Source organism: Gardnerella massiliensis (genome assembly GCF_003408845.1).
In the GTDB taxonomy this organism is placed as follows: domain Bacteria; phylum Actinomycetota; class Actinomycetes; order Actinomycetales; family Bifidobacteriaceae; genus Bifidobacterium; species Bifidobacterium vaginale_H.
In genome coordinates, this window is the sequence record NZ_LRTV01000006.1 from 1 (window position 1) to 43,645 (window position 43,645).

39 protein-coding genes are annotated in these 43,645 nt (G+C 45.9%); 37 read left to right on the forward strand and 2 right to left on the reverse strand.

From position 1 onward, the window contains the following. Positions 1-162: 162 nt before the first annotated feature. The 6 genes from AXE77_RS03195 to AXE77_RS03220 all read left to right on the forward strand — a co-directional run bounded on the left by AXE77_RS03195 (position 163) and on the right by AXE77_RS03220 (position 6,227). Positions 163-894 carry a hypothetical protein gene (locus AXE77_RS03195; RefSeq protein ID WP_116712121.1) on the forward strand — a complete coding sequence of 244 codons (732 nt, stop codon included), beginning with the start codon at positions 163-165 and terminating at the stop codon, positions 892-894. 54 nt (positions 895-948) lie between these two features. Continuing rightward, positions 949-2,289, forward strand: coding sequence for a DNA recombination protein RmuC (locus tag AXE77_RS03200; protein WP_116712122.1), 1,341 nt, complete (start codon positions 949-951; stop codon positions 2,287-2,289). 58 nt (positions 2,290-2,347) lie between these two features. Beyond that, entirely contained in the window at positions 2,348-3,277 is a 930-nt protein-coding gene (locus tag AXE77_RS03205; protein ID WP_116712123.1) for a type I phosphoribosyltransferase, read from the forward strand. Positions 3,278-3,340: 63 nt separating this feature from the next. Next, on the forward strand, positions 3,341-4,147 hold the full coding sequence (locus AXE77_RS03210; RefSeq protein WP_116712124.1) for a TrmH family RNA methyltransferase: 807 nt from the start codon (positions 3,341-3,343) through the stop codon (positions 4,145-4,147). A gap of 116 nt (positions 4,148-4,263) precedes the next feature. After that, on the forward strand, positions 4,264-5,256 hold the full coding sequence (locus tag AXE77_RS03215) for an ATP-binding cassette domain-containing protein (protein ID WP_116712125.1): 993 nt from the start codon (positions 4,264-4,266) through the stop codon (positions 5,254-5,256). Continuing rightward, positions 5,253-6,227, forward strand: a complete 975-nt coding sequence (locus AXE77_RS03220; RefSeq protein WP_116712126.1) for an ABC-2 transporter permease — start codon at positions 5,253-5,255, stop codon at positions 6,225-6,227. Before AXE77_RS03215 ends, AXE77_RS03220 begins: the two co-directional genes overlap by 4 nt. A gap of 213 nt (positions 6,228-6,440) precedes the next feature. Here the strand turns inward: AXE77_RS03220 and vly are convergent, their stop codons facing one another. Beyond that, on the reverse strand, positions 6,441-7,991 hold the full coding sequence (vly, locus tag AXE77_RS03225; RefSeq protein ID WP_116712127.1) for a cholesterol-dependent cytolysin vaginolysin: 1,551 nt from the start codon (positions 7,989-7,991) through the stop codon (positions 6,441-6,443). A gap of 548 nt (positions 7,992-8,539) precedes the next feature. Between vly and gatC the strand changes: the two genes are divergently transcribed. The 7 genes from gatC (at position 8,540) to rho (ending at position 17,887) form a co-directional block, all read left to right on the forward strand. After that, on the forward strand, positions 8,540-8,836 hold the full coding sequence (gatC, locus tag AXE77_RS03230; protein WP_004114131.1) for an Asp-tRNA(Asn)/Glu-tRNA(Gln) amidotransferase subunit GatC: 297 nt from the start codon (positions 8,540-8,542) through the stop codon (positions 8,834-8,836). A gap of 3 nt (positions 8,837-8,839) precedes the next feature. After that, a complete protein-coding gene (gatA, locus tag AXE77_RS03235; protein WP_116712128.1) occupies positions 8,840-10,381 on the forward strand; it encodes an Asp-tRNA(Asn)/Glu-tRNA(Gln) amidotransferase subunit GatA in 1,542 nt (513 codons plus the stop codon). A 33-nt stretch (positions 10,382-10,414) separates the two neighbouring features. Beyond that, on the forward strand, positions 10,415-11,914 hold the full coding sequence (gene gatB / locus AXE77_RS03240; RefSeq protein ID WP_116712129.1) for an Asp-tRNA(Asn)/Glu-tRNA(Gln) amidotransferase subunit GatB: 1,500 nt from the start codon (positions 10,415-10,417) through the stop codon (positions 11,912-11,914). Between the two features lie 202 nt (positions 11,915-12,116). Beyond that, positions 12,117-13,025 (forward strand): GNAT family N-acetyltransferase, encoded by a 909-nt coding sequence (locus tag AXE77_RS03245; RefSeq protein WP_116712130.1) that lies wholly within the window; start codon positions 12,117-12,119, stop codon positions 13,023-13,025. Continuing rightward, complete coding sequence (locus AXE77_RS03250; RefSeq protein WP_004105898.1) at positions 13,022-13,336, forward strand: DUF2469 domain-containing protein; 315 nt, start codon at positions 13,022-13,024, stop codon at positions 13,334-13,336. The genes AXE77_RS03245 and AXE77_RS03250 overlap by 4 nt, the downstream gene beginning before the upstream one ends. Positions 13,337-13,426: 90 nt before the next feature. Then, the gene (locus AXE77_RS03255) at positions 13,427-15,046 is read left to right on the forward strand and encodes an NAD(P)/FAD-dependent oxidoreductase (RefSeq protein ID WP_116712131.1); all 1,620 of its coding nucleotides are present in this window, start codon (positions 13,427-13,429) and stop codon (positions 15,044-15,046) included. An 882-nt stretch (positions 15,047-15,928) separates the two neighbouring features. Continuing rightward, positions 15,929-17,887: a transcription termination factor Rho gene (gene rho / locus AXE77_RS03265; RefSeq protein ID WP_116712132.1), complete on the forward strand. Its 1,959-nt coding sequence runs from the start codon at positions 15,929-15,931 to the stop codon at positions 17,885-17,887. A gap of 205 nt (positions 17,888-18,092) precedes the next feature. Here rho and AXE77_RS03270 read toward each other — a convergent pair whose 3' ends face one another. Further along, positions 18,093-19,295: a pyridoxal phosphate-dependent aminotransferase gene (locus tag AXE77_RS03270; RefSeq protein WP_116712133.1), complete on the reverse strand. Its 1,203-nt coding sequence runs from the start codon at positions 19,293-19,295 to the stop codon at positions 18,093-18,095. A 334-nt stretch (positions 19,296-19,629) separates the two neighbouring features. Here AXE77_RS03270 and AXE77_RS03275 point away from each other — a divergent pair, with 334 nt between their 5' ends. From AXE77_RS03275 to nucS, 24 genes are all read left to right on the forward strand, one after another. Next, a complete protein-coding gene (locus AXE77_RS03275; protein ID WP_116712134.1) occupies positions 19,630-20,094 on the forward strand; it encodes an Lrp/AsnC family transcriptional regulator in 465 nt (154 codons plus the stop codon). Between the two features lie 21 nt (positions 20,095-20,115). Next, positions 20,116-20,454, forward strand: coding sequence for a chorismate mutase (locus AXE77_RS03280; protein WP_116712135.1), 339 nt, complete (start codon positions 20,116-20,118; stop codon positions 20,452-20,454). Between the two features lie 223 nt (positions 20,455-20,677). Next, on the forward strand, positions 20,678-21,733 hold the full coding sequence (gene fbaA / locus AXE77_RS03285; RefSeq protein WP_116712136.1) for a class II fructose-bisphosphate aldolase: 1,056 nt from the start codon (positions 20,678-20,680) through the stop codon (positions 21,731-21,733). 117 nt (positions 21,734-21,850) lie between these two features. Further along, positions 21,851-23,152, forward strand: coding sequence for an adenylosuccinate synthase (locus tag AXE77_RS03290; protein WP_116712137.1), 1,302 nt, complete (start codon positions 21,851-21,853; stop codon positions 23,150-23,152). 108 nt (positions 23,153-23,260) lie between these two features. After that, entirely contained in the window at positions 23,261-23,764 is a 504-nt protein-coding gene (locus tag AXE77_RS06925) for a fluoride efflux transporter FluC (protein ID WP_116712138.1), read from the forward strand. Next, the gene (locus AXE77_RS03300; RefSeq protein ID WP_116712139.1) at positions 23,764-24,174 is read left to right on the forward strand and encodes a fluoride efflux transporter FluC; all 411 of its coding nucleotides are present in this window, start codon (positions 23,764-23,766) and stop codon (positions 24,172-24,174) included. The genes AXE77_RS06925 and AXE77_RS03300 overlap by 1 nt, the downstream gene beginning before the upstream one ends. Before the next feature lie 18 nt (positions 24,175-24,192). Continuing rightward, entirely contained in the window at positions 24,193-25,533 is a 1,341-nt protein-coding gene (locus AXE77_RS03305) for a ClC family H(+)/Cl(-) exchange transporter (RefSeq protein WP_116712140.1), read from the forward strand. Between the two features lie 134 nt (positions 25,534-25,667). Beyond that, complete coding sequence (locus AXE77_RS03310; RefSeq protein WP_205727524.1) at positions 25,668-26,900, forward strand: CpaE/TadZ family protein; 1,233 nt, start codon at positions 25,668-25,670, stop codon at positions 26,898-26,900. Further along, complete coding sequence (locus tag AXE77_RS03315) at positions 26,893-27,990, forward strand: TadA family conjugal transfer-associated ATPase (protein WP_116712141.1); 1,098 nt, start codon at positions 26,893-26,895, stop codon at positions 27,988-27,990. The genes AXE77_RS03310 and AXE77_RS03315 overlap by 8 nt, the downstream gene beginning before the upstream one ends. Positions 27,991-28,047: 57 nt before the next feature. Continuing rightward, entirely contained in the window at positions 28,048-28,638 is a 591-nt protein-coding gene (locus tag AXE77_RS03320; RefSeq protein WP_116712142.1) for a pilus assembly protein TadB, read from the forward strand. 60 nt (positions 28,639-28,698) lie between these two features. Further along, positions 28,699-29,304: a type II secretion system F family protein gene (locus tag AXE77_RS03325; RefSeq protein ID WP_116712143.1), complete on the forward strand. Its 606-nt coding sequence runs from the start codon at positions 28,699-28,701 to the stop codon at positions 29,302-29,304. A gap of 196 nt (positions 29,305-29,500) precedes the next feature. Then, entirely contained in the window at positions 29,501-29,776 is a 276-nt protein-coding gene (locus AXE77_RS03330; protein ID WP_116712144.1) for a DUF4244 domain-containing protein, read from the forward strand. Positions 29,777-29,812: 36 nt separating this feature from the next. Next, positions 29,813-30,190 (forward strand): TadE/TadG family type IV pilus assembly protein, encoded by a 378-nt coding sequence (locus AXE77_RS03335; RefSeq protein ID WP_430886651.1) that lies wholly within the window; start codon positions 29,813-29,815, stop codon positions 30,188-30,190. After that, the gene (locus AXE77_RS03340) at positions 30,187-30,591 is read left to right on the forward strand and encodes an Rv3654c family TadE-like protein (RefSeq protein ID WP_116712146.1); all 405 of its coding nucleotides are present in this window, start codon (positions 30,187-30,189) and stop codon (positions 30,589-30,591) included. Before AXE77_RS03335 ends, AXE77_RS03340 begins: the two co-directional genes overlap by 4 nt. Before the next feature lie 120 nt (positions 30,592-30,711). Then, positions 30,712-33,183, forward strand: coding sequence for a DNA polymerase III subunit gamma/tau (gene dnaX / locus AXE77_RS03345; protein ID WP_116712147.1), 2,472 nt, complete (start codon positions 30,712-30,714; stop codon positions 33,181-33,183). A gap of 6 nt (positions 33,184-33,189) precedes the next feature. Next, the gene (gene recR, locus AXE77_RS03350) at positions 33,190-33,798 is read left to right on the forward strand and encodes a recombination mediator RecR (protein WP_116712148.1); all 609 of its coding nucleotides are present in this window, start codon (positions 33,190-33,192) and stop codon (positions 33,796-33,798) included. A gap of 146 nt (positions 33,799-33,944) precedes the next feature. Then, positions 33,945-34,709, forward strand: a complete 765-nt coding sequence (locus tag AXE77_RS03355) for an aspartate kinase (protein WP_116712149.1) — start codon at positions 33,945-33,947, stop codon at positions 34,707-34,709. Between the two features lie 110 nt (positions 34,710-34,819). Beyond that, positions 34,820-35,389: an ACT domain-containing protein gene (locus AXE77_RS03360; protein WP_116712150.1), complete on the forward strand. Its 570-nt coding sequence runs from the start codon at positions 34,820-34,822 to the stop codon at positions 35,387-35,389. Positions 35,390-35,482: 93 nt separating this feature from the next. After that, the gene (locus AXE77_RS03365) at positions 35,483-36,550 is read left to right on the forward strand and encodes an aspartate-semialdehyde dehydrogenase (RefSeq protein ID WP_116712151.1); all 1,068 of its coding nucleotides are present in this window, start codon (positions 35,483-35,485) and stop codon (positions 36,548-36,550) included. 64 nt (positions 36,551-36,614) lie between these two features. Next, positions 36,615-37,235, forward strand: a complete 621-nt coding sequence (locus tag AXE77_RS03370) for a DUF5701 family protein (protein WP_116712152.1) — start codon at positions 36,615-36,617, stop codon at positions 37,233-37,235. A 141-nt stretch (positions 37,236-37,376) separates the two neighbouring features. Beyond that, positions 37,377-38,078: an ABC transporter ATP-binding protein gene (locus tag AXE77_RS03375; protein WP_116712283.1), complete on the forward strand. Its 702-nt coding sequence runs from the start codon at positions 37,377-37,379 to the stop codon at positions 38,076-38,078. Positions 38,079-38,100: 22 nt separating this feature from the next. After that, the gene (locus AXE77_RS03380; protein WP_116712153.1) at positions 38,101-40,908 is read left to right on the forward strand and encodes an ABC transporter permease; all 2,808 of its coding nucleotides are present in this window, start codon (positions 38,101-38,103) and stop codon (positions 40,906-40,908) included. Positions 40,909-41,237: 329 nt separating this feature from the next. Beyond that, positions 41,238-42,671, forward strand: a complete 1,434-nt coding sequence (locus tag AXE77_RS03385; protein WP_116712284.1) for an amino acid permease — start codon at positions 41,238-41,240, stop codon at positions 42,669-42,671. An 88-nt stretch (positions 42,672-42,759) separates the two neighbouring features. Further along, positions 42,760-43,476 (forward strand): endonuclease NucS, encoded by a 717-nt coding sequence (gene nucS / locus AXE77_RS03390; RefSeq protein WP_116712154.1) that lies wholly within the window; start codon positions 42,760-42,762, stop codon positions 43,474-43,476. Positions 43,477-43,645 lie beyond the last annotated feature (169 nt).

A 43,645-nucleotide genomic window follows, 5' to 3' on the forward strand; every position in this document is an offset into this window, starting at 1 on the left:
GGTCATATGGATTTATTCCAGGTGAAGCAAACGATAAAGTGGCTATGAGTATTAATAATGCTGATGATGCTAAGCTGAAACAATTTGTAAAAAATCATGTTAAAGAACTTAATCAATGCCGCATAACTCCACAACAAGTCTTATCGGAACTTGGTGATAAGCATGAAAAATAATTTTCGCGCTTGGCTTGAAGGTAGGCATTATATTGTTGCAATCGTTGCAATTTTATTGTCCGTAGTACTTCCCTCTTTAATGCTTGTTATATTCAGATCATTGGTAACGCAGTTGCCAGTTTATGTTGGTTATATTTGTTTGCCGGATTCTGCTAATGTGCATAATGCGGTAGAAGGTATAACGTTCCAATGTCAATCCGGTAGTAGTGTTGTTAATTTTGTTGTTCCTCTGTATGAAGTTATTGTAGTTGGGTTTATTACCACGGCATTCGTTTGCCTTGCTCCGATTATGGTATCGTGGGAACGTTTCGTGATGAAAAGGCTGCGAATATATGCATTGAGTGCTGCTTTATTGTGTTTGTTTGTTTCATTTGGCGCTTCAGTGTTAATTGTTCGTATAATTGACTTGCAGTTATTGAGTACATTGCAGATGATTTTAGGTAATGCGTGGATTGATATTGTGCTAATAATGATTGGATTAGCATGTTTTGGAAGGTTTTACGGCCTTGCATTTGGCGTCTTTTTAGCGGTGATGAACATTGCCACACAAGGTTTGCAAAGTAAAATTGGGTTGATTTTGCGATGGTATCCTTCTGGAACTTTGCCTGTAATTCCTGGACAATCCATATTGTTATACGTCATTGTTGTGCTTACTATAATTGCAGTTTGCCTATGGAGCGGCACGTGCGGACGTGGATTGCTTTATTTTGAACGCGCTTAAAAGACGTGTCTAATTATATTTCAAAAGTCAACTCAATAGTGTTTAATAGAACGTATGTTCGATAATATTGTGATGCTTGTTTTAATGGTGGTTGCTGTAGCAATAACCGCTGTTATTGTGCTGGCTATTGTTAAGCACAACTCTGGAACGCAAGGCGCTAATGGCGTAAACCAGCGCGAATTTAACGAATTACGCTCGCAGTATGAACAAGCGCGCGCTCAAGCACAAGAAAATGGCAATCAGGCTATACGATATCGCACACAAGCAGAGCAGCTTGCTGAGCGATTGAAATTTGTTGAGTCTGAGTTGTTAAAAGCGCAGCAAGCAGAACAATTGCGAGTGAATCGCGAAGAACAATTGCGTGCAGAGCGAGAAGAACGCGAACGGTTAAATCGTGAAAAAACTTTGAAAGAGCAAGGTAAAGTCTTGGAAGCGCTTGCTCCAGTAAAAGACAATCTTGAAGCTCTGAAGAATAAAGTTTCGCAGATTGAAGAAGGACGCAAACAAGAAATGGGTGTGCTGAGCACTCAGCTTAAAGGCTTAAGCGAGCAGCAAACAAGGCTTGACCGCGAAACAAGTTCGCTTTCTGCAGCATTGCGAAATAACAAGGTTCGCGGAGCTTGGGGCGAGGCTCAACTAAAGAATATTGTGGAATCCGCAGGCTTGCTTGAACATGTTGATTTTGATACGCAGGTTGTTGTAACTGGAGTAAATGGCGAGCAGCAGAGGCCGGATATGGTTGTGCATCTGCCAGGAGGCAAAACAATTCCAGTTGATGCAAAAGTTCCGTATGCGGATTATCAGCGCGCTTGTGAAATTCCAGATAATGCGAGTGACGAAGAATTGGCTAGAAGGAGTGAGCTTCTAAAAGCGCACGCTAAGGCTTTGCGAGAACACGTTAGAGTATTGGGAGCTAAAGCATATTGGCAAGCTTTTGAAACAGCACCAGATTTTGTAGTTGCATTTATTCCAAACGAAGCGTTGCTTCAGGCAGCTCTTGAGGCGGACCCGACGCTTATGGATGATGCTTTTGCGCAAAAAGTAGCACTCACTTCCCCAGTTACTTTGTGGGCCGTGCTTAAGTCTGTTGCGTACGCATGGCAGCAGCAAAGTCTTACAGATGATGCAAAAGAACTTTTTGATTTATCTCGAGAATTGTACGATCGCTTTGCGGTTCTTGGAGAAAACGCTTCAAAGCTTGGCGTATCTTTGGCAAGAACGGTTGCGGCTTACAATAAGTTTGCTTCTTCGCTTGAGTCGCGAGTGTTGGTAACAGCGCGTAAACTTCAGAAGTTAGATCAAAGTAAAGTTATTGCTTCAATAGATCTTATTGACTCTGATAAAGCTGATGTTAAAGAGCTGAGCGCTCCGGAAGTATCAGTAGAAGATCGTTAAGCATAAAAACATCAAAGCATCAAAAATTGAAGAACTCTAAATGCTAAGGAGTGTAATAATGACGGAATTACAAGAAGAGCGTGCGGAACTTAAGCGCATGCTTTGTGCGGATATGAGTGTGAAACCATTTAGTGAACTGTTTTCTGTTACTTTTAATCAGCGCGGCTCCAAGTTGGTTGGTGATGTTCTTTTTGATGCAATTGAGAAAGCTGGGTATTCGTTAGAACGCGATGTTGACGCAGTTGGAGCGTTAACTGCTGCTGCAGTGCCAATGGTTTTTGCACTTATTCATGCTGCAGAACGTAAAGGAATTGCACTCGACGGCTTCGTTATGGATTTTGTTTTTCCTGCAACAAAAGGTCCGTCTGTTAAAGGCAAGCGAGTATTGTTACTTGACTCTTGGCTCTCTGAAAAATCGTATGTTCAAACTTCTTCGCTTGTGACTTTACGACACGGAAATGAATTAAGTCTTGATTTTGGCATTGTTAATCAGCAAGGCGCGCAAATTCTTGCTATAGTTGCATTAATTGGTGGTGTTGACGCCGACGAACAAGGCACAAGGCATCTTCAATTAGTAAATCCAATAAGTGAGGAGAGTACTAAAATGGCATTTGTTCAAGCTTTCGATGAAGAAAAATTACGTGCAGATGCAGATCACGAAGATTGCTGCAACGATCATTGCTGTGGCGGTCACTGCGAGGTTAAATGCACGGGTGATTGTGCTAACGATGGCTGCACTGAGCCTTGCTGTGAAGACAATTGCTGCGGTGGTCATTGTGAGGTTAAATGCACTGGCGATTGCGCTAACGATGGTTGCACTGAGCCTTGCTGTGAAGACAATTGCTGTGGTGGCCATTGCAAAGTAGAGTGCACGGGTGATTGCGCTCATGATGGTTGCACTGAGCCTTGCTGTGAAGACAACTGCTGTGGCGGTCACTGCAAGTCAAGTTGCACAGGCGATTGCGCAACAGACGGGTGCAAAGACTAATCGCAAAGACTAATTGCCCAGACTAAGCGCAAATTAATACTTTAAGTGGAGCAAAACTCACACATGCACGAACCGAATCCAATTACTTTGGCTGCAAAAGCTTCCGATGAGCCAGAATTCCGACCTATAGGAGTTGGCCCATGGGAAGAAGAACATCCAGGTGAGCCTCGTCCAGATAATCCAGAATCGCCAAATTATGATGCGCGGTTTAGCACTGAATTACTAGACGAAGGCGACCAGCGTAACGTTTTAGACCGTTACCGGTACTGGAAAGTAGAATCCATAAAAGCGGATCTCGATTCTAAAGGCCGCCATGAGTTTGAAGTAGCTGTAGAAAATTGGACTCACGATTTTAACATAGGCTCTATGGTTCGCACTGCAAACGCGTTTACTGCGAAAAAAGTGTATATCGTAGGGCCTCATAAATGGAATCGTAAAGGCTCGTTAATGACCGAGCTATACCAATACGTTGAGTGCTGCCCAACTATTGAAACTCTAGTAACTAATTGGCGCGAAAATATGCTTAAAGAAGCAGAAGAAGCGCATCAACTTTTGCTTAAAGTACAAGCAGAAGGCAATAAAGAAGCCGAAAAAATCGCAAATATTAAGGAACAAGACGCTAAAAACGCTCGCGTTATAGCGCTAGATATTATTCCGGGCGCTGTTGCTATGGAAAACTACAAGTTCCCTAAACGTTGCCTTATGCTTTTTGGTGCGGAAGGTCCAGGTCTTTCTAAAAAAGCGTTAGAAATGGCGGATGACGTTGTTTATATTTCGCAATTTGGCTCTGTTCGCTCGCTAAACGCAGGAGCTGCTGCGGCTGTTTCCATGCACGCATGGATTGCGCAGCATGCAGTACCAAATTGCTGATACAAGCTATAAACAAGCGAATATAAACAAACAATCGCATTACAAAACGCAGCAGCCTGTACTCATAAACGCTTACATTTAATGTGTATTTTTTTTATTTGTGATACTGTTAAGCTATGTTAGAATTCCAACATATTACAAAGCGTTTCGGCGCAAAAACAGCGCTTAACGACGTTTCTTTCGTCGCTGAAGACGGCAAAGTCACGGGCTTTTTAGGCCCTAATGGCGCTGGTAAATCTACCACAATGCGTTGCGCATTAAACCTTATTCATGCAAATAGCGGCACTTCTCTTATTGACGGCAAACCTTACGCAAAAATTGCCTCTCCAATGACGGAAGTTGGCGCAGTTCTTGACGCAAAGTCTGCTCACAGAGGCCGAACGGCGTACAATCACTTGTATTCACTCGCTTTAACTCACGGAATATCAAAAAAGCGCGTTGACGAAGTGATTGATATTACTGGTTTAACTAGCGTAAAAACCCGCAAAGCGGGATCCTTCTCGCTCGGTATGAGCCAGCGTCTTTCGATTGCTGCGGCACTTTTAGCGGATCCGCACAATCTTATTTTGGACGAGCCAATTAACGGCCTAGACCCAGAAGGCGTTAAGTGGGTTCGCGAATTATGCAGGTATTACGCAAGCGAAGGCAGAGCAATACTACTTAGTTCGCACTTAATGAGCGAAGTTGCGTTAACTGCAGATAACTTAGTTATTATTGCTCATGGCGAAATTTTGGAGCGCACAACAGTACAAGATTTTGTTGACGCACATTCGCAGCATGCTATACGTTTAGTAACGCCAGAAGGCGAAAAACTAAAGTCTGTGCTTGCTCAAAATAATCCTGAATGCAAGATTGTGACTGATAACCGCACTCCTGAAGACGTTCAAGAAGGCGAGCTACTCAGAATAACAGGTTGCGAGCTCAACCAGATTGCGCGCGAAATTGCGGATAATCAGATTTTGGTATATCAGCTAAATCAAGAGCACGCTTCGCTTGAGGAAGCGTATTTGGCTCTTACGCACGGCCAGGAGCAGTACGTAACAAAAGCATTGCCAAATACTACTGCTGCGACTGGAACGCAATATGTAGATGGAAGGAGCGCAAAATGAGTGGGCAAATTGAACAAGCTGTTGAATATACGGCGAGCAATTCTTACAAAACAGGCCGCAGCATGAACGCTCAGCACTTACGCCTTACATTTATGCACACGCTTAAATCTGAAATTGTTAAGTTGCGTGGGCTTGCGTCTACGTGGTGGTGCATGGCATTAACAATTGTTTTGCCAGTAATTTTTAGTTTTATTATCGCGCTTGTGCAGAAAGCAATGTCTAAAGTTGACGTTAATAACAATGGTGCAGCTGGTAGCAAATCAAGTGCTGCGATTACTGTTGGACCGAGCGATAAAAGTGACCTTATTGCATCTCAAGAAGGCATTTTCCGCTTAGTTATTAGTTTTGCTTCTATATCTTTGATTGTTTTGGCGATTTTTGCAGTGCTTGCTGTAACCGCGGAACATTCTACGACTTCAATTCAGGCTTCTCTTACGGCTGTACCTAAAAGGGGTATGTTCTTTACTGCTAAGTTTATTGCTGTTGCAATCTACGTTTTTGTAGCCCAACTTATTGCAATGACAGTTTCTTTAGCTGCTGCAGAATTAGCTTTTATGGGAGATAACATTTCCGGATTATCTGGAAGCAACGTGTGGAAATTGCCGCTTATGCTGCTTCTTGGATCTCCTGCAATCATGGTTGTTGTGGCAGCAATGGCCTATGGTTTCGGCATGATTTGCAAGTCAACTGCTGGCGGAATTATGTGCGTTATTGGAGCCGTGATGATTCTGCAGGCAATTGTTAGCATTATTATGCTTGCAAGCAATTTTGCGAAGTGGACTTCAATACTTATTCAGATTTTGCCAGGCAATGCTGTAAGCCAATTCTTAGGTGCATCCGCTAATTCTGGGCCGCAACTTCCGCCAAACGCATATGTTTTTACATGGTGGCAGTCCGGTTTAGTGGTTCTCGCTTGGGGTGTAGTTATGTACGCAATTGGCTACGTAATTGAAAAGCATCGCGATATTTAAAATATCTAAAATATCTAAAATATTTAAATAATATTTCGCAAATAATATTTATTTCGCAAATAAAATAAATAATACAAATAAAACAAGGGCTTTATCTCGTAACTGGCTACAAGATAAAGCCCTTAATTGTATTCACTTATATTTAATTATCAATTATTTAGTTATCTTTATTAAGTTATTTTATTAAGTTATCTTTTGAAATTGTGATAAGTATCAATCGTTCTTCACAGTTTCAGCAACGCGTGGCCACAAGGTTGTACCCCAGTTCTTGATCGTGCGCTGGCGAACCAGTGGCAAATCAGAACGGTCATACACTGTGCGCCATGGCTCCCAAGCCAAGCCAGTCTTTTCAACAAGCTTGATGCGGAGGTTGCGCACATTACCCTTGAACTGAATAGTTGTGTTGAAGTGAGCGGTGCGATACTTGCCGTTGCCCTCCCAAGCGCGAGAACGCACGTAAGGGGTGCCGTCAATTTCGGTGCCATACTCATCCCAGTAGATGTAGTAACGAGCTACGTAAGCTCCACGGTGATCCAAAGTCAAGTAGCCGTCGCGGTAGGAAGAAACCTTGGTTTCAACGTAATCGCTATTGGTTTGCAAAGTTGCTACTTCGTTATCCTTGACGAAGGAAGTGGTGTAAGCAATTGGAACTGCTGGGCTGGAGGTGCTTAAGTTGGCGCCTTCCTGGATCAAAGCCTTCAACGTATCGATGTTGCCAGTAACAACCTTGGCTGCACCGTTAGCGCTGCCGCCGAGAATCACAGCAGTTACAGAAGTGTTCTGCAAAATGCGATGGAACTCGGTGTTTGGCTTGATTTCGACGCCCTTGATTGCAGCTTCAACAGCAGCCTGGAAATCAGTGCTCTTGCTGCGGGTGTCGAACTTTACGTACATTGAACGGCCATAGGCTACGTTGGACACATATACTGGCGGACGCTTGCTGTCTATTCCGCGATTCTTCAAGCTTTCTGGTGTAGTGCATGGTGCGAAGAAGTCGGCTGGGCTATCTGGAGCATCAACACTTACGGTGTAGTAGGTCTGCTTGAAGTTCACAATTTGAGTCTGCTTTTCGCCCTTGTGCACAGCATCGAAATCAATCTTCAGAGGAACGCCAATCTTGGCGAAATCGGCACCAAACTTTGCTTTGAGCTGGTTCATGCTTTGTGCGCTTGCAGAATCGTACTGCATGCGAGCTGCCACATGATGGCTTGCAGCATACTGTGCATTCCACTTAGAAACTAAGCTGTTCACTGCGGAAGTTACAGAGCTCTTAGTTGGGCGCTGAACAGTTACAGCACTTTCGCCGCCGTGGAAGCCTGGCAAATCAACGCTCAATGTGATTGGAGCGCGGTTCGCGGAAATCAGGCTTGGCATATTGTCCATCAAATTCTGGTCAGCGCGGAACAGGGCACCTGGGTATACGCGATCATTGTTGGCGGAAGTAACCGACAAGTTTGAAGTTGTATTGGTGATGTTCTTCTTTTGGTGTTCGACGACGACGAATTCGCCGCCTTTGTCGAAGCTGTCGCTGGAGAACTTGTTGTCAATGGTTTCGCCATGACGGGCGAGAATGTTTGTTTTATCGTATTGCAAATCCCACAAATAATTATTCAGAGAATCCTTCTTGACTGCGCAAGATGTGGTTGGCTCAGAATCCTTAGCTGCAGGAGCGGCCATTGCTGGTGCTGCTAAGCATTGTGGGATAATAGTTGCGCCCGCGAGCAACAACATTGCTGCATTACGGTAGAACTTTGTGTTCTTCATATGTGTCCTTCAATTTTATATTTTTATGTTATTTTTTGATTATTATCTTGTAGTGAGATGCTGTATTTTTATGTGCTTCAGTGCATGATATGCTTCGCTGCATTAGGCTTCAGCTTCTCACATCACCCAATTATTACACACTTTCTTATTTTGCGATAATTGCATAAAATAATTTTTCATTTTTCAAACAAATGTTTAAATATCCTTGAAATATCAACAGTTTGTAATTACATCATTTTTAGACTTACGGCGTGTTGCGATGGTATGAAGTGCGAATTTTGTAATTTTATATACGTAATAATTTTGTGAAAGTACATGTAAAATGTATGTAATAATCTTCCTTTGCGTGGCGCGTATGCGGTACGCATTATTTTAACTATTCTTGCGCAAGTAGCGTTATATAAAATTTCCCCCAAAATATAAATTAGCAAACGTACATGCGCATTGTACTTAGTAAAAAATGTTGCTGCAATAATGCGTGTGAAGCTTTTATCCACATTGCTTTTTTCTACTAACGAAGGTCACGCATCACACATATAGTTGAGGTTATGCCTACATTCACACGCGAAGAAATTGAGCATTTGGGTGTTTTGTCCCAGATTGCTTTAAGCGACGAGGAAATTAGTCGCTTGCAAGGCGAATTAAACGTCATTGCAGAATCTATTAATAAGGTGCAGGAAGTCGCTGGCGAAGATGTGCCACCTACTGCAAATCCAGTACCTCTGGAAGCGTATTTGCGTCCAGATGAGCCTGCTACACCATTGACTCAGGAAGAAGCGCTTTCTGGCGCTCCTCGAAGTGAGTCTGGCATGTTTGTGGCGCCTCGCATTTTGGGGGAGGAATAAAACATGACTAATACTCAAGATTTAGTGAAGCTTTCTGCTGCCGAGATGGCCAAGGCTGTAAAAGCTAAGGAAGTTTCTAGCCGCGAGCTGGTGGAAGCTCATTTGGCTGTAATTGAATCAGCTGAACCAGAAATCAAAGCATTCTTGCACGTTTCTGCAGATATTGCGCTTGAGCAAGCAGATGCTTTTGATAAAAAGAATGCTAATGGCGAGGCTGAAGGTTTACCTGAGCTTGCTGGTGTGCCAATTGCAATCAAGGACATGATTGTTACTAAGGGCATTCCAACCACTGCAGCTTCTAAGATTCTTGAAGGTTGGGTGCCGCCTTACGACGCTACTGTTATTGAAAAGCTCAAGGCAGCCGGCATGCCAATTCTTGGCAAGACTAATTTGGATGAGTTCGCTCAAGGTTCTTCTACTGAACATTCCGCGTACCAAACCACCTGCAATCCTTGGGATACTGAGCGCGTTCCAGGCGGTTCTGGCGGCGGTTCTGCTGCGGCCGTGGCTGCTTTCGAAGCTCCTATTGCTTTGGGTACGGATACCGGCGGTTCCATTCGCCAGCCTGGTGCTTTAACTGGTACTGTTGGCGCAAAGCCAACTTACGGTGGTGTTAGCCGCTTTGGTGCAATCGCTATGGCAAGTTCCTTGGATCAGATTGGTCCTGTTTCTCGTACCGTTCTTGACTCTGCGCTTTTGCAGGAGATTATCGGCGGCAACGATAGGCGCGATTCTACTTCTATTCCAGCTCCTGTTCCTCCAATGGCTCAGGCAGCACGCGAAGGCGCTCGCCGTGATTTGAAGGGCGTAAAGGTTGGTCTTGTTAAGGAGCTTAGTGGCGACGGCTTCCAGCCAGGCGTTGAAGCGCGCTTTAATGAAGCTGTGCAATTACTTAAGGATATGGGCGCAGAGGTAACGGAAGTTTCCTGCCCTCATTTCCCTTACTCTTTGGCTGCATACTACATTATTATGCCTTCGGAAGTTAGCTCCAACTTGGCTCGCTACGACGGCATGCGCTACGGTTTGCGCGTAATGCCACCAGCAGATAAGCCTCAGACGGCTGCGAATATGATGGCTGCAACTCGTGAAGCTGGATTCGGCGACGAAGTAAAGCGCCGTATTATTCTCGGTACTTATGCTCTTTCCGCCGGCTACTATGACGCGTGGTATGGCTCTGCACAAAAGGTTCGTACGCTTATTATTCGTGACTTTGAAGAAGCGTTTAAGAAGGTAGATGTTCTCGTTTCCCCAACAAGCCCTACAACGGCGTTTAAGTTTGGTGAGAAGATGAACGATCCACTTGCTATGTACATGAACGATATTGCTACGATTCCTGCAAACATGGCTGGCGTTCCAGCTTTGAGCCTCCCAGCTGGCTTAAGCGACGATGGCTTGCCTGTAGGTATGCAGATTATTGCTCCGCAATGCCATGATGAGAAGATGTACAAGCCTGCAGCAGCGTTGGAAGCAGCGCTCGAAGAAAAGTGGGGCGGCCCAATTTGGAAGCCGCTTAAAGCTGGTTGGCTCGATTCATTGGCTAAGTAAAGTGAAGTAAAGCTTTAAGTAAGAAGGATTCTCATGGCTGAAAAACTTATGAAATATGCCGATGCTGTGGAGCAATTTGACCCAGTTTTCGGTTTGGAAACCCACGTTGAGTTGAGCACGCGCACTAAGCTGTTCTGCCCGGCGGAAGTATCGTTTGGTGGCGAACCAAATACGCAGCTAACTCCTGTGAGCCTTGGTTTGCCAGGTTCTTTGCCAGTGTTAAATAAGACTGCAGTTGATTACGCTATTAAGCTCGGTTTGGCGTTGCATTGCGAAATTGCTGAGTGGAGCCAGTTCGCTCGTAAGAACTACTTCTACCCAGATATGCCTCGCGACTACCAGATTTCCCAGTACGACAAGCCTACTAATGGCAACGGTTACTTGGATGTTGAGCTTGAAGATGGCACGGTATTCCGCGTGCCGATTGAACGCGCTCACATTGAGGATGACGCTGGTAAGAATACTCACGTTGGTGGCGCTGACGGCCGAATCGAAGGCGCAAATCACTCTTTGGTTGATTACAATCGCGCAGGTGTACCTTTGATTGAGATTGTAACTAAGCCAATTGAAGGTGCGGGCGCTCGCGCTCCAGAAATTGCCGGCGCTTACATGCGTGCTATTCGCGATATTGTTCGCGCTCTCAACATTTCCCACGCTCGTATGGAGCAGGGCAATATGCGTGCTGACGTGAATGTTTCGCTTCGTCGCAAGTCGACTGATCCATTTGGTACGCGTTCCGAAACCAAGAATGTGAACACGTTCCGTGGTATTGAAAAGACGTTGCAATATGAGATTCGTCGCCAGGCTGCTATTTTGAGCGAAGGCGGCGAGATTTTGCAGGAAACTCGTCACTGGGATGAAGCAACTCAAACCACTGCTGGCGGTCGTGTGAAGTCGGATGCTGACGATTACCGTTACTTCCCAGATCCTGATTTGGTTATGCTTCACATCACGAAAGATCATATTGAGCGCATGAAGGCCGAAATGCCGGAAATGCCTCGTGAACGCCGTAACCGTTTGCAAAGCGAATGGGGTATTAGCGATCTTGAAATGCGCGATATTTTGAACGCAGATGCTCTTGATTTGGTTGAAGAAACCGTTAAGGCTGGTGCAACTGCAGCAGGCGCTAAGAAGTGGTGGCTCGGTGAGCTTGCTCGTGAAGCAAACACTCGTGGCGTGACTTTGGAAGAGTTGCCTATTACTCCGCAAGATGTGGCTGAAGTTGAAAAGCTAATTGCAGACGGCAATCTTAACGATAAGCTCGCTAAGCAAACTGTTGCTTGCGTTTTGGCTGGCGAGGGCAAGCCTGATGAAGTTGTTAAGAAGCACGGATTCAAGGTTATGAACGACGACGGTGCTTTGGAAGCCGCTGTTGACGCTGCTCTTGCGGCCGACCCAGAAGTTGCAGAAAAGCTTAAGGCTGGCAATATGAAGCCAATGGGCGCAATTATTGGTGCTGTTATGCGTGCAACTAAAGGTCAGGCTGATGCTAAAGCCGTTACTAAGATTGTGATGGCAAAAATTAAAGCATAATATGGCACTTATATAGTCTTATATAGTGCTTGTTTTGAGGAAATGAATACTGCGTGCTTGCTGCAAATATGCAATTGATTTTGCTTATTTGTGGTGAGTGCGCAGCATTTACTATGAGTGGGCGTTTTTTGGCAGCACGTAGGTCCAGGTTTCTTCTTTCTGGTATCATATATACTCAGAATCGTGATACAAGTAGGTGAGTATGCAACAAACCAATGACGGTATTAACAACGTTCGCGAGTTACCAAAAGCTATAGTAATTCCTCCAATCCGAGGAGAGATGGCGCATCTTCGTCCAGCAACATACGACGATTTGCGACGCATGGATGAGTTGTGTGCGTTTGAAGGCGCTTCGTTGATTACTGGTAAAGATGTGCAAGCGGAACGTGCCGTAGTTCACGCTTGGGTTGAGCGTTCAGTTCAATGGTCTCATGGTGGTTTCCCGGAAGAGAAGCCGTCGGAATTGTGCCGTTTTACAGGTGACGCACAGTCTCGTCCTACGATTGCTTGGGCTATTGTTCCTGACGTTTTAGATGATGTTAAGAATACTTCTGGTGCCATTATTGGCATGATTTTCCTCATTGACATTGACGGATGGTCTCGTTCTGCAAGAATTCAGGTAGTGCTCGGTAAAGATTATCGAGGCCGTGGCTATTCTCGCGACGCTATGCCTCGCGTAATGACATACGGTTTTGCCTCGGCTCCTACCGGGCTTGGTCTGCACCGCATTTGGGTTGGTGTCCCAGCGACTAATGCGCGTTCGCTTTCCGTATATCAGTCGCTTGGTTTTATGAAAACTGGTACCGCCCGCGACGCTTTATGGGATGATGGCCAGCAGAAGTATCAAGATTTTGTTGTTATGGATACGCTTGTTGACGAGTATGATGCTATTCGTTCGCTTGATGCGTTTGGATTGCACGTTATTGAGGATAATCCTGGAGTTGTTGAAGCGTTGAGTGCGCACGAACATTCTGTAGCGATACCGATACAGCAAGATACTGTTGATGCAACGTGGCCGTATAATAACAATACTGAAGAAGCTTCGTCAAAACGAGCTTGGTGGCGTATCATAGGACGCGGCCGTAAGCGCGATACGGAAGGGAAGCAATGAGCGCAGAAGATCTTGATAACTATGAAACCGATGCTGAACTTGCGTTATACAAAGAATATCGCGATGTAATTAAATTGTTTACATACGTGGTAGAGACAGAGCGTCGTTTTTATTTAGCAAACAAGGTTGATTTTAACGTTCGTTCTGCAGGCCAAGATGTGTATTTTGACGTGCAACTTACTGACGCGTGGGTGTGGGACGTGTATCGTCCTTCTCGTTTTGTAAAAAATGTGCGCATCGTAACTTTTAAGGATGTTAATGTTGAGGAAGTTCAGAAAACTGACATTGATATTCCTGAATCTATCGCGTGATACGCGTATGCTCGATAAAGATATATAGAAATTTTGCAGGGCGCGTAAAGGTGTTTTGTAAAAATTGATCTATTAAGGTATGGAGGACAAGTGACGGATACACAATCTCCAAAGGAGTCTGTGGTAATTATCGGCGGCGGGCCGGCAGGGTTGACGGCAGCTTGGGAACTCGTTAAAGATGGCGGCTCTGAGCGTTACGACGTAACGGTGCTCGAAGCTACGCGCGAATTTGGTGGTATTTCACGCACTGTGAAGTACAACGGTAATCGCATGGATATTGGTGGTCACCGTTTCTTCTCGAAAGACGATCGCATTATGCAGTGGTGGCGAGATATGTTGCCGTTGCAGGGTGCGCCGTCGTATGACGATAAGAAGCTTGGTCGTCACCACGATTTGGAAGCTGGGGGTCCTGACCCTGAGGTTGAGGATGAAGTGATGTTGAAGCGCCATCGCGTTTCGCGTATCTTCTGGAATCATCATTTCTTTGATTATCCAATTTCTCTTTCGGCTGCAACCTTGCGTTCTATGGGCTTTATACTGACCATGAAGGTTGGTTTTAGTTACTTGTGGTCAATGATTCATAAGCTTCCAGAAACTAATCTTGAGAACTTCTACATTAATCGCTTTGGTAAGAAGCTGTATTCCATGTTCTTCGAAGGTTATACTGAGAAGCTTTGGGGTAGGCATCCAAGCCAGATTTCTGCGGATTGGGGTGCTCAGCGCGTTAAAGGCTTAAGCATTGTAGAAGTGTTGAAAAACGCATTCTCTAAGTTGATGCCAAAGAAGAATGGCGCTAAGAAAGAAGTTGAAACTTCTCTTATCGAGGAATTCTGGTACCCAAAGCTTGGTCCAGGGCAATTATGGGAGACTGTTGAACGCCGCTGCCGCGAGCAGGGTGCTCATGTCTTAACGGATGCTAAAGTTGTGGCAATTAAGCAGGCTGACGGTAAGATTTCGAGCGTTACCATTGAAGACACAAACGGTGAACGTTCTGAGTTGCATGCGGATCAGTTTATTTCTTCTATGCCTATTAAAGATTTGGTTGCCGCTCTTGAACAGGGTGCTGCTGGAGATGCAAAGGCAGAGGTTCCGTCTGAAATGCAGCGAGTTGCAAAGGGCTTGCCGTATCGCGACTTTGTGACGGTTGGTTTGTTAGTTAAGCGTATGCGTTTGCGCAATACTACTACTATTCCAACGCTTGGTAACCCGCCGATTGTGCCAGATTGCTGGATTTATGTGCAGGATCCTGGCTATAAGGTTGGTCGTTTGCAAATCTTTAATAACTGGAGTCCGTATCTTGTTAAGGATGTCGACAACACGGTTTGGATTGGTCTTGAATACTTCTGCGAGGAAGGCGACGACTTCTGGAATATGAGCGATGAAGAAGCTCGTAAGTCTGCTATTGAAGAGTTGACGCGCATGCAGGTTATTAACGGTGAAGAAGACGTGCTCGATTCTCATCGTGAGCGTGTGCCAAAGGCTTACCCAGCTTACTTTGATACGTATGCTCAGATGCCTGAACTTATTAAGTACTTGGATGGTTTTGGTAATTTGTATTGCGTTGGTCGAAATGGTCAGCATCGTTATAATAACCAAGACCATTCTATGGCGACGGCAATTGAGGCTGTGAAGGATATTCGCACTGGAGCGTCTTCTAAGGAAAACGTCTGGTCGGTGAATACTGAAAAGTCTTATCACGAAAAGAAGTAATTAGTTTTCGCACTTGATTAGTGTTGAACGTCAGGTGCGTATGTTTGTAAAGTAACGCCAATAATAGTGAACTTCGACCCACTGTTATTGGCGTTTCTTGTATAGTTTATATTGCATTCTAATTTCGCCGTAATTCAGTCGTGTGGATATTAGCGTGGTAGAGATTTGAGATTTTTCGCACTGAGCGAAGGACGCTCGCGCGGATTGCGACGCGCTCGCTACGAAACTCGCGTTGGAAGTCCCCCGGACTTCCAACTTAAGCGAGTTTCCGCTCCGAGTTGCCTTCGCGCGCTACGCTTTGAGCGCTTCGGCAGGTCGTCGCGCAGAGCCGCAGGCTACTGACAAGTCGAGCGAAGAAGAAAAATCGAAAAATCTCGGCGATAGACACGGTTATTAACGATTAGCACGCAGAGTTTGGGGGATTTCTCTACGAAAACTAAAAGAGGACTGATGGAGCAACATTCATAGAGAACGAAGCAGACATTAGAACCTTTAACAACCAGAGCGACTGAAGGACGGGACGTTTGAGGAGAGAAATCCCACAAAACTCGCGCCACGCCAAACAAGTTGTAAAACAACCTATAGTAGCGCTTGTACTCGCGTTTATTTAGTTATTCTTTATTTGACTTGAGCTTTTTATTTGGTTACGAAACGGTTTTGAAGGTGAAGTTGTGTCGGTGGAGTTGTTTTAATTAGTAAAATAATGGTGAATTATGGCGCGTCGAGTTGTACAGCGTCGCAGAGCTGTAGTAGCATACATACTGTTTGCTGTCATGTGCATGATTGTGTATTGATAGCAGGTTCGTGACGGATTTTTCCGTAATCTTCCATACAAAGGCTTACCGGTAGTCTATTCCGTGTGAGTTAAGGAAAGGCAAAATTGTGGCAACAAGCCAAAATCTTGAAAAAATGAAGCTCTCAGAGTTGAAAGATCTTGCGAAGCAAATGGGTTTGCGTGGCACGTCTACCATGCGCAAGCCTGAGTTGTTGGCTACACTTAATGCAGCGCGCAATGGGGGAGAAGCGCCTGCAGGTGTGAGTGTTCGCATACCTCGCAACAATACGAGTGCTAATAAAACAGACGTTCGTACTAATACCGAATACGTTGAATCATTAGATGATACTAGCGAAGTAGCAGCGTTAGAAGACTTGATTCCAGATGCTTCCTCCGAGCGTCATTATCGTGATGATTCAGATTCTCGTGCTAAGAATCGTCGCCATGATGATAGTCGTAATACTGCGTTCCAGCGTCGTCGCGCAATGGATGAGCGAGATAATGGTCGCGGTATGCGTTCAGACAGTGCAGATTCTCGTGATTTAGACCAAATTTTGGCAACATTGCCGGGTGAAGAAGGTCGTTCTGACGATCGTCGCGCCCGTGGTGGTGCTCGTGATTTCGATCGTGATGATCAAGGTAATCGTTCAGACCGTTTCCAGCGTCGTTTGCGTGGGCGTAGCCGCGATTATGACGATACGCGTTCAGATTATGGCGATCGAGCTGATCGGGCTGATCGAGCCGATCGTTTAGATCGCATGGATCGTGCAGATCGCGACGATAGGGACGACCGTGATGATCGTCGCGCAGATCGTCTTGACCGTGCTTCTCGTCTCGATCGTGATAGTCGCGATGGTCGCGACGAGCGTGACATTCGCGACTCTCATCGTGATGAGCCTCAAGAGGAATCAGTTCCAGTTGCCGGTATTGTTGACGTGTTGGAATCGTACGCGTTTGTGCGCACTTCTGGCTATTTGCCAGGGCCAAACGATGTGTACGTATCTATGAGCCAAATTAAAAAGTATGGTCTGCGCAAGGGAGATGCTGTACAAGGCTACATTCGCGCTCCTCGTGATGGTGATCGTCGTAATCAGCGACAAAAGTTTGTTCCATTGCAGTCTATTGAGAGTATTAACGGCATGAGCGTGGAAGAATCGCAGCAACGTCCGCAATTTGCTAAGCTTACGCCGTTGTATCCTAATGAGCGACTTCAGCAGGAAACTACTGCTAATCGTATGCTTGGTCGCGTAATAGATTTGATTGCTCCTATTGGTAAGGGTCAGCGTGGTTTGATTGTTTCCCCGCCTAAGGCCGGTAAGACTATCACGTTGCAGAATATTGCTAACGCTATCACTACCAACAATCCTGAAGTTCATTTGATGGTGGTACTTGTGGATGAACGTCCGGAAGAAGTAACCGATATGGAACGTACGGTTCAAGGTGAGGTTATTTCTTCTACTTTTGATCGCCCTGCAACGGATCACACTACAGTTGCTGAGCTGGCTATTGAGCGCGCTAAGCGTTTGGTGGAACTCGGCCAGGATGTTGTGTTGCTGCTTGATTCTATGACGCGTTTGGCACGTGCTTACAATATTGCTGCTCCTGCTTCAGGCCGTATTCTTTCTGGTGGTGTTGACGCCCAAGCGTTGTATCCGCCAAAGAAGTTCTTTGGTGCTGCACGCAATATTGAAAACGGTGGCTCTTTGACTATTATTTCTTCCGCTTTGGTGGAAACTGGTTCGAAGATGGATGAGGTTATCTTTGAAGAGTTTAAGGGCACCGGCAATATGGAGTTGCGTTTGAGCCGTGATTTGGCGGATAAGCGATTGTTCCCTGCTGTTGATATTAACGCTTCTGGTACGCGCCGCGAAGAGTTGATTACGCCTACTGCAGATTTGCCAGTTATTTATCGTTTGCGTCGTCTATTTGGCGGTCTTGAGCCAGAACAGGCTTATCAGACTTTGATTCCGCGTTTGAAGAAAACTGCGTCAAATCGCGATTTTTTGGCGGCTATTACGCAACAGACTAATGGAACTACTGGTACTTCTGCGCCAACAGTTGCGTAAGTTTGCAATCGTGCTGTAGTACTTGTAAATACATACAGCAAAGCCCTTCTTGATGTTGAAAACCAAGTTGAATATCAACATTGAGAAGGGCTTTTAATTTATTTCGTTGCCGTATATACACTTAGATATACGTTCAGCGACATACTTTTAAACGTTATTTTAGATGTTATTTTTAGACGTTACCTCTAACGTAACGTTCGTTTTTTTACGCGTGTGCGTCCCTTTGCGCTACAGCAAACGCACGCATACGCGCTACGCCTTCTCGAAGATCTTCCTCTTTTCCAGCATACGAAAGCCGCACAAAACCGCTTCCTTCTGCGCCAAACGCTTCACCTGGAACTACAGCAACCTTTGCTTCTTCAAGAAGTTTCCTACTAAATTCTTGGGAACTTAAACCTGTTGGACGTACGTCAACAAAAGCGTAGAACGCTCCCTGAGGTTCCACCATCTGCAAAGCGTCGCAATCTGCCAAGCCTTCCATAACTAAGCGTCGTTTCTTGCGATACTCTTCCCTCATTGCTCGCACATGATCTTGTGGTCCTGTAAGTGCTGCCACTGCGCCGTACTGAGCAGTGGAATTTACGGAGGAATGCATCATTTCCGCAATTTTACTTGTCTGCTCAATAACATGACTTGGCGCAAGTATATAGCCTATTCTCCATCCAGTCATTGCGTATGTTTTTGACAAACTTTCCACAATAATAGTGCGATCTTTCATGCCGTCGGCTGCGGCAATAGAAGGTGCTACGGCATCGCCAACGGGTTCAGTTTCAGGACTGCTGGCAAAAACAAACGGGTGGTAAACTTCGTCAGAAATAACCCACAAATCAAATTCGTGGCAAAGTTTTGCGATTTCTGCGAGTTCTTCAGCACTGGTAACAGCGCCCGTTGGATTTCCTGGAGAGTTGATGATGATAGCGCGAGTGCGAGGAGTTATTGCTTTGCGAATTTCCTCGGCGTTCACGTGCATACCATGCTCGGGCTTAAGCGCAACCGTTACTGGAGTTGCGTCGCACATCAATACTTCAGCGTCGTAAGAAGTAAAGTATGGTGAAGGGATAATAACTTCGTCGCCTGGGTCAACTACTGCCTTAATTGCCAGGTATAAGCCGATAGTAGCGCCGTCGACTGCTTGAATTTCCGTGTTTGCGTCGTAGTGCAAGCCTTTTACGCGACTGGTGTAATCAATTGCGGCTTTACGAAATTCTGGTATGCCTAGCACGTCTGTATATTTTGTTTTTCCTGCTTGTAAAGATGCGCAAGCTGCTTCAACAATGTGAGCCGATGCGGTTTCGCCTGGTTCACCTAAGCACAGAGAAATAGCGTCTGGTATTTGTTCTACGCGGTCAAATACGTCTCGAATGCCGGAGCGGGGTATTTCAGTTGCGTGTTTTGCCACTGTTGCCATCGTTAAGTCCTCCTGTATTTTTGTGATTATTGTTTCGTTATATGCAAGTTGCTTGCTAAGAAAAGTTTAATTTTTTATTTTTATAAAACTTTTCGATAAAGTTATAGTTTTTCCTAAGTTTTTTAATAATATAGTACATATTTTCAGTAATGGTGGAAAAATAACGAAATTGAAACACAAAGTTAATGCTTTTAATATATACTTTTTCAAGTTGGTGTAACTTTTTTACATAATTCTGTTCTTTTTCTGTAAAAAATACGGTAACATAAAGGTGGCTGCAAGGTAGCGCAAGAAGAGGATCTCAATTTTGCGTCGGTGGGAGAATGGAGGACTCATGACAGAAACTCCTCATAAAGTTGAAAATAACGCTATGGTTATGGATTCGACTGATGCCGTTATCGTAGATATTCTTGAACATGATGGTCGAGCGACGTTGACGCGTTTGGCAAAAGCTTCAGGTTTATCGGTTTCCGCTGTACAATCGCGCGTTCAAAAGCTTGAGCGCAAAGGTGTTATTACCGGGTATCGAGCTCTTATCGATTACGAGCGTCGTGGTTTGCCGGTGAGTGCATTTGTGTCTGTTACGCCGCTTGATTTCGGTCAGGAAGCGACGATTCCTAATAAATTGCGAGATATTCCAGGCATTGAGGCGTGCTATTCGATTACTGGTAGTCCGAGCTTCATGCTGGTCGTGCGCGTTGCAACTCCTAGCAAGTTGGAGGAGCTTATTAATACGATTCATCGTATTGTACCTGTTAGCACCGAAACTACTATGGTTTTGCAAACGTATTTCGATTAGAAGATTTTCTACGATTTAACTATGCGTAATTTTGCTGATACGACGATTGACGCACACGGTTCTTCTTCTGTTTGTTGCAATGATGCTGCAGAGAAGATTTCTGTGCTGCGTCAATCGATTGATAATATTGACAACGCTGTGATTGCGCTGTTAGCTGAACGTTTTAAGATTACTCAGCGTGTCGGCGAGATTAAAGCTGAGGCTGGTTTTGCGCCTGCGGATATGAAGCGTGAAGAGCAGCAAGTGCAGCGCTTGCTAAAACTCGCAGATGCGGCTGGTTTGGATCCGTCTCTTGCTTTAAAATATCACGAATTTGTGGTTACGGAAGCCAAGAAACGTCACCAGCAAATGCAGTCCTGAAGTTATAACTAGGGTGGTTATAACTTATAACTAGGGTAGTTATAACTAGGATTGTGGTGTAATATCGCAATAACGCAATGGCATAGTATCGTAACGATTTAGTGACGTAACTTTTCAAATCGCGCCAGCGAAATAACTATTCGCAGTTAACTTATGTAGTGTATATGTAATGTTTTTGTGTAGTTATATAACTAGGTGGCTTACGAAGGCGGATAATAAAAATATGAGTATCGCAACAGTTGAACGTTATGCGCACATGCTTGATTCAGCAAGTCGTGGCGGCTACGCATATCCTGCTATTAATGTTACCAGCACACAAACTCTTAATGCAGCGTTGCAAGGTTTCGCTGAAGCTGAGTCCGATGGCATTATTCAAGTGTCAGTTGGCGGGTCAGCATATTTTTCCGGTCAATCAGTGAATAATCGTGTAGTAGGCTCGATTGCTTTTGCTCAGTTTGCGCACGAAGTTGCTGCGCAATACCCGAATATTACTGTTGCCTTGCATACGGATCACTGCGCTGAGCCTTACTTGGATGATTGGATGCGTCCGTTGCTTGCTCATGAGGCTGCGCAAGTAAAAAGGGGTGAGGAACCGCTGTTCCAATCGCACATGTGGGATGGTTCTACCGTGAATCTGAAACATAATTTGGATATTGCTCAAGAATTACTTGAGGCTTCGCAGCGGGCGCGCACTATTCTTGAGATTGAAATTGGCGTAGTTGGTGGCGAAGAAGATGGCCATCGTGCGGATATTGACGAACGCCTGTATTCTACTCCTGAAGATGCTATGCAAGTTGTGGAAAGATTGGGCTTAGGCGAGCGTGGTCGATATATGGCTGCGTTTACTTTTGGCAACGTTCATGGAGCGTATAAGCCTGGAGTGGTGAAGTTGCGTCCGCAATTGCTCCAAGAGATTCAGCAAGAGGTGTACAAGCGGTACCAATCTATTTGTGATACGCGTTCTTTTGGTGCGTCTCAGAAGCCATTTTTGCTTGTATTCCATGGTGGTTCGGGCTCGGAACCTGAAGATATTGCGGAAGCTGTACGTTACGGCGTAGTGAAAATGAATATTGACACGGATACGCAATATGCTTTTACGCGTGCAATTGCTGGGCATATGTTCCGTAATTATGATGCAGTTTTGAAAATTGACGGTGAAGTTGGAGAAAAGAAGCTGTATGATCCTCGATCTTGGGGTCGTGAGGCCGAAAAAGCTATGGCTCAGCGTGTAGTAGAGGCGTGTGTGCAGTTAGGATCTGCCGGTAAAGCGTTGAAATAATATTTTTTAACGTTTTATGTTTTCTTTGTTGCGTATTCGGTAGGGGCTTAGCGATAGTCTGGTCAGGTAGGAATTGTGCTTATTTGGGCGGCGTTAGCCCAAAAATGGAGGTGCGGCATGCCTGGAATTGTGCTTATCGGCGCTCAATGGGGTGACGAAGGTAAAGGAAAAGCAACAGATTTAATTGGCTCAAAGGTCGATATTGTCGCGCGTTTTAATGGCGGTAATAATGCTGGACATACTGTAGTGGTTGGCGATAAGTCCTACGCATTACATCTGCTTCCTAGCGGCGTGATTAGCCCTAATGTAACTCCTATTATTGGCAACGGTGTAGTTGTCGATCCTGAAGTTCTTTTTGAAGAGATTGACACTTTGGAATCTCGCGGTGTTGATTGCTCGCGCTTGTTGGTAAGTGAGGCTGCGCACGTTATTACCCCTTATCATCGCGTAATTGATAAAGTTACCGAGCGTTTCCTCGGAAAGCATAAGATTGGTACTACTGGTCGCGGTATTGGACCTACTTACGCAGATAAAATTAACCGTGTTGGTATTCGCGTGCACGATTTGTTTAATGCTGAACATTTGCGCGATAAGGTTGAGGCTAGCTTGCACCAAAAGAACCAGATGCTAGTGAAGTTGTATAACCAGCATCCGATTGATATTGACGATGTCACTGCTCAGCTTGTAGAACTTGGTAAGCGCTTGAAGCCTTACGTTGCAGACACGTCGTTAGTCTTGAATAAGGCAATGGATGAAGGCAAAACCGTATTGTTCGAAGGCGGCCAAGCAACTATGCTCGACGTCGATCACGGTACTTACCCGTTCGTCACTTCCTCTAATCCTACTGCGGGCGGCGCTTGCACGGGTACCGGTGTAGGACCTACGCGCATTAATCGCGTAATTGGCGTTGCAAAAGCGTATATTACTCGTGTTGGTGAGGGGCCATTCCCAACTGAGCTTTTGGATGAGCAGGGTGATTGGTTGCGTGAGCAAGGTCACGAATATGGCGTAACAACAGGCCGTCCTCGTCGTTGCGGTTGGTTTGATTCCGTAGTAAGCCGTTATGCTACGCGAGTGAACGGTTTGACGGATATTGTGCTTACGAAACTTGACGTACTTACCGGTTTGAAAGAAGTGCCGGTTTGTGTCGCCTATGACGTAACTTCGCCGGACGGTACAGTTCAGCGCGTGGAAGAAATGCCAGTAGATCAAGCGCTATTTTCTTCCGCAAAACCAGTGTACGAAATGTTGCCAGGCTGGAGCGAGGATATTTCGCAAATTCACAAGTTTGAAGATTTGCCTCAAAATACGCAAAGTTACGTGAAACGTTTGGAAGAGCTTTCTCACTGCCGTATTTCTGCCATCGGCACTGGTCCTCAGCGCGATCATATTATTAGTGTTCATTCGTTAATTGACTGACATAGTTGATATGTAGGCGGCATAATTTTGGTGAGATAACGTATCGAAACGACACTTCTTTGCGAGGTGTCGTTTTGGTTTATAGCGAGAGTTTTGAAAAGGGTGAAAATGAGTAAAATAGGCGAAAAAAACCGACAAAATAACCGCCGCTTATATTTGTTAGTTTTTATTGGCGGCACGTGCGGAGCGTTTGTACGTGGAGTAATTTCTTCCTGCACACACGTAATTAGTTCAGTAGACAAGCAATCTTCTATATTCGGGCAGCTTACTTTAGGTACATTTTTGTCCAATATGATTGCGTGCTTCATTTTCGCTCTCGTCACTGCAATATCGGTTAAAGCGCTATCTCAAGAAAAGCAAATTTTGTACAAATATGCGCTAGGAACGGGGTTTTGTGGCGGATTGTCAACGATGTCTACTTTTGCATTTGAAGGTGCGGTATCTTTTATGGCTCCGCGCGCGACGTTTGCTATTGTAGGTATGATTTTTTCTCTGATTTTTGGCGTTGTTATGGCGTTTGTTGGCAATTGGATTGGCTCAGGAATTGCGAAGCATATTAACGGAAAACGAGAGCAAGCTGTTGCAGAAACTAGTACGAAGGTGGTGAAGTGATGAATTCTTTATACATTTTCATTATGTTTGTGTTGCCTTGCTTTTTTGGCGGTTTAGGCGCTGTTTTAAGATGCGCGATGACTAAAAAAATTTCCACTTCACACGTCAGTGAAGTTCCTGTTGCGACTTTGTTTATTAATTGCTTAGCTTCGTTTGTTTTAGGCGTTGTGTCTAATGTTTTCATGGTTACGGTAACAATTTTTGGAGCTAATTTTGTTTATTTGATGATTTTGGGTTTTTTGGGCGGATTTTCAACTTTTTCCACCGCTATTTTTGAAGGTGTGCATCTTATTCAATCCAAGCGTATAAAAGAGGGCCTTTTCCTACTTGTTGCAGAGCTGATTGCGCCATTTTTGTCTGCTTCTGTTGGCTATGTTGGCTCTCAAATTTTGCTACTTTCGTTGGTTTAGTATTGGAAAAATAGGGATATGGTTAATGTTGTGCGTGGATTAGTTGCGCGAGTACGTGGTGCTTTAACTCAGCTTCGCTGGAAAGTAATAATTTCTGGCGTATTTATTGGCATAGTTTCTGGTTCTCTTGTTGCACTTTACAGGCTTGGCATTGAATGTGGCACAGATTTTGCGCGCTGGGTGTATTTGCAGGTTTGGCACAATATGTGGTGGCTTGTAGTGTGCTTGGTTTTTGCTGTTATTTTTGGGCTTGTTATTGGTTGGATGAGTCTTAAAGAAAGCATGGCTTCCGGAAGTGGCATTCCGCAAGTTGTTGGCTATGTTAATCGCGGATTGAATATGCGTTGGCATACTATTTTGCCGGTTCGATTCGTTGCTGGTTTGCTTGGTTCTTTGTTTGGATTGTCTCTTGGTCGTGAAGGCCCGTCGATTCAGATTGGTGCTTGCGGCGCGCAAATGTTGTCTAGAATATTCCGCAAGGGTAAGCGTAACGATATTCAAGAGCATTATGTGGTAACCGCTGGAGCTGCTGCTGGGCTTTCTGCAGCATTTTCTGCGCCACTTTCTGGTGTTATGTTTGCGTTGGAAGAAGTTCAGCATGGCATATCTTCTACGGTTTTGATGGGTGCTGCTGTCGCTTCTCTTTTTGCTGATTTTGTTTCTCAAACTTGTTTTGGGTTGCGTCCTGTGCTTGATTTTGGGCAGATTCCGGATTTGCCTATGGGCCTGCATTTTTGGCTGATTCCTCTGGGTATTTTTGCTGGTTTTGTAGGTTCTTTAATGAACCGTTCGCTTCTTGGTTTGCAAACTTTGTATGGTTATTTGCCTAAGTGGATGCCGGTTGTTGTTGCTTGTTTAATTGCGATACCTGTGGGTTTGTTCTTGCCGGAAGTGCTTGGTGGCGGTGCTAATCTTGTGCGACTTTCGGAATATGGAAAAATAAGTATAGTTATGCTGTGCTTGCTGTTCGTTGCAAAAATGCTTTTTACTTCAACGAGTTTCGGTTGTGGTGCTCCGGGTGGTATTTTTATGCCGATTCTTGCCGTAGGTGCGCTTGCAGGTGGAGTGGCAGCGCGGAGTATTACGAGTATTCCTGTTTTTGGCGTCGACGCTAGGTTTGTGTCTGTGTTTGCGGTATGCGTAATGGCTGGCACGCTGTCGGCTTCTGTAAAAGCGCCGTTGACTTCTATTCTGCTCACTGTGGAAATGTCTGGAACAATGATTCACACGTTGCCTGTTGCGGCTTCTGCTTTTATTGCGCTGCTTGTGTCGGATATGTTGCATACGAAACCAATTTATGGTGAGTTGCTGGAACGATATATGCAGACTCATGGTGATCTTGTGTTACAAAATGCGTGATATGCGTTATGCTTTGCAAAGCGCGCTATGTGGATAAGTTTTGTTGAATTTTCAACGTTTCTTAAGCTTTTAACCACAATGGTTGCGTAACCTTGCGCACTTGCCGCTTCATGCGTTTCAATAGGCGCATGAGTATGAATACGAATAATAAATTTGTTTATGCGGAAAATAGTGCCGATAATCGTATTGGCAGTTGCGCTAGTACTTACGCAAGTACTTACGCAAGTGACGTACAGCTGAGACAACGGTATGCGTATTCCCCTCCAACTATTGCTGGCGGCGAACGTAACGCACTGTCTGAAGTAGCTACTTTGCATGAATCTATCTCACGCAAAGAAGTTGGCGCGTTGGATGATTGCACCATTATGACAACTGTTTCACCCACTGGCGCTACGTCGTCGAGCGAGCTTTCTAATACTACTGAACTATCAAACGAATCGTTGCAGCCGTTGCCGTCGAATATTGTGGTGGGAACTGCTGCTACGGACGGTATTGGTCTTAGTACTTCGCTTGCTCTTCTTGCGCGGCATATGAGCGATGCAGGTTATCGGGTTGCTCTTATTGACGCTGATTTAGCGCATGGCGGTTTAGACGTGTTGCTGGGATTGGAAGATGATGAGGGCAGACGTCTGCAAGAGGTAGAAGCTCCGCTAGGGCGTTGTGATGGTTATGTGTTGAGCAACGAGTTAATCCACTGGAGTGGGGTTGATGTGCTCGCTTTTGCGCCATGGCAAGGTGTGAAGCCGGATCCTTGGGTTGTTGAAGCGGCTATTCGTGCGCTTGCTGAAGTTTACGATGTAGTTGTAGTGGATATTGGTGCTGGTGATTCTGCGAAACAAATGTATCAGGCGATTCCGCAGCTTGTTCGTGCTGCCACGGTAGCTGCTGTTGAGTTGTCGGTACTTGATTTAGCCCGTTTTCGTGCATACATGAAGACGTTGCGTGATACGTATGGCAGTGACGTGTTCGCTGGCGCTTTTACAATGTTGGGGCTTGCTCCTCGCGGATTAACTCAGCGAGCGTACGTGTTGGATGTCGACGAAGCGGCACAATATTTGTCAACTTCACTACTTGGTGCACTTCCGCACGTTTCTCGTCTTTACACGGATATGATAGGTGGCTACGGTATTCGCAATGTACCTTCATCTATGGAATCAACAATAAAACAGTTAGAACGTTGGCTTTTGGAGAATGCTATGTCGTATGCGAGCAATTCTTCTGCTCGGTACGGTCGTTCTCAATATAACGGGTGTACTCAATATAACGGCCGTTCTCAATATAGACGTACGTCGAAAACTGGTGCCCAAGCTCATGCTAGGCGCTCGCAACGTAACACTTCTCAATATAGGGGAGGCAAGTATGCGTGAACAAGTTGTTCGTGATTTAGATTTTGGTATATTACAAGAATTTGCTAGCGACAAGCGTGTTACCGATATAGTGGTGAGCGAGAGGGGTCGAGTGTGGGTGGATTATGGCAAAGGTTTGTGCGAACGTGCTATGCGAGTGCCGTTAAAAAACCCTGCATTATTGCGAGAATACGCAGTGTGGTTGTGTGCGCAGGTTGGTAAAAGGCTGGATGATGCGTGCCCTATTGCTGATGCTTCAAGCAATTCGGGCATTCGTATTCATGCTGTGCTTGCTCCGGTAGTTGCGCAAGGTGCTGCTCTTTCTATTCGATTTCCGTCACCGCAGCATTACGATTTGCTGTCTTTAAGCAACCAAGGTATGTTTCCTCAGGAGCTTATTGCTGTACTCAGCTCACTCGTGCGGCTAAGAGCCAATATTGTTATTACGGGAAGTACTGGTTCGGGTAAAACTACGTTGATGAAGGCTTTGCTTGCGGATGCCAATAAGGATGATCGTATTGTTTCTGTGGAAGAAACGCGTGAGTTGGGAGAACTTACGGCAAATCATGTGTCGCTCAGCGTTCGCGAGGCGAATGTTGAGGGGGCAGGTGAAATTGGGCTTTCTCAATTGGTAAAAGCAACGTTGAGAATGCGTCCGGATCGTATTATTTTGGGCGAATGTCGAGGAGAAGAAATTGCGGATTTACTTCGCGTTTTTACTTCCGGGCATAAAGGTGGTATGACGACGCTTCATGCGGATCAGGTGGAGAAAGTTCCTGCAAGACTTATGGCTTTAGGTTTGCTTGCAAAATTGGAGCCTCAGGCATTGTGCGCGTTGGCAGCTGGGGCGTTTGATGTTGTTATTCACGTTGAGCGCGCTAACGATGGTAAGCGTATGATTCGTGAGATTGGCGTATTGCAATCATTATCGGGTGGCTCGGGTTTGCAGGGTATTCCTGTATTACAGCTTAATCGTGATTCGCGTGGGGGCGTTGCTATAAATGCGACGATGGCGTGGGCTGATTTTGCTAAGAAGTGGCAGATTCCGGAAGATATTACTACTGTTCGCCATGCGACGGTGGGTGAGTGTCAACTTGCGGAATATGTGTAGCATGATTCGTGATTATTTCGTAAGTGCAGTATAGGTACAGTATAGGTGAGGTGAACTATGGATATTGAAGAAGCACTTGCGTCTCTTGTTGCTTCCCTTAAAGCCGGTTCGACTTTTGAGAATATTATTTGCAACGATGCTGCGGTTCGACGAAGTGGCTCGAATCATGTGGTTGTGAATGTGGATCTTATCTATGCTTGGCTTGCGTCTCGTTGTTTGCAGTCGGCGAATAATATGTCGTCTCGTAAACGGAGGAATCTTGAAGAGCATATGCGCCAGGTTGCTGAAAATATTGCGGCTGCTTATGAACTGAGCAACACGCTGGGGTGTGCTATGTCGGAATGTGTGGCAGCAACTGCTGCTTCATCTCATGCGAAAAAACGTGGGGAAGATTTGCAATCTGAAGTTGCTGCGATGCCTGAAGCCACTATAAAACTACTTACGGCGTTGCCTCTGTTAGCGTTATTGGCTGGTCAGCTGCTTGGAGGAAATCCTCTCGCTTTACTGGTGACTACAGCTCAAGGTTGGGGGCTGCTTGCCGTTGGTTCTGTTTGTTACGGTTTGGGCTTGGTTTGGGTACGTTCTATGTTGCGTATGTCGCGTCATGCTATGGATTGTGCTGCGATGAGAAGTCAATACGAAAGTTAATACGGAAATTAATACGGAAATTAAATTCACAAAATAATTAATTGAGGGGGTGCTTGAAATATGTGGCAATTGTGGGTTGAGGTACCGATTGGCATGGCAATGGTATGGCAGCTGTGCAATATGAGACTAAGTTCGCGCGCATTAGATGAGCGATCTGAGATGCTTGCTAATCGCATAGCTGTGAAATACGAATGGCGAGTTAGTGCCGTGGAAGATATCGATCCTTTGCTTGGTTTACACATGATTATCGTTGCGCTTAAAAGTGGTGTTGCGATTCCTCGAGCGTTACGGGCTGTTGGTGATGCGCTTCCTGGAGGCAAGGGAATGTGGATGTGTAATGTTTCGCATGCGCTTATTGCCGGTGATGCTTGGCGTGAGGCGTGGTCTCCTCCCTACTCTCCTTTGACGAGTAATCGAAAACCTGGCGCTTCTGTTACGCTTGCCAGCTGGCTTCAATCAACGTTGCGCGAAGCGTGGTGTTTGGGATCTTCTCCAGTGCCGGTGCTGATTGCGCTATCTCAACATTATGAACAGACTATGGCGAATGTTGCGAGAAAAGAAACTTCCCGGTTATCGGTGCGATTGTTGCTTCCAGTAGGATTGTGTTTTCTGCCGGCTTTTATATGCATTGGTATTGTGCCGACTGTGGCGTCGATGATGCATTAAATGCGTAGATGATGCGTGCAAACTGTAGCTTTTGTGAAATGTGTAGTTACGAGTCATATTTTCTTGCAAAATAGCCATTGTTTGGGTTGGGAAGCTTTTATCCACATTGCTTATTTTTGCTTGGAGGCTGAGAAGTAAACTGTCACAATGTTGTTATCCGAAAAGTTCGGATATTTGAAGGGAAAGGTAAATTTCCATGGTTGGGATGATTCAAACACTTGCAGTTCGATGTGCTACATCGATGATGTGGGTTGATGAACAATTAACAGTAGTAGAAAAAAATTTGCGGAAAAAAGGTACGCAGTATGCTAAAAAGCTGCAGTGTGAAGATGCTGGAGCGGTTACTGCAGAATATGCTGTGGTGCTGATTGCTGCTACAGGTTTTGCCACACTTTTGTTTCTGCTTTTGAAATCAGACGAAGTGCGTAACACATTATCTGAATTAGTGAAAAAAGCTTTGAAAGTTGGCTAATTAAGTGATGTGTTAGGTAAATGAAATGAGCTTATGATGCTGAAAAATATATTGCAGAGACGTATATTTCGTAAGATTATTTCGCGAGATTGTGGAACGGTAACTGCTGAATTTGCTGTAGTACTACCTTGTGCAGTAGTGATTACGCTAGCGCTACTCGGCCTTGGCCGAGCGGTGATATGTACTATGAATTGTCACGATGCTGCAATGCAGGTGGCCTACTATATGGTGACTCATCGTAATGATAGTGCCGCTTCAAGTATTGTTGAGCAGATTGCTGGTCCGGGTGCTTCGGTGCAAATCAGTCGCGGCGGGAATACGGTAAATATCGTGGTGAAATGTCCTCTTATTCCGGATCCTCTTCATATACTGCCCGCTATGGTAGAAAGTCATGTAAATCAGGTTCTGGCATGAAACGACAGGTACACTGCATACAACATGCAATACATTGTGCGCATAAGCAAGGCAAGCGAGTGGACTGTGGCTCCGGCACAGCCCTTGGTATTCTGCTGGTGGTTACAGTCTGCTCGATGCTCGTTTTCCTGGCTGTGCTTGGACATGTTTTAAGCGCAAAACATCAAGCCCATGAAATTGCTACGGCGGCGGCGCTATCTGGGGCTTCCGTACTACAGCGTATGGAAACTCACGCTTGTGAAGCGGCTTCTCGCACTGTTACTGCAAGTAAAGCTACTGTTCAATCGTGTTCGGAGACTCGCGACGAAGTTACGGTTCGAGTTGAAGTAGCTTTGAATATTCCTTTTGCAAAAAGCGTATCTGCTGCTGCACGTGCCGGGTTGGAAGCGTGCGAAAAGTAACGTTCAGTATTATCGTTGCGCGATGTTGACGTGATATAAACGCGAATGACGGGTGGCAGTTGCTGCTAATCTGAAATAAGATGTATTGGGGAAATAGTTAGGTAGCGGTAGGTTAAAATCATGGCACTTGCACTGTATCGTAGGTATCGTCCTGACACGTTTGATGGTGTTATTGGGCAGGATCAGGTTACTATACCTTTGTCGAGAGCATTGGATCAAGGCAAGATTACTCACGCGTACTTGTTTTCGGGTCCTCGCGGCTGTGGCAAGACGAGTTCCGCTCGCATTTTGGCGCGTTGTATCAACTGTGAAAAGGGGCCAACTTCACACCCGTGTGGTCAATGCCAGAGTTGTAAGGATTTAGCCACTGGTGGGGCTGGTTCTATTGATGTGGTAGAAATCGACGCGGCGAGCCATAACGGTGTTGATGATGCTCGAGAATTGCGCGAACGTGCTGGTTTTGCTCCAGCTCGTGACCGTTATAAGATTTTTATTCTCGACGAAGCGCATATGGTAACTCCTCAAGGTTTTAACGCATTGTTAAAAATTGTGGAAGAGCCTCCTGAGCATGTGATGTTTATTTTTGCTACGACTGAGCCGGATAAAGTGATTGGTACCATTCGTTCGCGCACTCATCATTATCCGTTCCGTTTGGTTCCTCCGGAAGTGATGGGACCGTATCTTGAAGATGTCTGCAAGAAAGAAAATATCGTTCCTGCTCCCGGCGTGCTGCGTCTTGCGATGCGTGCTGGCTCAGGTTCGGTGCGAGACACACTTTCGGTGCTCGATCAGCTTATGGTTGGTGCGATTGATGGCGCTATTTCGTTAGATTCTGCCGTTGCTTTGCTTGGTTTCACTCCAAGTGCGTTAATTGGTGAAGCTATTGATGCGCTTATTGAGCACAATGGTGCTGTTTTATATGACGTAGTGCGTCGCGTAGTAGTTGGTGGTTACGATACGCGCAAGTTTGTGGAAGATTTGCTTGGGCGGGTGCGAGATTTGCTGCTTATGGTGTCTGCTGGGCAACAGGCAGCTTTGGAACTTCTTAACGATATAGCTCCTGAAGATCTGGAATCGTTACAAAAGCAGGCCACTAAACTTACGTTACCTGATTTGGCTAGTATGGCTCAAACTATTAATGCCGCTTTAAGTGGCATGGCTGCCGCTTCTTCTCCGCGCATGAATTTGGAAATTTTGATGGCTCGACTTCTCGCTGACGCTGAAACTAAAGTTGCAGTTAGTGGCGATCGTTTTGTTAGTAGCCAATCTACTCAACATAATCATGCTGAAAATAAGCAAGCAAGCGCGCCTGCTACTAGAGGAAGTCATTTTATTGGCTCTCAACGCAACCAAACTACTAGCCGTACTGAGCCAACGTCCCCAGTAGTAACGAATTCTTCGGCAACGGTTGCGCAAGTTCCTGCAGAGCAGCTTATGCAACATAACGTATCGGAAAGTTCTCCTGAACCTGTTCAACCTGTTCAACCTGCTCAATCTGCTCAATCTGTTCAACCTGTTCAACCTGTTCAACCGGCACGTAGTGTTGACGAAATGTGGGATGTTGTAGTAGCAAAGCTTCCGGAAGATTCGCGCGAATACGTAACGAGACAGCACGTGCCAACAGTGCAGCTTAGTGATCCTCAGGCGGGCCGTCAGCGTTTGGTGCTTACTTTTAACGAGCCAATGAGCCAGCATGCTTTTGCGCTCGCTGTGTGTACGACTGCGCCGTACGACGGCCAAAAAGTGCCGAAGGTGGTTATGAATGTTGTGCGCGAAATATTTGGAGCCAACGTCATGATTGCTCCAGCTCCTATGGCGGCAAATGGTGAAGCGGTGGAGTCGGTTGCGCGTATGGATCCGCAAAAGTTGGCCCAGGTAAAGCGTGATATTTTGCTTCGTAAAACCGGCATAACTGCTGGTTTTGGCGGGAAGACAGCTTCCGATAGCGGCGGGGATGAAAAAGCTCAGGCTAAAGAAGCCCAGGCTAAAGAAACACAAGCTAAGGAAACCCAAGCTAAGGAAACACAAGCTAAGGAAAGTCAAACTGAAGAAAGTCAAACTGAAGAAAGTCAAAACGAAAAGGATTCTTCGGATTTTCACGCAGCTGATGGCTCCGCAGCATCAGTAGTATCCGACAACACTGCGGAAGCTGAGCTTAGTGTTGACGATGACGCTTGGGCGGACATGTCTTCTACGCCAATTGCTGACGTTATGGCTGTGCCTGTTCAGCGTCAAACGCAAGTGAATACGCCTCAGGAACAACAAACCCAAGCACCTGCACAAACCCAAGCACCTGCACAAAACCAAGCACCTGCACAAAACCAAGGTTACGTTCGTGCGCAATCGTCTTCGGCGCCTCAGCGCTCGCAAAATTTACCTGACGCTCCAATAGTTGCGCCAACTACGCCTAAAAATGGAGCGTCTGCTGACGAATGTTCTATGGACGATGCCTCACTTGAAACGTCTAACTCCGTAAGCGTAGATGATCTTAAGCAAATGTTTGAAGTGAAAACCGTTGAAGAATTTGCTGCTACGGATCCTAAAAATCCAAAAAATGCAAGCAACAATGCAAAGAAAAAACAAGAGGAGTAGTGAACTGTGCACAACGCATCGTCGTATGATGGGGCTATCGGTCGGCTCATTGACGCATTCGCCAAACTCCCGGGAATTGGCCCTAAAGGTGCTCAGCGCATCGCTTTTTACATACTTTCTGCACCTGACGCAGAGGCTCAATCTTTAATTGAGGCTATTAATAATATGAAAGAAAGTGTGCGATTTTGCGATATTTGCGGCAACGTGTGCGAACAAAGCCCATGTAAAGTATGTGCCGATCCGCGTCGAGATCATAGCAAAATTTGTGTCGTTGAAGAACCTAAAGACATTATGAGTATTGAGCGCACTCACGAGTACACCGGTGTTTACCATGTTCTTGGAGGCGCTATAAACCCAATGGCGAACGTCGGACCGGGGGATTTGGCAATTACGCAACTACTTGAGCGTCTCAAAAATCCGCAAGTAAAAGAAATTATTCTCGCTCTCGATCCTAATATTGAAGGTGAGGCGACGGTTACCTACTTGGCTCGTTTGCTTGATCCTCTTGGGATTAAAGTAACGCGCTTGGCGAGCGGTTTGCCGGTTGGTGGAGATTTGGAATATGCGGATGAAATAACGCTTGGACGCGCGTTTACTGGCCGCCAATCTGTGTAGCGCTTCAACGCAATGGTTTGGAAACGTAATAAAACGTAATAAAACGTAATAAATAGAGCATAGTTGGTACGCTAATAACAAAACCGAAGATTTTGCACACTTTTTGTGAGTTTGTTTGTAACAACATGATCTTTAAGGGGTAAAAATTGGCGCTTATCGTACAGAAATATGGTGGCTCTTCTGTAGCTGATACCGATGCCATACAGCGTGTTGCTAAGCGAATTCTTGCTACAAAAGCAGCGGGCAATGATGTCGCGGTTGTTGTTTCGGCAATGGGCGACACTACCGACGATTTAATCGACCAAGCTATGAGTGTTAATGCGCATCCGCCGGCTCGTGAAATGGACATGCTCATGACCGCTGGCGAGCGCATTTCCATGAGTTTGCTTGCTATGGCGATTCATGCTCAAGGTTCGCACGCTTATTCTTTCACCGGTTCGCAAGCTGGTTTTATGACGGATACGAAGTTTGGTGCGGCGCATATTCGCGCTGTTAAGCCAGATCGCGTTCGTCTTGCTTTAAGCAAGGGGAGCGTGGCAATTGTGGCTGGGTTCCAGGGTATTAGCGAAATCGGCGACGATACTACTTTGGGCCGTGGTGGTTCCGATACGTCAGCAGTAGCGCTCGCGGTTGCGTTGGGCGCGGACGTTTGCGAAATTTATACGGATGTTGACGGCGTTTTCACTGCGGACCCGCGTATTGTGCCAACGGCTAAGCGTATTCCGGTTATTGATTATGATTCGATGCTGGAAATGTCGTCTTGTGGTTCTCGTGTGCTTGCGTTGCGTTGCGTAGAGTATGCTCAGCGTTTTGGCATGCCGTTGCATGTGCGTAGTTCGTTTTCGCGCAGGAACGGTACGCTTATTGTTCCGCGTGACGTAGATCCACATAGTTTACCTAATTTGAGTTAATTTTAAGTATTAGTAGATAAGCAAGTATAGTCGGTAAATAAGTTGGTAAATTCGCTACATATAGTTAGCGAGTAGATATAGTTAGCAAGTAGAAATTAAGGGCGGTAATAATGGTAAATCAGGATATTCGTTCTACCATGGGTGATTTGTTCCCGGATTTAGGAGCTGAAACGCCTATTATTTCGGGTGTTGCGCACGACCGCAGCGAATCCATGATTACAGTTCGTGGAATTCCCGACATACCTGGAATGGCTGCGAAAGTGTTCACTACTCTCGCAAAAGCTAATGCAAATATAGATATGATTGCTCAAGCAAGTGCCTCTACCGGTACTGCGGATATTTCCATTACTGCACCTAGCTCGTCGACTGAAGCGGTGCGTAGTGTTCTTGAAGCTGCTCGCGACGAGTTGAAGTTCACTTCTATGGATGTAGATCCTACGGTTGGCAAGGTTGCAGTTGTAGGCGTCGGTATGAAAACGCATTCTGGTTTGGCTGCAACGTTCTTCACTGCATTAAGTGAGCATGGTATTAATACGCTAATGATTTCTACTTCTGAAATTCGTATTGCTGCTTTGGTCCCGGTTGATCAGCTCGACGAGGCGGTTCGCGCGTTGCATACGGCTTACGGTTTGGACGCAAATCAAATTGAAGCCGTTGTTTATGGGGGAAGCGGCCGCTAAATTCGCCTAAATTATTTGCCTAATATTTATTAAGGCACATATTAAGGTACTTATCAAGTTACTTATTAAGGTACTTACCAAGGGAGAAATAAAATGACGATTATCAATGAAACTGGCGTGAACGTGGCGATTTTAGGAGCTACGGGCCAGGTTGGTATGGTAATGCGCCGTGTGCTTGACGAGCGCGATTTTCCAGTTCGTAACTTGCGTTTTATGGCTTCTGCTCATTCTGCGGGTACAGTTTTGCAATATCGTGGCAAAGACGTGGTTGTGGAAGACGTTGAAAAAGCGGATTTAAGCGGGATTGATATCGCTATTTTTTCTGCCGGCGGCGGAACCTCAAAAATTTGGGCGCCAAAATTTGCTGAAGCTGGCGCAATTGTAGTAGACAATTCTTCGCAATGGCGTATGCACGACGACGTGCCGCTGGTGGTTGCGGAAGTAAATCCGGAAGATTTAGACAATATTCCAAGCGGAATCGTTGCCAATCCTAATTGCACTACGATGGCTTGCATGCCAGTATTGAAGCCACTCGCTGACGCTTTTGGTTTGAAGCGTCTTATTGTGTCCTCTTATCAGGCTGTTTCGGGTGCGGGCCGCGCTGGTGCTTTGCAACTTATGAACGAAGCTAAGGCGGCGCTAGATCAGGGTGCGGATAAGCTGGTGTTTGATGGTAGTGCTATTGATTTTCCAGAGCCTACTAAAGTTGTGCGCACGATTGCTTTTAATGCGGTACCGTTTATTGGTTCGCTTGTAGATGATGGTTCCGAAGAAACTGACGAAGAGCAGAAGCTGCGTAACGAAAGTCGTAAAATTTTGCACTTGCCAAATCTTGCAGCGTCTTGCACGTGCGTGCGCGTGGGCGTTTTTACTGGCCATGGTATGAGTGTTAATGCCGAGTTTGAGCGCGATGTTACACCAAATATGGCTCGTGACGTATTGCGCAATGCTGCAGGAGTGGCGCTTGATGATATTCCTACTCCGCAGCTTGCTGCTGGTAAATCTGCAAGTTACGTAGGTCGTATTCGTCAAGACCAGGCTGTGGAAGCTAAGCGCGGTTTGGCAATGTTTATTGCTAACGATAATTTGCGTAAGGGTGCTGCGCTAAACGCTGTTCAGTTGGCGGAAATTATAGCCAAAAAGCGACATTTTGCTGGCTGATTTTGCCGATTTATTACGTATTGTAGCGCTCGCAATTGTAAGATTTTTTGCGTAAACTGGAAGTATGTCAATAGCATCGGAAGAAATTCGGCGACAACTTGATCGCATTGTAGCGCTCGGGTATCCGGATGTGGCGGATATGAGCGCTGATGCTTTTCGTGCGCTTGCGCGTCCGCTGTTGCGCGCGCTTGAACGGAGCGATTTGGGAACTAATATTGTGCTGGTTCCTACGCGCGAATTAGTGTCGCCTGAATCTTTGATTGCGCGCACGAGTATTGATCGTATGGCTGGTTTTACCACTATGCCTCCGCGAGATATAGCGAGTTTTCTTCCACAAGATGGTTTTGAACCTCCAGAAGGCCCGTTTTACTTGGTTGTTGACCCGCATGCTGGAGGCTCGTATTTGAATCGTGAGCCGGACGTAGCTCGTAAGCTTATTGATTCCGACGAGCGTTTGCCGTTGACTTTGGAAGAAGGCTTAGCGGTAGTGACTCAGCATACTGATTGGTTGCAGAACAAGAACGGCTTCAATCTTCTCGGCTCTCAGAGTGCTGACGGGCGCGTTCCTAGCATTTGGATGAGTCAGAATGCTCCACGTTTGGGTGCAGTTTGGCCAAATTCTCGTCACACTTGGCTAGGCAATGCGTACTGTATGGCTCGCAGGGGAGTGTCGCTACTTAAGTAACGAATAAAATTAAGTAGTAAATTGCAAATAGCGAAAAGTTAAGTAGCAACAAGTTAAGTGACGAATAAAAGTAATAAATAAATTAAGTAATAAATAAATTAAGTAATACTAAATTACGTAAAAAAGTAGCGAAGGTGCATGGTGGCATATATAACATTTGATCACGTAGTAAAAGAGTATCCTTCCGGTTCGGAAGTTGTGCGTGCGCTAGACGATGCCAGTTTTACCGCGGAACGTGGCCAGCTTACGGTTATTTTAGGAGCTTCGGGCGCTGGAAAAACTACGGCGTTAAATATCCTCGGCGGCATGGACACTGCCACAAGTGGCCGTGTGGTAGTGGGAGATTGTGACGTGAGTAAGCTGAAGGGGAAGGGCCTAGTTCGTTACCGTCGCGAAGATATTGGTTTCGTTTTTCAGTTTTATAATCTCGTGCCAAATTTAACAGCTTTAGAAAACGTTGAGTTGGCTTCTCAGATTTGTGCAGACCATTTTGATCCGGCGCAAACGCTTGCAGATGTTGGTTTGAAAGATCGTCTTCACAATTTTCCGGCGCAACTTTCCGGCGGCGAGCAGCAGCGCGTGTCTATTGCGCGTGCGTTAGCAAAGAAACCGAAGCTGCTGCTGTGCGACGAACCTACGGGTGCTTTGGATTACGAAACTGGTAAGGCTGTGTTGCAACTTTTGCAAGATATTTGCCGCACGGAAGGTATGACAGTACTCATTATTACGCACAATGCAGCAATCGCACCGATGGCGCATAAAGTGGTGCGATTCCGTTCGGGCAAAGTAGTGAGCGAAACCGTGCAGGAGCATCCTGCGTCAATTGCGGATATTGAGTGGTGACTAGGATTGAGTGGTGACTAGGATGAGCGTCGGCAATAAAACTAAGCATACAAAATCGTTAGGTACGAAACGTTCTCGCTCATTATTTCCGGCACTATTTATAAGTGCCGTACGAATGTGGTGTAAAGAATGGCGACGTTTCTGCGTTTTAGCAGTTATCGCTATGCTAGGCGTTGCTGTGCTCACCGGCATTTATGCAGGCTGTAACGACATGCTGTTGGGCGCGAATAACATGTACGCTAAGTTGCGCTCGTATGATTTACAAGTCGCTTCTACGCTGGGGCTTACGCGTGACGACGTAACCGCGTTGAAATCTTTGCCAGCCGTAAGCGAAGTGGAAGCTGAATATTCCAGAAAAGCAACCGCTCTCCCCGCAAGTGACTCAACTTCCTCATACGCAGTGAACTTAGTCCACTATGTCAGCGCACGCAAACAACTTAACCAGCTGCACTTATTGCGCGGCACAATGCCTTCTAATACTCGCGAAGTCGCTGTAACGCAACGCTTCCTGCACGATAGCGGCCTGCATATTGGTGACACTGTAGTAATTACAGTGCAACAGCGCAAGGAATCGTCCAATAAGGAATCGTCCAATAAGGAATCGTCTCATAAAGAAAATCCAGCAAAAACTGAGAAAAAGAACGAAACTTACCGTTTGCGCATAACAGCTAGCGTGCTCGATAGCAACGATTTGAACAATCCTGACGGCTACCAGTCGAAAGCCTTCCGCAATTCCGTCACCTCACGTTACCCTATGTTCACTTTTGCTGACTTTCGTAGCGTTAAAAAGTTACCTTATACCGTTATATCGGTGAGACTGAAGTCAGCGCAAAACGTTAACACATTCTCCCAAGCCTACAGAAATATAGTTGACGAAGCTTCGAAACAGATTCACGAGCGTGTGCAAGTTACACGCGAAAAGGCGAGACGTAACCAACTCGTTGACAATCTTACCAATCTTGAAGCGCGGCGCATTGTTGCTTCCGCGAAGAAGCTCAAAGGCGCCCCAGAGCAAGTAGTAAAGCAAGCGTACGAAAAGGTTCGCGAGCGCATAAAGCCAGCTATAGAACGGCGCGTTCCACAAGCTCGATGGCATGTTATTACGCGAATTGCAAACGAAAGTTACGCAAGCTTGCGTTCAGATATAGCTTCGATTCAGTCGCTCGGTTACGCGTTTCCTGCAATATTTCTTATCGTCGCCATGATGATGAGTCTTACTGCCATGGCACGCATGGTTGAGGAGGAACGTGGGCTTATTGGAACTTACTTAAGTTTGGGGTATGGTCGTTCAGCAGCCGTTACCAGACACGCGTTCTTTGCTATTCTTGCCTGCATTATTGGCGGTGGTATTGGCGATATTGTTGGTTTTTTGGCGATTCCTTCGCTGCTTTTGAAGATTTTGCACGGATTGTACTCTGTGCCGGACGTAACTTTGCGATACGACTGGCTTTACGGATCGTTGTGCGTGCTCGCCTTTGTTATACCAGTGGCGGTGTGCACTATTGTGGTGAGTTGGCGTGAAACAAGGCAAGTTCCGGCGCTATTACTTCGTCCAAAAGCTCCTCGCGCCGGCGCTCGCGTATTGTTGGAACGCTTGCCTTGGATTTGGAATCGCATGAGTTTCCTCAATAAGGTGACGGTTCGTAATCTTGCGCGATTTAAGGGCAGACTGTGCATGACTATTGGTGGTGTGGCCGGGTGCACTGCGCTTATTGTGTGCGCGTTGGCGTTGAACGACACTGTTGCAACCTTGGGTATCCGTCAATATGAGGGAATTTACCGTTACGATATGATTGCCGTTTCTGCGCCTGAATCTTTTAAGCGTATGCAGAGCAGTATCGAAAATGATAAGTCTAAGCATCGTATAGAAACGGTGCTTGCTTCATACGTAAGTTCTGGGGAGATTGCAAAGTATCAATCTGACGGTAGCGATAAGTCTCAGCACCACGCAACTGAAGATGCTGAAAGTGTGCAGCTTATTGTGGTAAAGGATGCTGCTACGTTGGCTCGTTTGGTGCGTTTGTGCGATGTCGACGATAATTTGCGTCAGGTTCCGCTTAATGATGAAGGGCCGTTACTTTCGCAAAGTGCTGCGGCTTCTTTGAATATTGGTCGCGGCGACAAAATTGCGATTACGAACGTAAGTTTCAAGCGGGCCGTTGTTAAGGTGCGTGCTATTGTTCGCAATCTTATCGGTTCTAATATGTATATGACTGCGCGTTGTTACGAGCGTTTGTTTGGTGCGAAAGGTGCGAAAGACGCAACCGCTGCAAAGCAAGGGCAAAGCGTGAAGGAAAACGCGTTGATTATGCGTTTGCGTGGTAGTGACAACGCGAGGATACGGTACGCTGATGCGTTTGCTGAGCGCGATGGCGTGCTGCGAGTTATTAATATTACGCGCATGAAGCACGCTTTTAGTTTTGACCTTATGAACGCTGTGGTTGCGTTGATTATTGCGCTTGCTGCGGGTTTGGCTTTGGCTGTGCTGTTTACGTTGGCGAGTACGAATATTTCGGAGCGCGCTCGCGAAATAGCTACGCTTAAAGTGCTTGGTTTTTACCGGCGTGAAGTGCATGCTTACGTGCATAAGGAGATGCTGATACTTACGTTGGTTGGTATTGCTGTCGGATTGCCGTTGGGTAGGTTTATTGCTGGTATGCTGACGAGCGCGTTGCGTATGCCATCGTTGTATTTTGAGGTGGAAGTTGCTCCGTTGAGTTACGGTATTGCTGGCTGCGTAACGCTTATTTTTGCCTTGATTGTGCAATGGTCTACGAATCCTGCGCTTGATCGTATCGATCCGGTTAGCTCGCTGAAAAGTGTGGAATAATGTGCGAAAGTGCGAAAAGTGCGGAAGTATAAAGGTGCGAAATAAGCGCGGATTGTGGTGAAAATTTGTAAGTTTGCCGGCGAATAGTTACGGGTTCCTATAAAATGGGAATTTCGTAATCACTAGGAAACGGAGTTATGATAATGAGCAAGACGGCAAATAGCGGTATCGGGGCAGGTTCTCAGCATGCTGAATCCCCTGCAACAGCTGATGATTCGTCTTCTCATATTCAATCTCATATTCAAGCTGGTGTTCAATCCGATATCTCAACCGCTATTAAGTCAGCTGACGATTCTACGCAGGAAGCGCTAGGCGACCACACGAATCAGATGGAACGCAGTCTTACCAAGCGTCATGTGCAATTTATTGCTATCGGCGGCACGATTGGTACGGGCTTATTCCTTGGTTCCGGAAAATCTATTAGTTTAACCGGCCCGAGCATTGTGTTCGTGTACATTATTGTTGGTTTGATTATGTTTTTGCTGATGCGTGGCATTGGCGAACTTATGTATAAGGATCCGAACCAGCATACGTTTATTAGTTTTATTACGCGTTACCTTGGTAGAGGTTGGGGTAATTTCGCCGGCTGGTCGTACTGGTTTGTGCTTGTGCTGATTGGTATGAGTGAGATTACGGCCGTGAGCACGTATTGCGTCACGTTTTTCCAAACGTTTGATATTGACGTAAGTCATTGGAAATGGCTTATAGAAGTAGTGTTCTTGGTTGCTTTAGTGTGCATTAATTTGGTTGCGGTGAAGCTGTTTGGAGAAACAGAGTTTTGGTTCTCTATGATTAAGATCACGCTTATTGTGGCACTTATTGCGACTGCTGCCGTAATGGTGGTGATTGGCTACCATTATCCTGCAACGCCTCTGCATGGTGGCGTGATAAGTCCGGCTGGCCACGCTGGTTTCGATAATATTTTCAATAATTTTTCGTTGATGCCTAACGGCTGGCTCGCTTTCTTGATGAGCTTCCAAATGGTGTTTTATGCGTATCAGCTTATTGAGTTTGTGGGCGTAACGGTTTCGGAGACGAAGAACCCTCGCCAAGTGCTGCCGAAGGCTGTGAACGAAATTATTATGCGCATTTTGATTTTCTACGTTGGCGCTCTTGTGGCTATTATGCTTATTGTGCCGTGGCAGCGGTTTAAGGCGACGAATGCTGAGGGTGTATTTATGTCACCATTTATTATGGTGTTCCAATACGCTGGTTTGCATTGGGCTTCGGCTTTGGTGTTCTTCGTGGTTATTACGGCTGCTTCTTCTGCGCTTAATTCTTTGCTGTATTCTGCTGGCCGCCACATGTATCAGATTGCGCTTGAGTCGCCTTCGCCGCTGTTGGGTAAGTTGCGTAAGGTGTCGCGTACGAAGGTTCCTGCTCGCGCTATTGTATTTTCGTCTGCTTTGATTCTTCTTTCTCCGGTGGTTAATTCGATTCCTGGCGTGCATGGAGCGTTTATTCTGTTTGCTTCGGCTTCTTCTGCAGTGATTATCATGATTTATATTTTGATTATGGTGACTCACCGTAAGTATCGTAAGTCGGCTGATTTTATGCCGGACGGTTTTGTGATGCCGCATTATAAGCTGTTGAATTCGCTTACGATTGCGTTCTTTGTGTTTGTGTATATTACATTGTTTATTAGCGACGATACTCGCGCTGCCGCAATTGGTGGTTTGGTTTGGCTTGTGTTGTTTGGCGGTTATTGCGCGTTGCATGAGCATTGGCAGAATCGTGATTTGGCTGAAGCACTAGGTAAGTAGGCAAGTAGGTAAGTGACTAAGTAGCGTTTTTCGTTGCGCAATTGCTGTTATGTGATTGCAATTATGTGATTGCTGTTATGCTTGCTGTGTGCGAATTATTGTTGCGGATTGTAGTGCTGAGTATACGGGCCGATTAAATGCTACGCTTCCTCAAGCGAAGCGCGTGCTGCTTATTAAGGCCGATGGTAGTGTGCTGATTTTTTCGGAACTTGGCGCGTATAAGCCGCTTAATTGGATGGTAGCTCCTTGCACTATGCGCGTGCTGCGTAAGGAAGATGGCGAGGATTGCGCTGATACCAATTCTGGAGTTGTGGCGGACGGTTGTGTACTTCGCGTTGCTGCGGATAAAACTGATGATTTGCTTGTGATTTCGCTTGAGCATGTTTATAGCGACAGTACGTACGATTTGGGTGAGGATCCTGGCTTGGTGAAGGATGGTGTTGAGGACCATTTGCAGCGCTACTTGGCTGAGCAGATTGAGCGTATCGGTGAAGGTGCTACTTTGGTGCGTCGCGAATATCCGACTGCTATTGGCCCGGTGGATATTATGGCCCAGGATGCGGATGGTGTGCATGTGGCGATTGAGATTAAGCGTCATGGTGGTATTGATGGCGTGGAGCAGCTTACGCGTTACTGTGATTTGTTGAATCGTGATCCGTTGCTTAAGCCGGTGCGTGGTATTTTTGCGGCGCAGACGATTAGTCCGCAGGCGCGCGTGTTGGCGGAGGATCGTGGCTTTACTTGTTTAATTCTTGACTATGACGATATGCGTGGCGTAGAGTCCACGGACCTCCGTCTTTTTTAATCCCCGCTTTGGTGGTTTTGGAACATTTGCCGGAGAAAAAACTCCGGCAAATGTTCCAAAAAACGGCTAAAACAGCAACAAACGCTGGGAATTTTCCGGAGAATGTTCCAAAAACCCACCAATTCAGCAACAAAACCCGGAGAAAAGTCTCCGGCAAATGTTCCATAAA

What these genes read in the sequence shown, in the direction of transcription:
- AXE77_RS03195 (WP_116712121.1), top strand. Translation starts at nt 163, where the DNA reads ATGAAAAATAATTTTCGCGCTTGGCTTGAAGGTAGGCATTATATTGTT.
- AXE77_RS03200 (WP_116712122.1), top strand. Translation starts at nt 949, where the DNA reads ATGTTCGATAATATTGTGATGCTTGTTTTAATGGTGGTTGCTGTAGCA.
- AXE77_RS03205 (WP_116712123.1), top strand. Translation starts at nt 2,348, where the DNA reads ATGACGGAATTACAAGAAGAGCGTGCGGAACTTAAGCGCATGCTTTGT.
- AXE77_RS03210 (WP_116712124.1), top strand. Translation starts at nt 3,341, where the DNA reads ATGCACGAACCGAATCCAATTACTTTGGCTGCAAAAGCTTCCGATGAG.
- AXE77_RS03215 (WP_116712125.1), top strand. Translation starts at nt 4,264, where the DNA reads ATGTTAGAATTCCAACATATTACAAAGCGTTTCGGCGCAAAAACAGCG.
- AXE77_RS03220 (WP_116712126.1), top strand. Translation starts at nt 5,253, where the DNA reads ATGAGTGGGCAAATTGAACAAGCTGTTGAATATACGGCGAGCAATTCT.
- vly (WP_116712127.1), bottom strand. Translation starts at nt 7,991, where the DNA reads ATGAAGAACACAAAGTTCTACCGTAATGCAGCAATGTTGTTGCTCGCG.
- gatC (WP_004114131.1), top strand. Translation starts at nt 8,540, where the DNA reads ATGCCTACATTCACACGCGAAGAAATTGAGCATTTGGGTGTTTTGTCC.
- gatA (WP_116712128.1), top strand. Translation starts at nt 8,840, where the DNA reads ATGACTAATACTCAAGATTTAGTGAAGCTTTCTGCTGCCGAGATGGCC.
- gatB (WP_116712129.1), top strand. Translation starts at nt 10,415, where the DNA reads ATGGCTGAAAAACTTATGAAATATGCCGATGCTGTGGAGCAATTTGAC.
- AXE77_RS03245 (WP_116712130.1), top strand. Translation starts at nt 12,117, where the DNA reads ATGCAACAAACCAATGACGGTATTAACAACGTTCGCGAGTTACCAAAA.
- AXE77_RS03250 (WP_004105898.1), top strand. Translation starts at nt 13,022, where the DNA reads ATGAGCGCAGAAGATCTTGATAACTATGAAACCGATGCTGAACTTGCG.
- AXE77_RS03270 (WP_116712133.1), bottom strand. Translation starts at nt 19,295, where the DNA reads ATGGCAACAGTGGCAAAACACGCAACTGAAATACCCCGCTCCGGCATT.
- AXE77_RS03275 (WP_116712134.1), top strand. Translation starts at nt 19,630, where the DNA reads ATGACAGAAACTCCTCATAAAGTTGAAAATAACGCTATGGTTATGGAT.
- AXE77_RS03280 (WP_116712135.1), top strand. Translation starts at nt 20,116, where the DNA reads ATGCGTAATTTTGCTGATACGACGATTGACGCACACGGTTCTTCTTCT.
- fbaA (WP_116712136.1), top strand. Translation starts at nt 20,678, where the DNA reads ATGAGTATCGCAACAGTTGAACGTTATGCGCACATGCTTGATTCAGCA.
- AXE77_RS03290 (WP_116712137.1), top strand. Translation starts at nt 21,851, where the DNA reads ATGCCTGGAATTGTGCTTATCGGCGCTCAATGGGGTGACGAAGGTAAA.
- AXE77_RS06925 (WP_116712138.1), top strand. Translation starts at nt 23,261, where the DNA reads ATGAGTAAAATAGGCGAAAAAAACCGACAAAATAACCGCCGCTTATAT.
- AXE77_RS03300 (WP_116712139.1), top strand. Translation starts at nt 23,764, where the DNA reads ATGAATTCTTTATACATTTTCATTATGTTTGTGTTGCCTTGCTTTTTT.
- AXE77_RS03305 (WP_116712140.1), top strand. Translation starts at nt 24,193, where the DNA reads ATGGTTAATGTTGTGCGTGGATTAGTTGCGCGAGTACGTGGTGCTTTA.
- AXE77_RS03310 (WP_205727524.1), top strand. Translation starts at nt 25,668, where the DNA reads ATGAATACGAATAATAAATTTGTTTATGCGGAAAATAGTGCCGATAAT.
- AXE77_RS03315 (WP_116712141.1), top strand. Translation starts at nt 26,893, where the DNA reads ATGCGTGAACAAGTTGTTCGTGATTTAGATTTTGGTATATTACAAGAA.
- AXE77_RS03320 (WP_116712142.1), top strand. Translation starts at nt 28,048, where the DNA reads ATGGATATTGAAGAAGCACTTGCGTCTCTTGTTGCTTCCCTTAAAGCC.
- AXE77_RS03325 (WP_116712143.1), top strand. Translation starts at nt 28,699, where the DNA reads ATGTGGCAATTGTGGGTTGAGGTACCGATTGGCATGGCAATGGTATGG.
- AXE77_RS03330 (WP_116712144.1), top strand. Translation starts at nt 29,501, where the DNA reads ATGGTTGGGATGATTCAAACACTTGCAGTTCGATGTGCTACATCGATG.
- AXE77_RS03335 (WP_430886651.1), top strand. Translation starts at nt 29,813, where the DNA reads ATGCTGAAAAATATATTGCAGAGACGTATATTTCGTAAGATTATTTCG.
- AXE77_RS03340 (WP_116712146.1), top strand. Translation starts at nt 30,187, where the DNA reads ATGAAACGACAGGTACACTGCATACAACATGCAATACATTGTGCGCAT.
- dnaX (WP_116712147.1), top strand. Translation starts at nt 30,712, where the DNA reads ATGGCACTTGCACTGTATCGTAGGTATCGTCCTGACACGTTTGATGGT.
- AXE77_RS03360 (WP_116712150.1), top strand. Translation starts at nt 34,820, where the DNA reads ATGGTAAATCAGGATATTCGTTCTACCATGGGTGATTTGTTCCCGGAT.
- AXE77_RS03365 (WP_116712151.1), top strand. Translation starts at nt 35,483, where the DNA reads ATGACGATTATCAATGAAACTGGCGTGAACGTGGCGATTTTAGGAGCT.
- AXE77_RS03370 (WP_116712152.1), top strand. Translation starts at nt 36,615, where the DNA reads ATGTCAATAGCATCGGAAGAAATTCGGCGACAACTTGATCGCATTGTA.
- AXE77_RS03380 (WP_116712153.1), top strand. Translation starts at nt 38,101, where the DNA reads ATGAGCGTCGGCAATAAAACTAAGCATACAAAATCGTTAGGTACGAAA.
- AXE77_RS03385 (WP_116712284.1), top strand. Translation starts at nt 41,238, where the DNA reads ATGGAACGCAGTCTTACCAAGCGTCATGTGCAATTTATTGCTATCGGC.